Below are 57,671 nucleotides of genomic sequence, written 5' to 3' on the forward strand. Positions count from 1 at the left end.
AGACCAGAACGTTGATAGGTCGGGTGTGGAAGCGCAGTAATGCGTTGAGCTAACCGATACTAATTGCCCGTGCGGCTTGATCCTATAACTCTGTAGGTTTTATGACCTGATATGAGCGTAGCGACAAGTGCCGTTCAAAACGCTAGCGACAAACTAGCAAGATGTAATTCGTCAAACATAACCCATCGTTGTTGCGAAGCCTCACTCACCTGAGCCGCTCGCATCAACTCGATGTGCTTCTTCCAAATTGGGGTAGGTAGTCCTAAACCACTACCCGCCCAACCAGTTACGCCTGACGACCATAGCAAGGTGGTCCCACTCCTTCCCATCCCGAACAGGACAGTGAAACGCCTTAGCGCCGATGATAGTGAACATTCGTTTGTGAAAGTAGGTCATCGTCAGGCTCTTATCCTCAAAACCCCATCGGAGATCTCCGGTGGGGTTTTGTCTTTGCGGCGGTGCCTTAGACACGCCCAAAGACTCGGCATCTCCATGCCATAGAAAACCCCTCCCAATTCCATATAAAAAGCCCGACGAAGCGATTCGTCGGGCTTTTTGTTTGCGCGCCGGGCAAAAACGCTGGCGTCAGATAGGGAATTGCGGTTACGGATAAACAACCGTGTAGTTGGAACTTACCAGATGCAGCCGGTACTCATGGGATTGAGAGAGTCTTTCCCATGAAAGGAGCCGCGGGCGCACATTATGAACATTGATCCGAAACTCCCTTCGGCTGTTGCCGATTCCGGACCTTCCCGCAGTTCACCTGCCGCTGAAGATTGCGCGCGGATCTTTTCTGCGATCAAACACGGATATGCGCACACAGCGCTTGATCTCATCGAGAGATTTGATCCCAATCTATCCGCTAGCAATAAAGATGGCCAAACTCCTCTTCATTTGGCTGTTGCCTTGGACGATCGCGAACTCGCAAGCGAGATAATAGCCAGCTTGCCTGCGGGTCACTCAGCACTTAATGCTCGGGACCGGCAAGAATATACGCCCCTGATGCTCGCTGTAGAAAACGGCAGTGTCCCCCTCAGCAAGGCGCTCATCGAAAAGGGGGGAGACATTCCTTCCAAGCTTATCTTGCCTGCTTCAGGAGCAAGGGCCGAAAAAATACTGTGCACGCTTCACGCGGCAGAGCTTTTGCTCGAGGCCCGTGGGGACATGGGCGTTGCCTATACGCTCGCTTTGCGGGACAAGGATACAGATTTTCAACGCCGATTTGCGGGTGCACTCGAAGCGCTGCGCACTGCATGCGCGGATGGCGATATGGTCGAGGCGCAACGGATGCTCGACGAGGGCATGGACGCGAGTTCTGCATTGACGATGGAAGCCCTGTCCGTTGCGGAGCCCGCTACGCCGTCGCGTGCTCGTGTTTTGACCAACTTGCGGGCTCTAGGCGCAGACCCTACCGTATCCATGCGGCAGGTGCTACTCCGAGGGGAAAAAGCTTCGGATGTCTGCCATCTCTTGCTGCTGCTGGGCGCGGACCCACACCAAGCTATGGTCGATGCGGCACGAAATGGTGATGCGAAGGGGCTGAAGCGTTTGTTGGACTTCGGTTTCAACATCAACGATGCAGTGGTACGGGTCGCTAAGGCCGGTGATGGGAAGGCATTAAGCCTCATGCTTAGCAACGGACGCTTGAACGCCGAAGACAGGCTTTCGATATTCCAGACGTTGGCGAAGGCTGGCCAGCAGGAGGCCGTGAAGCTTTTGATCGATCGCGGTCAGGATCCGGCGCAGGCATTGTCGCGGGCATTCGAGACTGGGGATCGCGCCACGGCCAGAGTGCTGTTCGAGGCGGGAGGCAATGTTTCATCGCGGTTGAATGCCTTGGCGGCGGATTGTCGCGTTAATCCCGACGAAGGGATGAAGCGTCTCGAAGCGTTGATCGCGGCCGGCGTGGACTCGTCGTACGCCTTGTACGACACGGCCAAGGGCGGAAAGGATCCCGTGGCAGTTCATACTCTGATTGCAGCCGGTGCTCGTGTCCCGGAAGCGCTGGGCCACGCCCTGGCGTCGGAATTGCCTGATATAGAAGAAACCTTAGCTTCCGCGAGCAACAATGTCGCTGCGCTCAAGAGGATGATGGATGACGCCGGCGATAGCGGCAGTGCTTTGCTGACGACGCTTCTGTTGGCCAAAGACGATATCGCTGACCCCGCAAAGAGTGATCGTCTGAGGCGACTGGAGGCGATGGCCGGGGCCTATGATATGCAAGGAGATCGAGCCTGCGCTGATCTGCTGCGCGCTCTGTTGCAGGTCGACTGGATCGAAATCAAGGCACTGGTAACGGCTGATCCAGACGCTTCAAGCAGGGTTCTGCTCGACCTGTCTCGCGAGACGGACGTGGTTCTTGGGCGGATATTGGCAGCTGCACAAGCCGATCCCCACTATGTGTTTGCGTTCGCTTTACGGGACGGGTGGATGGGAGACACAAGCTTGAAGCGTTTGTCTTTTATGCTTGATATTGGCTACGAGCCCTATGAGGTAGTGAACGCGCTACTTGAGCTCAACGAAGATGACGCGGCCAAGGCACTCATTGCACAGCGAGGACTCAATGTGATCGAGTTGCTCGACGTATCTGCCCGGCACGACAACAAAGAGGAATTCCAGCGGTTTACCTCCCGGATGACCGATAGCACAGGGCTGATAGCCCCTGCGATACGTCAGGGAAGGAGCCAGTTGCTCGCAGCTTTATTAGCCGCGGGGATACAACCAGAGCCCAACGACACAGAGGAGCATCTACTCGGCGCCTTAAGGAAGGGCCATATAGATGTGCTGCAACCCTTGCGCGCCGCTGGGGTAGAGGTAACGCAGGCGTCGGAACGCGTACTGGTTGAGGCGATGGGTACCGGGAATACGGAGCTGGCACAGTTGCTGAAGGCATCAGGTGTGGCAATACCCCCGGAAAATTTGGACGAAATGTTGGTTTCAGCACTGGAAGACTCCTACGACGTTACAGCAGCCAGAGGATGCTTGGCCCTGGGCGCCAATGTATCCTCCGCTCTAATGCAGGCCTCTGCGGCAGGGCAGTCTCACGCCGTGAAATCCTTGCTTTACCTCGGTGGCGACGTTGCGCCGGTGCGGCAGAGCGCATTCGACCAAACAAGGAGGGTGATGGAAATGATGGGCAAGCTCACGTTCTGAATGCACTACAGTTGGCGTTTTAATGGCCGGAATGTCGAATGGTTGCGGTAGGGAAGGCTGACCTGATTCGGCTTGCGTCAGGACGGATGTCAAGACCGCTGTGGCGCGGACACCTCATCCCGGCCTTCCTGCCCGAAGTCGCGGCTTTGTGCGGTAACATTGGCTAAATCTATTCGATGGAGCGGTTATCGTGAGCGATCCTCAAATTCCTTCTCAGCCAAACAATTCGCTCGACTTGCGTACCTTGACCCATGTCGCTTACGGGCTTTATGCCCTGGGTTTTTTGACCGGCGGTTTTCTGGGTATCGCGACCATCGCTGCCGTGGTGCTGATGTATGTCAAACGCACGGACACTGCGGGCACGATGTACGCCGCGCACTTTGACTGGTTGCTGCGTACGTTCTGGTGGGCGTTGCTCTGGCTAGCGATCAGCGCGATTTTGACGTTGATCTTTATCGGCTGGATCGGTGTGGTGGCGACCGTGGTGTGGGTGCTTTATCGCCTTATTAAAGGCTGGTTGGCCCTCATGTCAGGCACTGTGCCCACCAGCTACGCGTAAAGCACTGCGCCTTGCTGCGACGGGATAGTAGGCTGGATAAGCCCTATTCCCGAGCGGGGCGCCAGAGCCCAGTTTGCGCGCGCATAAAAACGGCTGACCAATCGTCAGCCGTTTTTATTTAGGCTCGCGTATGAATGCACGCCCGGCGTGGCAAGCCCTGGGGCGGGTGGGTCCCAGCACGGACCCATCGCAGAGGCGGGGACGTACGCAGTACGGCCCGTGCCCTGATTACTTCAAGTGCGCGTTAACCAGCTTGGTCAGTTCGAACATCGTGACCTGATCTTTGCCGAAGATCGGACGCAGCTTGGCGTCGGCATTGATGTTGCGTTTGTTGCTGGCATCTTGCAGGTTGTGCTTCTTGATGTATTCCCAGATCTTTTTGGTGACCTCGGTGCGCGGCACGGCGTCCGAACCGATGACCTCGGCCAGCTCGGCGCTGGGGGTCAGGGGCTTCATGAATGCGGCGTTCGGCTTGCGTGCGGTCGCGGGTTTGGAGGTGGTAGCCATAATACGGCGCTCCTTCTCTGGCTGTTGGAAAAATTGTCCTGCGGGCGGAGCATAACGTGTCTCTCAGTCAAAGACAAAGGCATTTATGCTCTGTAGCAACTAAAATGGGGGCTTGACCCCCCGATTCTTCAAGGCGCGCTACGCTCCATGTACGCAAGATCAGCCCTAGATTCTATCCGTCTATTTCATGATGAGTTGACGGCCATACGCCGCGACCTGCATGCTCACCCCGAATTAGGGTTCGAAGAGGTGCGTACATCCGGCATTGTGGCGGGTGCGCTGGAGGCCATGGGCCTGGAAGTCCATCGCGGTATCGGCAAGACGGGCGTCGTCGGCGTCATCCGTGGCAAGAGCTGTGATAGCGGTCGCATGATCGGCCTGCGCGCCGATATGGATGCGCTGTCGATGACCGAGGACAATGATTTCTCGCATAAGTCGAGTAAGCCCGGTCTGATGCACGGTTGCGGCCATGATGGTCATACCGCGATATTGCTGGGCGCGGCCCGCTATCTGGCGCAAACGCGTCAATTCGACGGCACCGCTGTGTTGATTTTTCAGCCAGCGGAGGAAGGCCGCGGCGGCGCCAAGGCCATGATGGAGGACGGACTGTTCGACACGTTCCCCTGTGACGCGATCTATGCCTTGCATAATTGGCCGGGGTTAAAACCCGGTACGATCGGCATCAATCCCGGGCCCATGATGGCGGCGGCGGATCGCTTCGAGATCACGATCATGGGTCGCGGCGGTCATGGCGCGCATCCATATCAGACCATTGACCCTGTGACGATCGCCGGTCAGGTGATTACCGCGCTGCAAACCATCGTGTCGCGTAATGTAAATCCGCTGGATTCTGCCGTGCTGTCGATTGGATCGATGCAGGCGGGGCATCCCGATGCGATGAGTGTGATTCCGCGCGAAGCCAAGCTCGTGGGCACGGTGCGAACGTTTCGGAAGTCGGTACAGGAAATGGTCGAGGCACGCATGCGCGAGCTCGTGACGGCGATCGCCAGCGGCTTTGGCGCCACGGCAGAGATCCACTACCAGAGGATTTATCCCGCCACGCTGAATACGCCCCAACATGCCAATCTCGTTGCCGACATTGCAACGGAAATGGTCGGCAAGGAAAACGTGGTGCGCGATCTGACGCCGTCGATGGGGTCGGAAGACTTTTCGTTTATGTTGCAGGCTCGTCCCGGGGCCTATTTCCGTTTGGGACAGGGCGGCGCGGAATCGGGATGTTTGCTGCATAACCCCCGCTTTGATTTTAATGATGCCGTGATTCCGTTGGGCAGCGCGATGTTCTGCGCGCTGGCCGAGCGCGGCATGCCTCTGGCTGAATAGGCCGGGTTACTTTCACGACTGACACAATGACTCAATTGACGATTACCCGGCCGGATGACTGGCACCTGCACTTGCGCGATGGCGCGGCGTTAAAAGCCGTCGTCGCGGATACGGCGCGCCAGTTCGCGCGCGCCATCATCATGCCGAATTTGCGCCCGCCGGTGACTACGACGGAACAGGCGCTGGCGTATCGCGCCCGCATCGAGGCGGCGCTGCGCGAGCACGAAGGCCTGCCGGCCTTTACCCCCTTGATGACGCTGTATTTGACCGATAACACCACAGCCGATGAGATTGTGCGGGCGCATGAATCAGGGCAGGTGTATGCCGTCAAGCTGTATCCCGCCGGGGCCACGACGAATTCCGACGCTGGGGTGACCGATTTGCTGGGTAAGTGCACGGCGGCGCTGGAAGCCCTGCAGCGCTGCGGCATGCCGTTGTTGGTTCATGGCGAGGTGACGGATCCGCGCATCGATGTGTTCGATCGTGAGGCGGTATTTGTCGAACGGGTGATGCAGCCGTTGCGCCGCGCGTTTCCCGAGCTGAAGGTGGTGTTCGAACACATCACGACAAAGGATGGGGCGGAATATGTGCGCGATGCGGAAGGGCCGATCGCCGCGACCATCACGCCGCAGCATCTGCTGTATAACCGCAATGCGATCTTCCAAGGTGGCGTGCGGCCGCATTGGTATTGCCTGCCGATTCTCAAGCGCGAGACGCATCGTCAGGCGTTGGTCGAAGCCGCCACCAGCGGCAGCCCGCGCTTTTTCCTGGGCACGGATAGCGCACCGCATGCGCGTGGATTGAAAGAGCATGCTTGCGGTTGCGCGGGCTGCTATACGGCGCTGCATGCGATGGAGTTGTACGCCACCGTCTTTGAGCGCGCGGGATGCTTGGATCGTCTGGAAGGTTTTGCCAGTCTGCACGGTCCGGACTTCTACGGCTTGCCGCGCAACACGGACACACTGACGTTGCGCCGCGAGTCGTTCACCATTCCTGACGAGGTGCCGTATGGCGACGCCACGCTGGTGCCGTTAGCCGCGGGCGAGTCGCTGGAATGGCGTGTCGTGCATTACTGATCACCGCGCCGCGATTCCAGCAGCTCCCAGCGGGCGAATTTGTCTTCCAAAGTCTTTTCTAAGGTCGCCAGCTCGGCATTGATCTGTTCGACCTCCTGAGGGGCATCGCGATAAAGCGTGCCGTCGGCCAGGCGCGCGGAGAGTGCTTCCTGGCGGGCCTCGATTTGGGCGATTTCGTCGGGTAAGCCCTCGAGTTCGCGTTGTTCCCAGGAGCTTAGCTTGGCCACCCGGGTGGGTTTTGCGCGTGCGGCAGGGGCGTCCGGGTCCGCCGAGCGTGCGGCTTTTTCTTTCGCCGATGCCGTTTTTTCTTTGGTCGGGGTTTGTGTAGCGGCTTGCGCGGGTCGTTGCGCGACCCAGTCATCGTAACCGCCCACGTAATCGCGCCAATGGCCGTCGCCTTCGAACGCGATGGTCTGCGTGACGACGTTGTTCAGGAACGCGCGATCGTGGCTGACCAGCAGTACTGTACCGGTGTATTCCTGGAGCAGCTCTTCGAGCAGTTCCAGGGTCTCGATATCCAGATCGTTTGTCGGTTCGTCTAGCACCAGCACGTTGGCCGGTCTGGCGAACAGGCGCGCGAGCAGCAGTCTTGCGCGTTCACCGCCGGACAGGCTGCTCACCGGGGATCCCGCGCGCGCTGGCGAGAACAGGAAGTCGCCCAGATAGCTCATCACGTGTTTGCGCGTGCCGCCGATTTCCACCCACTCGCTGCCGGGGTTGATGATGTCGACCAGCGTCGCGTTTTCGTCGAGCTGGGCGCGCATCTGATCGAAATAGGCCACGGAGACGTTCGTGCCCATCCGGACACTGCCGCTATCGGGCGCGAGTTCGCCCAGCATGATCTTTAATAGCGTGGTCTTGCCCGCGCCGTTGGGGCCGATGATGCCGATACGGTCGCCGCGCATGAGGGTGGTGCTGTAGTTGCGCACCACCACCCGTTCCCCAAAGGCCTTGGACACATCTTCGAGTTCAGCGACCAGCTTGCCGGAGCGTTGGCCCTCGGCGAGGGCGAGGCTTACGTTGCCGACGCGTTCGCGGCGCTCGGCACGTTCGACACGCAGCTGTTCCAGGCGGCGCACGCGCCCTTCGTTACGGGTGCGGCGCGCTTCGACGCCTTTGCGAATCCAGACTTCTTCTTGCGCCAATAGCTTGTCGAAGCGCGCGTTCTCCAGGCGCTCGGATTCGAGCCACTGCGCTTTGCGTTCTTGCCATTGCGAGAAGTTGCCGGGAAAGCTGAGCAGCTTGCCGCGGTCGAGTTCGACTATGCGCGTGGCAATGGCGTCCAGGAATCGGCGGTCATGGGTGATGATGACGGCCGCGCCACGCCAGCTACGCAGCAGTTCTTCAAGCCAGGCGATGCCGGTGAAGTCCAAATGGTTGGTGGGCTCGTCCAACAACAGCAGATCGGGTTCGTCGGCCAGCGCGCGCGCGAGAGCGACGCGTTTGCGCGTGCCGCCGGACAGGCCGGCGATGCGTGCGTCGCCGGGCAAGCCCAGGCGTTCGATCAGCGCCTGTACGCGCGAGGGGCGTTGCCAGTCCTCATGGTCATCATCGCGATTGAGGACAACTTCGTAGACCGTCGCGCTTTCGTCGAGATCGGGCTCTTGCTCGACGGTGGCGACCTTCAGGCCCGAGTTGCGGGCGATGTCGCCATCGTCAGGCACGTTGCGACCGTCCAGCAAGCGGAGCAGGGAGCTTTTGCCCGCGCCGTTGCGGCCGATCAGGCCGATACGTTCGCCTTCTTGAATGACGAAGTCGGCATGGTCGAGTAGCGGATGGTGGCCGTACGCGAGCTGTACGTCGGTCAAGGTGATAAGCGTGTTGTTGGCCATGAGGTAAATAAATGCGGGTTGCTAAGCGTTCCCGCTATTGTCGCAGGTACGTGCCGTACAATGTCATCCGCAAGACAGGTCGGGCAATCGCGGTGTACGAAAGTGCGTCGAGGAAGGTCCGGACTCCATAGGGCAGGATAACGGCTAACGGCCGTCCGGCTGTTTACGGGCTTTGTCCGCAAGCAGTCGAGGAATAGGGCCACAGAGACGAGTCTGCGGCGCGGGCGTGCTCTCGGGCGCGCACCGGTACGGCTATCTCCGTACTGCGTCAGACGCTTTGCGTCTGGCGGTGTGGCAGGGTGAAACGCGGTAACCTCTATCCGGAGCAACACCAAATAGGCATGCGCACGGTCTTCGGACCTGAGGGGCGGCTCGTCCCAGTATGCGGGTAGGTGGCTACAGCGGCTCAGCAATGATCCGCGCAGAGGAATGATTGCCCGTCGGGGTGACCCGGCGTACAGAATCCGGCCTATAGACCTGTCTTGCAGCTTAAAGCCCGCCAGGTACGGGCAGAGGGCAGTGTGAAGCAAACGTAAAACATTGAAAGGCGGTCCGATTCGGGCCGATCCTGAAAAAGGACTTTTAGTTGTTAGCGCAACCCCCTGATTTATCAGGGGGTTTTTGTTTTGCAAAATTTTAAATGTGCTCTAAGTCCTTGTTGTGATTGAAAAAATTGCAACCCTCCGCTTGACCCGCCTTAGCCATTACCGTAGAGTGGGAAAAAGTAGGAATTTGTGCAATTAAGTGGAGTAAAAGTGGTGTTTCAGGGGAGCAGCGCGCTGACGCTTGATGCCAAGGGGCGGATCTCGATTCCGACCCGGCATCGTGACGCGCTGATTGCTCAGGCAGAAGGTCGCCTGACCCTGACACGCCATCCCGACGGCTGTTTGTTGGTGTATCCCCGTCCGGAGTGGGAAAAAAAGCGCGAGCAGATCGCCGCGTTTCCCATGTCGGCGCGTGCACTGCAGCGGCTGTTGTTGGGCAACGCGCAGGACGTCGAGCTTGATGGTTCCGGCCGCGTGCTCATTGCGCCTGAACTGCGCAACGCTTCCGGTATGACGCGCGATGTGATGCTGCTCGGTATGGGCACGCACTTCGAGCTGTGGGATGCCGCTTCCCTGGCCCGCCGCGAGGCGGAAGATTTAGCTCAGGGGATGCCGGACGTGTTGAACCAGTTTTCGTTCTGAAATCAAGTATGGAATTCGAACATCGGCCCGTGCTGCTGGCGCCGACGGTGGACGCGTTATTGCAAGCCGACTTCGGCGGCAAGGGTGCGAGCCGGTCGTTGCGGCAGGATGAAGAAGAGGCCGAGGCACAGGCCAACGCGCGCCGCGAGCGCGGCGTGTTTGTGGACGGCACGTTTGGCCGGGGCGGGCATAGCCGCGAGCTGCTGAGCCGTCTTGGGCCGAATGCTAGGTTGGTGGTGTTCGATAAGGACCCGCAAGCGATTGCGGTGGCGACCGAGCTGGCGGCAAACGATGCACGCGTGACGGTGGTGCACGATGGGTTCGCCACGATGCGCGAGTCGCTGGCCGAACGCGGCATCGAGAAAATCGATGGCGTGATGTTGGATTTAGGGGTGTCTTCGCCCCAGTTGGATGATGCGGGGCGGGGCTTTTCGTTTATGCGCGAAGGTCCGCTCGATATGCGGATGGATACGACCCGCGGCCCTACGGTCGCGGAATGGCTGGCCGAGGCTGGCGTGGATGAGATGCGGGAGGTCATAGCGGAATATGGCGAAGAACGGTTTGCTTTTCAGGTTGCAAAGGCGATTGCTGCTCGCCGCGCAACACGGCCGCTGCGCACCACGCTCGAGCTCGCCGAGTGCGTCGCCAGCGCCGTCCGCACGCGCGAAAAAGGTCAACATCCGGCCACACGCACGTTTCAAGCTTTACGGATTTACATCAATCGGGAACTCGAAGAGCTCGCGCGCGCCCTCGCGTCAGCTCTAGAACTGCTTGCCCCGGGGGGGAGGTTGGCGGTGATCAGTTTTCATTCACTTGAAGATCGCATGGTCAAGCAATGCATCGCGGCGGCCGCGAGGCCGGCTGTCGCGCATGCGCGCTTGCCGCTGCGTGAAAGTGAAATGCCGCAGCCGCTGGTGCGATCCCTCGGGCGGGTGCTGGCCACCGATGAGGAAATCGCGGGCAATGCACGCTCGCGTTCGGCCGTGCTGCGCGTGGCCGAGCGGACCACGACGCCGTTGGAAGCCGAAGGCGCAAGCTTTGTGCCAGCGATGCGCGTGCCGGGCGAAACGCCCAAGCACGGTACGAAGCGGAGGGCGCGTTAATGGCGCGTCTAAGCCTGTTCGCCGCGATCTTGCTGATGTTGTCGGCCATTTCTCTGGTCACGAGCCGGTATCACTCGCGTCAGCTATTCATTGAGCTGGAACGCAGCAACACCCTTTCGAACACGCTGGACACGGACTGGCGCCGTTTGCAGCTGGAGCGCGCCGAGTTGGCTCGCAATGCCCGCATCGATCATGCCGCCCGTCAGGATCTGAAGCTGATCCCCATTGCGCCTGAGCGCACGCTGTATTTGAATCAGTCGCCCGTCGCGGCCAACGGAGGCGCGCAATGAAGCGCGTGCCGTTCTTCGACAATCCGGTGCTGCGCGGGCAGCTGCCGACCTGGCGCGCGCGCTTGGTGCTGGTGTTGTTGATGGCGGGCTTTGTTGTGCTGGCCGGCCGTGCTTTATATCTGCAGGGCCTTTCCACCGAGTTTTTGCAACAGCAGGGCGAGCGGCGCTACGAGCGCACCCTGACCCTGGCCGCTACGCGCGGCAAGATTCTGGATCGTAATGGCGTGGTGCTGGCCTCGAGCGTGCCGGCGCGAGCCATCTGGGCCATTCCCGAAGACGCCAAGCCCGCGACGGCCGAGCAGCTGACGCAGTTGGCGAAGCTGCTCGGCTTGTCCGTGGCCGATCTGCGTGGCCGTCTGTCGGATCTGGATCGCAACTTTGTCTATTTGAAGCGGCAGGTTCCCACGGATCTCGCCGACCAAATTAAAAAACTGGAAATCCCGGGGATTTATCAGCAGGCCGAAACGCGCCGCTATTACCCCGATGGTGAAGTCACGGCCCATCTGGTGGGCTTTACGAACGTCGAAGATAAGGGGCAAGAGGGCGTCGAGCTGACATTCGACAAGCTGCTGTCGGGCACGCCTGGTAGCCGCCGAGTCATTAAAGATCGTTTGGGACGTGTGATCGAGGACGTGCAAGCGGTCACGATGCCGATTAATGGCCGCGATCTGAGCCTGTCGATCGATGCCCGTCTGCAATACTTGGTTTATCGCGAGTTGACCGAAGCCTTGCAGCGCCACCAGGCCAGCGCGGCCAGTGCCATCATCATGGACGTGCGCTCGGGCGAAATTCTGGCGATGGCCAGTTTGCCGACTTTCGATCCCAATGACCGCGATAGTTTCCACACGCCCAATCTGCGCAATCGGGCGATCACCGATACGTTTGAACCGGGTTCTATCATGAAGCCGTTCACGGCGGCGTTGGCGCTGGACCTGGGGCGGATCACCGAAAGAACGCAGTTCGAGACGGGCAATGGTTCGTTCCGCTATCAGGGCAGCACGATTCACGACGTGAGTCGCAATGGCACGCTCAATGTGGCCGGGGTGCTGCGCCGCTCGAGCAACATCGGTATGACGCTGATTGCGGAGAAACTGCAGGCGCGCGAGATGTGGGAGCGCTTTACCGAAATGGGCTTTGGCCGCGCGCCGCAGTTGGGCTTTCCCGGTGCCGCGCCCGGGCGTCTGCGTCCGTGGGATCGTTGGCGTCTGATCGAAAAGGCTACGATGGCCTACGGCTATGGCCTGTCGGTATCGTTGTTGCAGGTCGCGCGTGCCTATACCGTGTTCGCGCGGGATGGCGATATGGTGACGCCCACGCTGGTCAAGCGTGACAGCGATCCTACCAGTGTGAAGATCTATAGCCCGCAGGTGGCGGCGATGGTGCGCAGCATGCTGGAAGCCTCGGCGGGGCCGGAAGGCGCCAAGGCGGCTCAGGTGCAAGGCTATCGCGTGGCCGGCAAGAGCGGCACGGCGCGCAAGATCGTGGACGGCCGCTACAGCACGCAACGCTATCGCAGTTCTTTTGTGGGCTTTGCGCCGGTGTCGAATCCGCGCATCGTTGTCGCAATCTCGATCGATGAGCCCAAGGCGGGCGGGTATTACGGTGGCGCGGTGGCGGCCCCGATTTTTTCAACAATCGTTGGTGGCAGCTTGCGCGTGATGGGCGTGCAGCCGGATGCGCCGTTTGAGTCGACGATTGTGGCAGGGGTAAAGGAGAGCGCGCGATGAACGCCGTGCAGAACTTGTCGCAGAAGACCGCCGAGCTGGTGGACTGGCTGCGTGCGCGCGTGGCGGCATCGGCTGACCTGCGGCTGGATTCCCGCGACCTGGTCGCGGGCGATGTGTTTGTGGCCTGCCCGGGTGGCACGGTCGATGGACGCGACTATATTGCGCGTGCGATCGAGCAAGGCGCGGCGGCCGTGCTGTGCGAGGCGCCGGCGCCGACGGATTTTGATGCCGATGCACGCGTGCTCGCGGTGGCGGACCTGCGCGCCGAGCTGGGCGCGTTGGCCGATGAATGGTATGGACGGCCGTCGGCGGCGTTGAGCGTGGTGGCGGTGACCGGTACTAACGGTAAGACCTCCTGCGCGCGATGGGTCGCGCAAGCGCTCAACGCGGCGGGCAGGCCTTGCGGCACGATAGGTACCCTGGGCGCGATCTTGCCCGATGGGCGCTCGCTGGGCGGGCACCTGACCACGCCGGATGTGCTGACCGCGCATCGCGTGCTGGCCGCGATGCGGGATGCGGGGGCGAAGGTCGTCGCGTTGGAAGCCTCGTCCATCGGACTCGATCAGGGGCGCCTGGACGGCGTACGTATCGAGGTCGCGGCGTTTACTAATTTGACGCGTGATCACCTGGATTATCACGGGTCGATGACGAAGTATGAGCAGGCCAAGGCGCGCTTGTTTCAGTGGCCGGGGCTGGCAGCGGCAATCATCAACGCGGACGATGCGGTCGGCGCGCGCTGGTTGCAGTCTTTGCCCGAAGGCCTGGCAATGGGCTATTCGCAGAAAGACACGACGGCCGCTTTCCACGTGCGCGATTTACGGGTGACGACGCACGGACACGTCTTTACCTTGGTCGCGCCGGGTGGCGAGGCGCAGATTGTGTCCTCGCTGCTGGGCGAGCATAACGTATCGAATTTGCTGTTGGTTGCCGGTGTGTTGTCTCGACTGGGATGGTCGTTGGGACAGATCGCCGCTGCGTTGGCCAAGACCCGGCCGGTGGAAGGTCGTCTGCAAGTCGTGACGCCGTTGATCGGCGCGGCCGATAGCAGCGGTCAAGGGCCGTTGGTCGTAGTGGATTATTCGCATACGCCCGATTCGTTGGCGCGGGCGTTGACTGCCCTGCGTGGCGTGGCGCAGGCGCGTGGCGGCGAGCTGATTTGCCTGTTTGGGTGCGGCGGCGAGCGTGATGCGGGCAAGCGTCCGGTCATGGGTGGGATTGCCGCCGAACTGGCCGATCGAGTGACGGTGTCCAGCGATAACCCGCGCGGCGAATCGCCCGACGCGATCATCGCGCAGATTCTTTCGGGTGTGCCGTCGAATGCGAGCCTGACCGTCCAGGCGGATCGCGCGATGGCCATCATGCAGACCGTGTGGGCCGCGCGTACCGAAGACGTGATCCTGCTGGCTGGCAAAGGCCATGAGACCTATCAGGAAGTGGCGGGAGTGAAGTCGCCTTTCGACGATAGGGAGTGGGCGAGGCTCGCGCTGCTGCTGCCTCGTGTCGCCGGCTTGTCCACCGATACGCGCCGGATTGGAGCGAATGAGCTATTCCTGGCGCTGGCCGGGGAGAATTTCGACGGGCATGACTATTTGACGCAAGCTCAGCAAGCTGGGGCTTGTGCCGCCGTCGTGGCGCATCCTGTTGCGGAAGTCTCACTGCCGCAAATCGTGGTGGGTGATACCCGACTGGCATTGATGCGCATTGGCGCGGCTTGGCGTTCGCGGTTTTCGCTGCCGGTAGTGGGCGTGGTGGGCAGCAATGGCAAAACCACGACCAAGGAAATGATTTCCGCTGTGCTGGCGCAATGGCAGGGGGAATCCGGTCGTCTTGCGACCGCGGGGAATTTCAATAACGACATCGGTGTGCCGTTGACGCTGTTGCGTCTGCGACCGGAGCATCGTGCGGCCGTGTTCGAGCTGGGCATGAACCATCCCGGCGAGATCGCTGTGTTGGCGAAAATGGCCGCGCCTTCGGTGGCCGTGATCACCAACGCGCAGCGTGAGCATCAGGAGTTCATGCATTCGGTTGAGGCGGTCGCGCGTGAGAACGGCATGGTGATCGAAGCCCTGCCCGACGATGGCGTGGCCGTGTTTCCGGGAGATGACGCGCATTGCGCCATTTGGGAAGAACAGGCGGGCGCGAGACGCGTGCTGCGGTTTGGCTTGCAGGCGGGTCTGGATATTTACGCCGAAGACATTGCGGCGACTGCGCAAGGGTCGCGTTGCCGCGTGGTCACGCCGGCTGGCGTCGCGGATTTGACGCTGCCCGTGCCCGGTTTGCACAACGTACGTAATGCGCTGGCCGCGATAGGCGCTGCCTTGGCGGCGGGTGCGACGCTGGATGATGCAGTGCGTGCGCTCGAAAGCTTCAGCGCGGTCGCAGGGCGCATGCAGCGGCATGTGCTGGCGGATGGATCGACGCTGATCGATGACACCTATAACGCCAATCCGGATTCGGTGCGTGCGGCGATTGATGTGCTGGCTCAGTTGCCCGCGCCGCGTGCGTTGGTCTTGGGTGATATGGGCGAAGTCGGCGATAACGGTCCGGCGATGCATCGCGAAGTGGGTGAGTATGCCCGCTCGATGGGCATCGATGCGCTGTATACGCTGGGTGAGGCCAGTCGCGAAAGCGCGGCGGCGTTTGGCGAAGGTGCGCAGGCATGTGCCAGCGTGGAAGAGATTTTGGTGGCGCTGCGCACACTGCGCGCAGCGAGTGTGTTGGTGAAAGGTTCGCGCTTTATGCGCATGGAGCGGGTGGTGAAGCAGCTGTCGACGGACAATAACAACAAGATGACGGCAGGTCGCCAGGGGGACACCCATGCTGCTTGAGATCGCCCGCTGGCTATCCGACGATGTGCGCGCGATTGGCGTGCTGGAATACATCACAATGCGCGCGGTGCTGGCCTGCGCGACCGCTTTGTTGATTGGTTTGGTGGCGGGCCCGCGTGTGATCCGCAAGCTGACCGCAATGAAGATCGGCCAGGCCGTGCGCGCCTACGGCCCGGAATCGCATTTGGTCAAAAACGGCACGCCCACGATGGGCGGTGCCTTGATTCTGATCTCGATCGCGATCAGTACCTTGCTGTGGGCCGATTGGACGAACCGGTTCGTCTGGGTGGTGTTAATGGTGACGTTCGGATTCGGCTGGATCGGCTGGGCGGACGACTATCGCAAGGTCGTGCATCGGGATCCGGAAGGCATGCCGGCGCGGCAGAAATTCTTCTGGCAGGCCACCATCGGCATGGTGGCCGCGGTGTATCTGGCTTTCGCGGTATCGGCGCCCGCCAATGCTGAACTGTGGCCGCTGTTCCGGGATTGGGTGGCGAGCGGTTTCACGATGCCATTGCCGACGCGTGCGGATCTGATCGTGCCGTTCTTTAAATCGGTGAGCTATCCGCTGGGTGTGCTGGGTTTCGTGGCGCTGACCTGGGCGGTCATCGTGGGGACGAGTAACGCGGTCAATCTGACCGATGGCCTGGATGGTCTGGCGATCATGCCTACCGTGATGGTGGGTAGCGCGCTGGGCATTTTTGCGTATGTCGTGGGCCGCGTCGATTATTCGAAGTACTTGCTGTTTCCCTACATTCCGGGGGCGGCGGAGCTCATGGTGCTGTGCGCCGCGATTGGCGGAGCGGGGCTGGCGTTCCTATGGTTCAACGCCTATCCCGCCCAGGTATTCATGGGAGATGTGGGCGCCTTGGCCTTGGGTGGTGCGCTCGGCACGATCGCGGTGATTGTGCGTCAGGAAATCGTGCTCTTCATCATGGGCGGTGTGTTCGTGGTGGAGACGCTGTCGGTCATGGTGCAGGTGACTTGGTTCAAGTACACCAAACGTAAATATGGACAAGGCCGGCGGATATTCCGAATGGCCCCGTTGCATCACCATTTTGAAGTCGGCGGCTGGAAGGAAACTCAAGTCGTCGTGCGTTTTTGGATCATCACCATGATGCTGGTGTTGATCGGTTTATCCACATTGAAGTTGCGATGAATAGTTCTGTCACCCCTCGCGCGGATTCCCCGCTCGTCTTGATCCTCGGATTAGGCGAGACGGGCGCGGCTGCGGCCCGCTGGTGCGCCCGGCAGGGCGCGGCCCTGCGCGTGGCGGATACGCGCGCCGAGCCGGGCGGCTTGGCGGCGTTGCGCTCGGCCTTGGCCGACTCTGGCGCGCAGGTCGATTACCGCCTCGGTTGCGGCGAGGTGTTCGAGGCGAATTTGCTCGATGGCGTGAGCCAGCTCGTGCTCAGTCCTGGCCTCGCGCCCAATCAGGCTCCGGCCCAGGCGCTGCTCGCGCAGGCGGCCGAACGCGGTATCGAGGTGGTGGGCGAGATCGAGTTGTTCGCCCGCGCACTGGCGGATCTGGCCACATCGCGTGACTATCATCCTCGCGTGCTCGCGGTGACCGGCACCAACGGGAAAACCACGGTGACCGCGATGACACGGCAACTTGTCGAGGCGGGCGGCTTTACTGCGCGCGCGGCGGGCAATATCAGCCCGGCGGCATTGACGGCGTTGATGCAGGCGCTGGATGAAGACGATTTGCCGCAGGTATGGGTACTGGAGCTGTCGAGCTTCCAACTGGAAACCACGCGTAGCCTCGCACCCGATGCCGCGACCGTACTCAATGTCACCCAGGATCATCTGGACTGGCACGGTGGCATGGAGGCTTACGCCCGGGCAAAAGCCCGATTGTTCGAACTCGCGCGCGTGGCGATCGTCAACCGCGATGATCCGATCGTGGCGAAGATGGTGCCCTCGTTGACGGCGTTGAACGTGCGCACGTTCGGCCGCGAGATGCCGGAGCTGGTCGGCGATGCAGGCCTGGATCTGAATCAGGGCATGGCTTGGCTGGTGGTGTCCGAATCCACCGATTTCGACGACCAGGCCGCGCCGGTCCGGCGCAAAAAGAATGCTCCACCGCCCGAACGCGCGGCCGGGCGCATGAGCCGCCTGATGCCGATGGATGCGTTGCGCATTCGCGGCATGCATAACGCTTTGAACGCCTTGGCGGCGTTGCAGCTTGCACGCGTGCTGGATATAGGCTGGGGACCGATGTTGCGCGCCCTGCGCGAATATTCGGGTGAACCGCATCGCGCCGCCTTTGTGCGCACGATAGGCGGGGTGGACTATATCAATGACAGCAAGGGCACCAATGTTGGCGCCACCGTGGCGGCATTGGAAGGATTGGGTCAGCCCGTGGTATTGATTGCGGGCGGGCTGGGTAAGGGCCAAGACTTTTCGCCCCTGTCGCCCGTCGTGGCGCGTTATGCGCGCGCGGTGGTGTTGATCGGCACGGACGGACCCGAGATCGCGCGCGCGTTGGAGGAAACGGGTGTGCCTTGCGTGATGGCGCAAGACATGCGCGAAGCCGTGCGCCACAGCGCCGAGTTGGCAGAGCCGGGCGATGCCGTGCTGCTGTCGCCGGCTTGCGCCAGTATGGATATGTTCCGCAATTATCCGCACCGCGGCGCGGTGTTCGTCGAAGAGGTCGAAGACCTCGCGCGTGATCGGGGTGAGGTCTGACATGAGTCTCTTCGCCGACCTCACCACTAGCGTCAATGCCGTTCGTCCCGGCCGCACCCGCATGCGCAATTACGATGCGCCGCTCGTGCTGGCGGCGACGACGTTGTTGCTGCTGGGTCTGCTGATGGTGTATTCGGCGTCGATCGCGCTGGCCGATGGCCCGCGTTACGCGTCTTACGGTCGTTTTTACTTTGTGATCCGTCATGGGCTGTTCCTGTCGGCTGGCTTGATTGCCGGCGCGGTTGTGTTGTCCATGCCGATCCGTTTCTGGCAACGCATGGCGGTGCCGGGCTTTATTGTGTCGCTGATTCTGTTGGTGGCTGTGTTGATTCCGGGCATTGGCCGCGAAGTCAACGGCGCGCACCGGTGGATCCCGCTGGGGCCGTTGAATTTTCAGCCCTCGGAGCTGATGAAGCTATGTGGCTTGCTGTACGCGGCGGACTATACGGTGCGCAAGCAGGAATACATGCAGTCGTTCTCGCGCGGCTTTTTGCCGATGGCATTCGCCTTGGGCGGCGTGGGCTTGCTGTTGCTGCTGGAGCCGGATTTGGGCGCCTTTATCGTGATCGTGGCGATTGCGGTTGGCATTCTGTTCGTGGGCGGCATCAACGGTAAGTATTTCAGCAGTCTGGCCGCCGTGATGGTGGGAACGTTCCTCGCGCTCATCTGGTTGTCGCCGTGGCGTCGCGCGCGTTTGTTCGCGTATCTGGATCCCTGGAATGAGGCCAACGCGTATGGCAGCGCCTATCAGTTGTCGCACTCCTTGATCGCACTGGGGCGCGGCGAATGGTTTGGCGTGGGCCTGGGCGCCAGTGTGGAGAAACTGCACTATCTGCCCGAGGCGCATACGGACTTTCTGATGGCCGTGGTGGGCGAAGAGCTGGGATTCGTCGGCGTCGTGCTGGTCTTGTGTCTGTTCGCCGTAGTGGTCTACCGTGGTTTCGATATTGGACGTCAGGCGATTGCGATGGAGCGGACCTTTGCGGGTCTCGTGGCACAAGGCGTGGCGATCTGGATTGGGGTGCAAGCGTTCATCAATATGGGCGTGTGCCTCGGGCTGCTGCCCACCAAGGGTTTGACACTGCCGTTGATGAGCTATGGCGGTTCGGGTGTCGTGATGAATCTGTGCGCGCTCGCGATGCTGCTGCGCGTGGATATCGAGAATCGCATCATGATGAGAGGGGGGCGAGTATGACGGCGCCTACGATACTCATCATGGCGGGTGGCACGGGCGGACACATCATGCCGGGCCTGGCGGTCGCGCAAGTGCTGCTCGATCGGGGCTGGCGCGTGTTGTGGCTGGGTAATCCGGACAAGATGGAAGGGCGCCTCGTGCCCGCGCGCGGCATCGAGCTCGTGCCCATGCAGTTCCAAGGCGTGCGTGGCCGTGGCGCGACGGCGTTGATCAAACTGCCGTTCTTGCTGGCCCGTGCGGGATTGCAGGCATGGCAGCGGCTGTCGCAGGTTCGTCCGGATGTGGTGCTGGGTATGGGCGGCTATGTAGCCTTTCCCGGCGGCATGGTGGCCTCCCTGCGCGGCGTGCCTCTGGTCGTACACGAGCAGAATGCCGTGGCCGGGACCGCGAATCGCTGGCTGGCAAAGCGCGCGCGTCGCGTCTTGAGCGGCTTTCCGAATGTGTTGCCGCGTGGTGAGGTGCTTGGTAATCCGGTGCGCGCCGATCTGTGTGAACTGCCAGCGCCCGATGAGCGTTATGCGACCCGTAACGGGCCTCTGCGCGTGTTGGTCGTGGGCGGTAGCCTCGGCGCTCAGGCGCTGAACACGGTGTTGCCCAAGGCACTGGCTTTGATGTCGCCGCACACGCGACCCGAGGTCACGCATCAAGCGGGCGAGCAGCATTTGCAGGCTTTGCGCGACGGATACACACAGGCCGGTGTGCAAGCCGATTGCCGCGCCTTCATCGACGACATGGCCGCAGCGATGGCGCAGGCCGATCTGTTGATCTGCCGTGCCGGCGCGATGACGGTGGCCGAGGTCGCGGCGGCGGGCGTGGCGGCGCTATTCGTGCCGTTTCCGCATGCCATCGATGATCACCAGACCGCCAATGCGCGTTTCCTAAGTGACGTGCAGGCCGCGTGGCTGTGCCAACAAACTGAATTGACGCCTGAGTGGCTCGCCGAATGGCTGGGTCAGCGCACGCGTTCCGAACTCCAGTCCGTCGCACAACGGGCGCGTCTGCACGCGCGTCCGCAAGCGGCGGCAGATATAGCCGACGTCTGCGTCGAAGCAGCGAGGCGAGCATCATGAAACACAGAATCCAGCATATTCATTTCGTCGGTATCGGCGGGTCGGGCATGAGCGGCATCGCCGAAGTGCTGTTGACGCTCGGCTATACCATTAGCGGCTCCGATCTGAGCGAATCGGCGGTGACGCGCCGTTTGGCGTCGCTGGGCGCGCGTGTTGCGGTCGGGCATACCGCGTCGAACGTGGCGGGCGCCGATGCGATCGTCACATCGACGGCGGTCGCGGGGGACAACCCGGAAGTCATCGCCGCGCGCGCGGCAGGTATCCCGGTGGTGCCGCGCGCCATCATGCTGGCTGAGCTTATGCGCCTAAAGCGCGGTATCGCGGTGGCCGGAACGCACGGCAAGACCACGACGACCAGCCTGGTGGCCAGCGTGCTGGCCGCCGGCGGTCTGGATCCTACTTTCGTGATTGGCGGACGCTTGAATTCGGCTGGCGCCAACGCACGCCTGGGTCAGGGCGAATACATCGTGGTCGAGGCCGACGAGTCGGATGCCTCGTTTCTGAATCTCTTGCCTGTGATGGCTATCGTTACCAATATCGATGCCGATCACATGGACACCTATGGCCATGATGTCGCGCGCTTAAAGAGTGCCTTTATCGAGTTCACGCACCGTCTGCCGTTCTATGGCAGCGCCGTGCTGTGCGCGGATGATGCGAATGTGCGCGAGATCATGCCTTTTGTCTCGCGGCCGATCACGACTTATGGATTGAGCGCCGATGCGCAGGTGCGCGCGGAAAATATCCAAGCCAAGGGCACGCGCATGTGCTTTACGGTGCATCGCGCCGGTCGCGACAGCTCGCTGCCCGCGCTGGATGTGGAACTGAATCTGCCGGGCCTGCACAATGTGCGCAACGCGCTTGCGACGGTTGCCGTAGCAACGGAACTGGGCGTAGCGGATAAGGATATTGTCGAGGCGCTGGGGGCGTTCACCGGTGTGGGCCGGCGTTTTACGATGACGGGGGATTTTCCCGTGCCGGCGGCGCATGGTGGCGGTACTTTCACCGTCATTGATGACTATGGTCATCACCCGGTTGAAATGGCGGCGACCTTGGCGGCCGCGCGCGGCGCATGGCCGGACCGGCGCATCGTACTGGCTTTTCAGCCGCACCGCTATACGCGTACGCGCGATTGCTTCGAGGATTTCGTGCGCGTCTTGGGCAGCGCTGATGCCGTGCTCTTGACCGAGGTCTATGCGGCGGGCGAAGCGCCCTTGGTTGCGGCGGACGGCCGGGCGCTCGCGCGTGCATTGCGCGTGGCGGGTCGCATCGAACCGCTATTCGTGGAGAACGTTGCCGACATGCCGCGGGCGGTAGTGGATTTTGTGCGCGACGGTGACGTCGTGGTGGTAATGGGCGCAGGCTCGATCAGCAAGGTGCCCGGCTTGGTAGGAGAGTTAGCATGATCCATGAGGTCGGCCACGCAACCGACGTGAAGGCCTTGGGTAAGGTCGGCGTGCTGTACGGCGGCCGATCGGCTGAGCGCGAGGTGTCGCTCATGTCCGGACGCGGCGTGCACGAGGCGCTCTTGAGCGCCGGTGTCGACGCACACCTTTTCGATACCGGTGAACGCTCGCTGGCGGAGTTGGCAGCTGCCGGATTCGATCGCGTGTTTATCGCGCTGCATGGCCGCTATGGCGAGGACGGTACGCTGCAAGGCGCGTTGGAGCTGCTAGGTCTGCCGTATACGGGAAGTGGTCCGATGGCCTCCAGTGTGGCCATGGACAAGACCATGACCAAGCGCGTATGGCTGCAGCATGGACTGCCCACGCCGGCGTTCGAATCGTTGAATGCCGCGTCGGATCTGCGCACGGTCCCGGATCGCCTGGGTCTGCCGCTGATGCTGAAGCCGCCTCACGAAGGATCGACCGTGGGTATCACCAAAGTCGTCGGTTATTCGGATATGCAGAACGCCTATGAGCAGGCGGCGCGTTTCGATGACGAGGTGCTGGCTGAGCAGTTCATCGTGGGACGTGAGCTGACCGTGGCGGTGTTGGGCACGGGCGTTAACGCGCGCGCCTTGCCCGTGATCGAGATCGTGGCCCCCGGCGGCAACTACGATTACGAGCACAAGTACTTCTCGGATGACACACAGTACTTTTGCCCGGCCGCGCTGCCGGATACGGTCGCACGCGAAGTGATGGACATCGCCGAGCGTGCCTATCGCGCATTGGACTGCGCGGGCTGGGGACGTATCGACTTCATGTTGGACGCCGAAAACCGGCCTTGGCTGCTGGAAGCAAACACTTCGCCCGGCATGACCAGTCATTCGTTAGTGCCCATGGCCGCCAAGGCGGTCGGCATGAGTTACGCCGAGCTGTGCGTAGCAATTTTGTCCGAGGCTTCGTGCAAAGTGCACAGCCCGGCCCGTCAACCTTAACTGATCTGAATCGGAAGCTCTCGTGTGGAACGACGCTCGCACCACCAACTTAATCGCCAACACGCTTGCCGTGTTGGCGGTGGTGGCCATGCTCGCCGCTGGCGTGGCATGGATCGCTATGCGCCCTTATTTCACGTTGACGAGCATCGAGCTGGAGCCCGCGCCCGAGACGGAGTTGCACTACGTGTCTCCGGAAGCGGTGCGAGCCGTGATCGCCAATCGTTTCAGTGGCAATTTCTTCACTGTGAATCTGGACGATGCGCGCGAGGTCTTCGAGTCGGTGCCTTGGGTGCGCCGCGCATCGATTCGCCGGATCTGGCCGGGAACCTTGCGCGTTCAGATCGAGGAAGAGCAGCCGCTGGCGTTGTGGAACGAGAACCAGATGATCAACACCTGGGGCGAGGCCTTTACCGCCAACACGGGCGAGCTCGACGACGATATGGAGTTGCCGCAGTTCTCCGGGCCCGAGGGAACGGAGGGCTTGGTGGTGCAACGGTATGCCGAGCTTGCGCGCTGGTTCGCGCCGCTGGACTTGACGGTGCGCGAGCTGGATCTGAGTCCGCGTTATGCCTGGAAAGCCACGCTGTCCAACGGCCTGGCGCTGGATCTGGGGCGCGATCCGGGCGCCGACGCACCCGATCCGCACGGCGTGCCGGGCGCGTTGCCCTTTGCTGCCCGCATTCAACGATTTGTACAGGCCTGGCCGGCGGTGATCAACCGTCTGGAGGGTCGCGGCGTGACGCAGGCCGATCTGCGTTATCCCAACGGATTCGCCCTGGCTCTGGCGCCGCTGCCAGAGGGGCAAGCCAAATCAAAATCTTCATCCACATCTTCGAATAAGCGTTAACGCCATGACCCGTGACATCAAGGACCTCATCGTCGCCCTGGATATTGGTACCAGCAAAGTTGTTGCCGTGGTTGCCGAAATCCTGCCGGAAGGGCGCTTTGAAGTGCTCGGCCTGGGCCAGCACGAGTCGCGCGGCATGCGCAAGGGCGTGGTGGTCAATATCGAGACCACCGTCAATTCCATCCAGCGCGCGCTGGAGGAAGCCGAGTTGATGGCCGACTGCAAGATCCGCGATGTTTATACCGGCATCGCGGGCAGCCACATCCGCAGCTTTAACTCCAGTGGCATGGTGGCCGTCAAGGACAAGGAAGTCACCGCGACCGATGTCGCGCGTGTCATCGAGACGGCCAAGGCGGTGAATATTCCGACCGATCAGCAAGTGCTGCACGTGCTGACGCAGGAGTTCATCGTCGATGGTCAGGAAGACATCCGCGAGCCGATCGGCATGAGCGGCCTGCGCCTGGAAGTGCGCGTGCATATCGTGACGGGCGCGGTGAGCGCGGCGCAGAACATTGTTAAATGCGTACGCCGTTGCGGCCTGGAAGTGCAGGACTTGATTCTGCAGCCCTTGGCCTCGAGCTTGTCGTGCCTGACCGCCGACGAGAAGGAACTCGGCGTGGTGCTGGTCGATATCGGTGGTGGCACCACCGATGTGGCGATTTACACGGGCGGCGCGATACGCCACACCGCCGTGGTGCCAATCGCTGGCGATCAGATCACCAACGACATCGCGGCCATGCTGCGCACACCCACGCCGGATGCGGAAGAAATCAAGCTGCGTTATGGCGTGGCCAAGCAAATGCTCGCGCGTCCGGATGAGACGGTCGAAGTGCCCGGCTTGGGCGATCGCGGTCCGCGTCAGGTCAAGCGTCAAGCCTTGGGCGCGGTGATCGAACCGCGCGTCGAGGAACTGTTCTCGCTGGTGCAGCAAGTCGTGCGCGAGTCTGGCTATGAAGACCTGCTGGCGTCCGGCGTGGTGCTGACGGGCGGTTCTTCGCAGATGCCCGGCATGATCGAGTTGGCCGAAGACGTATTTCTCAAGCCCGTGCGCCTGGCCGTGCCCGAGTACGAGGGCAGCCTGGCCGACGTGATGCGTAACCCGCGGTTCTCGACGGTCATGGGCTTGTTGCAGGAAGCGCGCATGCAGCGCGTGCGCGGTCGCAAGGTCGCGGCGCAGACGGGCAGCTTCAAGAGCCTGCTGGCGCGCATGAAGGAATGGTTCATGAATTGAATGAAGGGAACAGACGGGGGCCTGTTCCCGGCGTAGGCCGTCGCAAGACGGTTTAGGCCGAACCGGAGAAGTTGCCAAGTCTGGCGATTCCACGAATCAACAGCATTTGGCAGCCGCTCCTGAAAACATAGGTTGGTGGGGAATTTTTCTGATCTGCATTATCTGGACTTGTGAGGGAGTCAATGATGAACTTTGAAATGCTTGAGAACAACACCAAGGGGACCGTCATCAAGGTCGTCGGTGTTGGCGGCGCGGGCGGTAACGCCGTCGCCCACATGATCCGCAGCGGTGTGAGCGGCGTGGACTTCATCTGCGCGAACACTGATGCCCAAGCACTGGCCGCGACCAACGCGCCGGTGCAGATCCGTTTGGGCCGCACGGGCCTGGGCGCAGGCGCCAAGCCCGAGCAGGGTCGTGCTTCGGCCGAGACCGCTCGCGAAGAAATCCGCGCCGCGTTGAACGGCGCGCACATGGTGTTCATCACTGCCGGTATGGGTGGTGGCACCGGTACGGGAGCCGGCCCCGTCGTCGCCGAGGTGGCCAAGGAATTGGGCATCCTGACCGTGGGCGTGGTGACCAAGCCCTTCTCGTTCGAGGGCAACAAGCGCCTGCGCATGGCCGAAGAAGGGATTTCCGAACTGGCCAAGCACGTGCATTCGCTCATCGTGGTGCTCAACGAAAATCTGTATGAGCTGATGGACGAGGATGCCACCCAGGAAGACTGCTTCAAGTCGGCCGACGACATTCTGCACAACGCTTGCGCCGGCATTGCCGAGATCATCAACGTCGAAGGCAATGTGAACGTCGACTTCGAAGACGTGAAGACGATCATGGGCGAGCAGGGCCAGGCCATGATGGGCACCGCGACTGCCAGCGGCGCCGACCGCGCCCGCGTGGCTGCCGAGCAAGCCATTGCCTGCCCGCTGCTCGAAGGCGTGGATCTGCACGGCGCGCGTGGCGTGCTGGTCAACATCACTGCCAGCCGTTCGCTGAAGATGCGCGAAACGCGCGAAATCATGGAAACCATCCGCAGCTACGCTTCGGAAGACGCGACCGTGATTTTCGGTACGGCCTACGACGAGTCGATGGGCGAGAACCTGCGCGTGACCGTGGTCGCGACCGGCCTGGGCCGTGGCGTGGCTGCGCCGAAGCTGGTGCAAAACGTGGTCGAAGGCCTGCGCACGGGTACCGACGACGTGCCGATGATCGGCACCCTGACCGGTGGCCAGGGCGGCGACTATCGCAACCTGGATGTGCCGTCCGTGATGCGCAATCCGCGTTCGCAGGCGTCGGCCCAGGTCCGCGCGCTGGAAAGCTCGGGTATGGATCATTTCGATATCCCGGCCTTCCTGCGTAAGCAAGCCGATTGATGTTGCGTTAAACGGTCCAGGGAACTGGTCCGACTCCCTCTGCGCCGGCTCGTCTCCCCAGGCGAGCCGGACGCCGGGCGGGCTTTGTATGCGTTCGCGTGCTAAATCATGGCGCCCAACGGCGGGCGAGGTTACAATGTCACCTTACGCCGGCGATTTGTAGGCATTTACCGGCAAAGCTCAAGCAAAGATCACCCATGTTTCGACAGCGCAGTATTCAGAATCTCGTTCGCACGACCGGCGTAGGCGTCCACTCGGGGCGTCGCGTTGAGCTCACCCTGCGTCCTGCCGAGGCAAATACCGGAATCGTGTTTCACCGCGTCGATCTACCCGAAGTGGTTGATCTGCCCGCGCGTGCCGATGCGGTGGGCGACACCCGTATGGCATCTGTGTTGCAACAGGGCAATGTGCGCGTGTCCACGGTCGAGCATTTGATGTCTGCGTTGGCTGGCCTGGGTATCGACAATCTGCATGTCGATCTGACGGCCGAAGAAGTGCCCATCATGGACGGCAGCGCGGCGACCTTCGTGTACCTGCTGCGCTCGGCGGGCATCGTCGAACAAAATGCGCCCAAGCACTTCATCCGCGTAAAAAAACCGGTAGAAATCCGCGAAGGCGAGGGCCGAAACCTGAAATGGGCCCGTCTGGAGCCGCATGAAGGCTTCGCGCTGGCTTTCTCTATCGATTTCCGTCATCCCGCGATCGACTCCACGGCGAATTTCGCCGAGATCGATTTCGCGACACATTCCTACGTGCGCGAGATTGCGCGCGCGCGCACCTTTGGCTTCGTCAATGAGGTCGAGGCCTTGCGCTCCATGGGCTTGGCCCGGGGCGGCAGCCTGGACAACGCGATCGTCATGGACGAGTACCGCGTGCTCAATAGCGATGGCTTGCGCTATGACGATGAGTTCGTCAAACACAAGATCCTCGATGCGATCGGCGATCTGTATCTGGTGGGCAAGCCCTTGGTTGCCCGTTACGTGGCCTGCAAATCCGGCCACGCCTTGAACAACCAGCTCGCCCGCGCCTTGCTCGCGCAGCGCGATGCCTGGGAATTGGTCACTTACGAGTCGCAAGCGGCAGCGCCCCAGGCGTTTCGCCACGAATGGAAGCTCGCCTGATCAGACTTTGCTGATTCGTTGTGCGCCCGGCTCCGCGGTAGCGCCTGCGTGGCGGCGTGCCAGAGCGGGGCGAAATCGGCATATCCTGTTGGCTGATGGCGTTGTCCGATAGCCGTCGGACGTGGCGCCAAGCAAACTTTCAATCGCAACACTGTAACGCGGCGCGTGTGGTATCGACGCCTACGTGTGCCATTCACCCCTTGTGATGCGCGAGCAATTTGGCCACCGCGTCGGCTAAAGGGCCAGGACGCAGGCTTTCTTGTAACGTTTCGAACGCGCCCAGCGCGGTCGGCCCCAGTGGCTGCGCTTCCTTGGGCGGCCGCGGTGCTTTCGAGCCCGGGCGCGGCATCCCGGCTTGAACCCGAACCGTAATTTCGTTAAGGTTCCAGCCTTGGGTGTTGAGCGCCTGTACGATGCGCGGCGCGAGCTGACGCAGCTTGGCCGCATGCGCGGCGCTCGGTACCGCTAGTTGCAGCCTCGGGGGTTCGAGCTTGGCCACGACGCAGACCACGCCTAGCGTGGGCGGCAGTATGGCGCCGATCGCCTGTTGTATCTGCAGGTGCCTGCGTGCTGTTGCCAGCACGCCCGCGCCGCGCGCGTCGTGCCCCAGCCATCCCAGCGGCGTTTCACTACGTCGCCCGCCTGGCGAACGAGAGCGGTTTGATGTGTATCGGTTCATTCCGTCTCAATAACAGGATTTGCCTACTTTGAAGATTGTCATTATGCACGCCCGCGAGGGCCAGCCCGGCCAACAGGTCCTGGGCGGTCTGCGCTTGGGGCTGGTTGTGGTCGCCATGCTGGCCACTGCGGCGCTCGTCGGCGCCACCTTGCAGCGTTACCTGACGCCCGTGGCCTTGCCCGCCTATAAGGTCGATTGGGCCGCCTATTCTCCCGGGGGGCAGCCCGAGCGCGACGCGGCCTACCTTCGAGAGAATATTAGTCTGCTCGCGGCCAAGGTGGGCGAGCTGCAGGCCAAGCTGGTCAGTGTGGACAGCGTCGGACGGCGCGTGGCCAAAGTAGCGGGGGTGGCCTACACCGATCCTGAACTGGCCGCCAGCCTCAATGCCCCGGCCCAAGCCGAGGAGGTCATGGACAACTTGTTCACGGACCGCCAGCCGCCACCCGCGCTGGAGTCCGCCGAAGAATTGGGACGCCAACTCGACGCATTGCAGGCACGTCTGGCCCGGCAGACCGACAATTTGCGCATGCTGGATGTCGCGCTGACGCGGCGGTCAGCCGATCAAGCCAGACTGCCTTCGACCATGCCGGTCAGTAACTATCCTTATTTGAGTTCCTCTTATGGCTGGCGCCGCAATCCCGTGACGCATCGCTATGCCATGCACGAGGGCCTGGATTTCGCCGCGCCCGCGGGCACGCCGATATTGGCTGCCTCGGGCGGTGTGGTGCTCGATGCCCGTTACCAACCAGGCTATGGCAATACGGTGGAAATCGATCATGGCGATGGCCTGATCACCCGCTACGCACACGCGTCCAAGCTTTTGGTCAAACCCGGCGAAGTCGTGGGCCGCGGCCAAGAGGTTGCGCTAGTGGGCTCGACGGGACAGTCCACCGGACCGCATCTGCATTTCGAGGTGCGGCTGGCTGGCCAGCCGCTAGATCCGCGCCTGTTCTTGCAGGGGCCGGAGTCCACGCCACCCGTTGTGGCGCAAGCGTCGACCTCACATGCGGCGCATTCGAAGACGGCGCAGTCGCCTCGCGCGACAGTGACGCAGTAATTCGCCTGATTTGCATCGTACTAGTCAGGCTACGCGCGCATTTGATCCAAGCTGAGCCGATACTCTCCGAGGTGCGTTAAACTCGATCGCTTCTAGTGGAATTGCTCCGCTCAACCTAAGTAATAATCCGCGCCGCGCGGAGCCGGCCCTTGATGGGCCCAGGCAATGACGGCGCCCGCCACCGACACGCATGGTTTCTCTGCTAAAAAAACTCATAGGTAGCCGCAATGACCGGCTGCTTAAGCAGTATCGCAAGCTGGTAACCCAGATCAATGCCCTGGAACCCAAAATGGCTGCGCTCTCGGATGTAGAGCTGACCGCCAAGACCGATGAGTTCCGTAACCGGTACGCTCAGGGCACCTCCTTGGATGATTTGTTGCCCGAGGCGTTTGCTGTCGTGCGCGAGGCGGGCAAGCGGGTGTTCGGCATGCGCCACTTCGACGTGCAGTTGTTGGGCGGTATCGCCCTGCACAACGGCAAAATCGCTGAAATGCGCACGGGCGAAGGCAAGACGCTCATGGCCACGCTGCCGGTCTATCTGAATGCGCTGGCTGGCAAGGGCGTGCACGTCGTGACGGTCAACGATTACCTTGCGCGTCGCGATGCGGGCTGGATGGGGCGCCTCTACGGCTTCCTGGGCCTGACGACTGGCGTCGTGGTGCCGCAACAGCCCAACGAAGAGAAAATCGCCGCCTATCAGGCTGATATCACCTACGGTACGAACAACGAATTCGGGTTCGACTACCTGCGCGACAACATGGAATATCGCGTCGAAGATCGCCGTCAGCGCGGTCTGTCGTATGCGATCGTCGACGAGGTGGACTCCATCCTGATCGACGAAGCGCGTACGCCGCTGATTATTTCCGGGCAGGCCGAGGATCACACCGAGCTGTACCGCGCCATGAATGCCGTGCCGCCGTTTCTCACGCGCATGGCATCCGAGCCGAAGCCGCACGAACCCGAACCCGAGGGCGACTACTGGGTCGACGAGAAATCTCAGCAGGTGTTCCTGTCGGAAAAGGGTCACGAGACGGCCGAACGCCTGCTCGCGCAACAAGGCCTGCTGCCCGAAGGCGAGTCGTTGTACGACCCGCGTCATATTTCGTTGATGCACCATTTGATGGTGGCGTTGCGCGCGCACACGCTGTTCTTCCGCGATCAGCAATACGTGGTGCAAAACGGCGAGGTCGTCATCGTTGACGAATTCACCGGTCGTCTGATGGTGGGTCGTCGTTGGTCCGATGGCCTGCACCAGGCGGTTGAGGCCAAGGAAGGCGTGAAGATCCAGCACGAGAACCAGACGCTGGCATCGATCACGTTCCAGAACTACTTCCGCATGTACGAGAAGCTCTCGGGCATGACCGGTACGGCGGATACCGAAGCCTACGAGTTCCAGGAAATCTATGGCCTGGAAACTGTCATCATCCCGCCCAACAAGAAGTTGATCCGGGACGACCAGAACGATCAGGTCTTCAAGACCGCGACCGAGAAGTACAACGCGATCATCAACGATATTCGCGATTGTCACGAGCGCGGCCAGCCGGTTTTGGTCGGTACCACCAGCATTGAAAACTCCGAGCTGATTTCCGGACTGCTCAAGCAGACCGGATTGCCTCACGAAGTGCTCAACGCCAAACAGCACGCTCGCGAAGCCGAGATCGTGGCCGAGGCCGGCAAGCCCGGTCGCATCACGATCGCCACCAACATGGCCGGTCGCGGTACCGACATCGTGCTGGGCGGCAGCGTCGAGAAACAAGTCGATTTGGTTCGTGCCGACGAGTCGCTGTCCGATAGCGAAAAAGAAGCCCGCATCGCGCAGATCCGTGCCGATTGGTTGCCGTTGAACGAGCAGGTCAAAAAGGCCGGCGGCTTGCGCATCATCGGTACCGAGCGCCACGAGTCGCGCCGGATCGATAACCAGCTGCGTGGCCGTGCCGGCCGCCAAGGCGACCCGGGTTCTTCGCGTTTCTATCTGTCGCTCGAAGACCCGCTCATGCGTATCTTTGCCGGCGATCGTGTGCGCGCCATCATGGAGCGCCTGAAGCTCCCCGAGGGCGAGCCGATCGAGGCGGGCATGGTGACGCGTTCCATCGAGACCGCGCAACGCAAGGTCGAAGGCCGCAACTTCGATATCCGTAAACAGCTGCTCGAATACGACGACGTTGCCAACGATCAGCGCAAGGTGCTCTACGCGCAACGTAACGAGGTGCTGGAATCGACCTCGGTACGCACTGCGGTCGAGAACCTCGCCGACGCCGCCGTCACCGATATGGTTCGTCGTTTCATCCCCGCTGATTCGGTGGAAGAGCAGTGGGATGTTCCGGGCCTGGAGAAAACGCTCGCGGCCGACTGGCATCTGGTGCTGCCGCTGTCCGATATGCTGGAAAAAGAGGCCAGCCTCACCGATGAGGATATCCTCACGCGCGTGGCTACCGCCGTGCGCGAGGTCTACGCTGGCAAGATCGCGCTGGTGGGCGACGAGCCCTGGGCGCAGTTCGAGCGTTCGATCATGCTGCAAGCGATCGATACGCATTGGCGTGAACATTTGTCGTCGCTGGATCACCTGCGTCAGGGTATTCATCTGCGCGGCTATGCGCAAAAGAACCCTAAGCAGGAATACAAGCGCGAAGCCTTCGAGTTGTTCTCCAATATGCTCGATCGCATCCGTGACGATGTGGTGCGCGTCTTGATGACCGTGCGGGTGCAGTCGCCCGAGCAGGTCGAGCAGGCCGAGGCGCAAGCCAATCAGTCTCAGGTCGAGAATGTGCAGTACCACCATTCCGACTACGACGAAGCATTGGCTCAGGCCGACGCCAACCAGCAAGGTCAGGCACAGGAGCCCGCGCGCAACGCCATGCCCAAGGTCGGGCGCAACGATCCGTGCCCGTGCGGCAGTGGCAAAAAGTACAAGCAGTGCCACGGTAAGCTCGTATAAAGCTCAGGGGATGGTAAATTGCCATCCCCTTTGTTTTTTCAGGCAGGCGTCGTCATGTTCCATCCTTCCGATGTCACCGATTTTGATCATGCCGTGGTGATGGTGCGCGACCGGCTCGACGAGCTGGCCCCCCATTTCGAGGCGCAGGGCTTCCTGCTTAGCGATAAGTCGGTCCACAACCTCGGTTCCTGCAATCGCCTGATCGCGCTGGATAGCACCTATATCGAGCTATTGGGTTGGCCGCCGGGAGCGCCTCCCGCTCGCAAGGAAATTGCCGATTCTCCTTTCGGCCTGGAGGCCTTGGTGTTCCGCACCTATGATGCCGAGGCCACCCGCCAGCGCCTGCTCGACGAAGGATTCGCCGCGAATCCCGTTCAAGCGCTGACGCGGCCAGCCATGGTCGAAGGCAAAGAGATCCAGGCCAGCTTTCAGACCGTGCGCTTCGCCGAGCAGCCCTTGCCCGGCATCCGCATGTACTTCTGCCAGCACCTGACGCCGGAATGCGTGTGGACGCCGCGCTTGATGGCACACCCTAACGGCGCCGAGCGCGTCGAGCGCATCGAGGTATATGCCGCCGAGGAACAAGCGGTGGCGTGGCGCTTGGGCGTGGTCGCCGACGCGCGAGTCGAGGAAGCCGCCGAGGGCTGGGACGTCGTGCTGGGCAATCTGCGCATCAGCGTCATTCACGACGCGACCGCGCTGATCCCGCGTCTGGGGCGCCTGATCCTGCAGCATAAAGACAGTCTGCGGGAACTGAATACCGGACTCTGACCGCCGGGGCGCACGGAGACAACAATGAAAGTAGCGGTGCTAGGCGCGGGCGTGGCCGGGATGGCGGCTGCCTATTACCTTTGGCGCGATGGGCATGAGGTGGTCGTGGTGGATCGCCGGTCCGGGGCCGCGCTCGAAACGAGTTTTGGCAATGCCGGCGGCTTATGCCCCAGCTTCGCCGGCCCGTGGGCCGCGCCCGGCATGATAGGCAAGGTCCTGAAAATGGCCTTGCAACGCGAGGCGCCCATTCGGTTTTCCTTGTCGCCCAATCCACGCAAGCTGGCCTGGCTGGCGCGCTGGGTGGGCAACTGCAACGCGGAACGTTTTCGCGCCAATAAACTGCGCATGCAGCGAGTCGCGCACTATAGCCATGCTTGCCTGAAATCGCTGGCGGCATCCGGCTTGCCGGTGGATTTTGATTATCACGAAGACGGCACGCTGCAGGTGTTTCGCCAGGCGTCTGAACTCAAGCTCGTCAAAGGGATTACCCAGGCGCTGGACGAATACGAAGTGCCCTGGCGATTCCTGGAGGGCGACGAGGTGCGCGCGCAGGAACCGGCGCTTGCGGCTTCCCACGCTCCGATCGCAGGTGCTTTGTATCTGCCACGGGATGGCTCGGGCGACAGTCATAAATTCGCGACCTGCTTGGCGGCTTATCTGGCGCAGCAGGGCGTTGTCTTTCACTACGGCGCACGGATTACCGCGCTGCCGTCGGCGGGAGACCGCATTGAGGGGGTACGAATTGAAGGGCAGTCCACACCGCTGACGGCAGATGCCTATGTGCTGGCGCTGGGCCCCCAAGCCCCGTTCTTGCTGCGCCCACTGGGTATCTCATTGCCAATTTACCCCATGAAAGGCTATTCGATCACGGCCCCCATTCACGATCCCTCACGCGCGCCGCGCGCGGCCTTGATGGATGAGTACAACAAGGTCATGATCTCGCGGCTCGGCGACCGTGTGCGCGCGGCAGGCATGGCGGAGCTTAAAGGTTACGATGCCAATGTCGACCCTGGACGCGTGGCCTTTTTGAAAAACGTCGTCCGTGAATGGTTTCCGCAAGGCGTGGGGATCGAGGAAGCCCAAGCCTGGGCAGGTTTACGGCCCATGACCCCGGATGGCCCGGCGATACTCGGCAAGACGCGCTACCGCAACCTTTATCTGGACTGCGGGCACGGTTCGAACGGCTGGACGCAGGCCTGCGGGACGGGCAAGATCGTGGCCGACATCGTCACCGGCCGCGAGCCGGAGGTCGATCTGGAAGGCCTGACAGTGGACCGGTACGCCTGAACGCTTCGTCGCGTGCGCACGCCTGTGTGCACGCGTCAGGGCGCTTGCGCGTTACACCAGGAACAAAGTCGCCAGTCCCAGGAAGATAAAAAAGCCCAGCGAGTCCGTGGCAAACGTCAACAAGACCGACGAGCCGATGGCTGGGTCTTTGCCGAACCGCGTACGCACCATGGGCACCAGCACGCCCACCGAGGCGCCGACCAGCATGTTGCAGATCATCGCCGCCATCATCACCAGCGCGATGGAGATCGAATCCGATATCGCCCAGGCGAACAGGGCCGCCACGATGCTGCCGCACAGACCCACGAGCAAGGTGACCAGCAGCTCGCGCTTGACCAGCTGCCAGAGATTACGCGCGGTGATCCGGCCCACGGCCAGGGCGCGGATAATCATGGTCATGGTTTGATTGCCGGAGTTGCCGCCAATCCCCGCCACGATAGACATCAGGAACGCCAGAATCACGATGTGGCTGACGGTGTCCTCGAAGCGCGACGCCACCAGGGACGCCGTCGCCGCCGTACAGAGATTGAACAACAGCCACGGCGCGCGGTTGCGCAAGGCCTTGGTCACCGGGGCGAAGATGTCTTCTTCTTGCAGACCGGCACGCGAGAGCGCTTGCTCCTGCGAATCTTCCTGGATCACGTCCACCACGTCCGCGATGGTCACGCGTCCGATCAGACGGCCCTGGTCATCCATCACGGGCGCGGACACCAGGTCATACCGTTCAAACGCACCCGCCGCATCCGCGTCGGAATCCAGCGGATTGAGCGTCAGGAAATCCGTGCTCATCACTTCGCGCACTTCGGTATCCGGCTCGCTCACCAGCATGCGCGATACCGGCAGGACGCCTTGCAGCTTGTCCTGGCGATCCACCACGAAGATTTGATCGGTATGGTCAGGTAGCTCGTGCAGCCGGCGCAGATAACGCAGGACGACCTCAAGCGTGACATCCTCGCGCACGCGCACCATCTCGAAGTCCATGATGGCGCCCACGCTGTCTTCGGGGTAGCCCATGGCTTCGAGCAACTGCGCGCGCTCTTCGTCGGTCAGGCCTTTTTGCACCTCCGCCACCACATCCGGCGGCAGATCGGGCGCCAGGTCCGCCAGCTCGTCGGCGTCCATGCTGCCCGTGGCGGCGACCAGATCCTGGCGGTCCATCGCTTCGATAAGCGATTCCCGAACCCAGTCTTCGACTTCCAGCAGCACGTCGGCATCGTGGGTCGCGCTGACCAGACGCCAGACCATCTGGCGCTCGTCCTTAGGCAGCGATTCCAGGATGAACGCGATGTCAGCGGGGTGCAGCGCGTCGACCAGCGATTTCAGCTCGGCTTCATGCTGACGGTGCAGGCGATCCTCGACGCGGGGGGCGGCCTCGTCGTCGGACGTTTCCTGGCGTTGCGCGAGCTCCTCGACGAGCCTCTGGCGACGCAGGAGCTCCTGCACCTCGGACAGCGCGTGCTGCGCGTCTTCGGGGTCTAGGCGGCGAGGTGTCGCGGTGGGGGCGGCGGGCTGCGACATAAATCAGACTTTACAGAGTGGGCAGGGGGCGGCTGCGCCGGGCTTCGTCCGTGGCGACGTAGGTCAGCACCGCCTCGGTGACTTTGACGACCTCCGCATCCATCCGGTTACGCTCGGCGTAAACCTCAACAGACACAGTAACCGAAGTCGTACCCGTCTTAACGATAGTCGTATAGAAACTCAGCAGATCGCCCACAAAGACGGGTTGCTTGAACTGAAACGCGTTGACCGCCACGGTGGCGACCCGGCCGGCGGCGCGCCGCGCGGCGGTGATGGATCCGGCGATATCCACTTGGGCCATGATCCAGCCGCCGAACACGTCGCCATGAATATTGGCGTCAGCCGGCATGGGCATGACTCGCAGCACGGGATCCCGGCCGGCGGGTAGGGAGGTGGAGAAATCTTTGCCGCTAGACATGGGCCGGCTCCAGTCGCAATGAAAACCGGCCGATTATGCAGCAAAACGCCAAGGTCTGCGGGCGCGAGCGGGGTTTTTGCGCGATCGCTGGGCCCATGGCGATCCTGGGACGCGTCCTCGCCGCGTTGAGGGCGCCGCAAGGAGCAGCCGGCGGGACGGGGCCAGGACCGTATTTCGCAAGATTGTCGCCCCGGCGCCGGCACGCGTGTGGGTTTTAAGCCGCCAGCTTCACAATCCAGTAGCCGCCGAAAACCAGCCAAGCGTACAGGATCAAGCCCAGCAGCAGGACTTTAGGCCCGGCTTTACGAATCTGGCCAAAGCGTGTCTCGATGCCAAGCGCGGTCATCGCCATGGTGAGGGCGAACACGTCCAGCCGGCGGATCGCGTGGACGACGTCCGGGGGCAGGATGTGCAGGGAATTAATGATGGCCAGCACCAGAAATCCGACCGCGAACCAGGGGATGGGCAGACGGGTTTTGGTCTGTTCACCGCCCGAGCGCGCGGCGGCGCTGCGCAGCCACATGCCCAGGATCAACAGCACTGGCACCAGCAGGGCCACTCGGGTCATTTTGACGATGGTCGCCACCTCCGTTGTGGCGGGGTCAATGTTGCTGGCCGCCGCGACCACCTGGGCCACTTCGTGCACGGTGCCGCCGATATACAGACCGAGCTCCTGCGTGCTGAGGTGTAGCCAGCCCGCCTGATAGGCGATCGGGTACAGGAACATGGACAAGGTCCCGAACAGCACCACGGTCGCCACGGCGACCGCGCTTTTGTGTGGAGCCGCCCGCAGGGTCGGTTCAAACGCTAGGACGGCGGCCGCTCCGCAGATTGCGCTGCCGGCCGCCGTCAGCATGGCGGTGTCGCGGTCGAGGCCAAGCAGGCGTTGCCCGACAGTGGTGCCAATCAGCAACGTGCCCACCACGACCGCCACCGAGACCGCCAGGCCGGGCAAGCCCACGTCAGCAATTTGTTGGATGCTGATATTCAGACCATAAAACGCCACCGCAATACGCAGCAGGCGGCGCGCCGTGAAATTCACCCCTACCGCCCAATCCGCCGGCATGGTGCCGCGCAGGAAGTTGCCGTAGAGCATGCCGCACACAATGCCGACGATCAACGGCGAGATTCCCAATTGCCGAATGAAGGGCAAGTCGCTCAGTTGCATGACCGCGACGGTCATCAGGGCGACAAATAGCACTCCATTTAGCTTGTCACGCCAAGGGGTAGGCACGGGGAGAGCAGTGGTGGTCGACATCGCATTCGCATTACTAAATAACTAAACGGCATATTAAGTCGCCCCTCTTTATTTGAGAAATTTTTAATTTGGATATTCAATATCAGAAATTCCGATATTTGCCATGACGCCTGATCAGTTACTTACCTTTGCCTATGTCGCCGATGTTGGCAGTATCAGCCGCGCGGCGGAGCTGCTGCACCTGTCGCAACCGGCGGTGTCCGGGCAGCTTCGGCTGCTGCAAGACTGGTTTGGCGAGCCGCTATATCGCCGGCGCGGCCAGGGCGTGGCCTTGACCCCCGCTGGTGAACGCTTGGCGGAGCAAGCGCGCCAGTTGCGGCAGGTGTATCAACAGACCCAATCGCTGCGCGAGTCGTGGCAAGGCTTGGAAACCGGCACATTGCGTCTAGGCGCCAGTACGACGCCCGCGAGCTATCTGCTACCGAGCCTTGTCGCAGCATTCCATCAACAGTTTCCCGCTGTGAGTTTGCATCTGTCAGACGGCAATACCAGCGAGATTGTGGAGAGGCTTCCCCGGCTGGACTTGGCTTTTATCGAGGGCGAAGTCCCTGTCGGTTTACCCGCTGACACGGCGGTACATCCCTGGCGTCAGGATGAGGTCGTGGCGATCGTTCGTGCGGATCACCCTTTGGCAAAACAAGGTGCTGCGCATCTGCAAGAGCTGGTGCAGTTCGCGCTGGTGATGCGAGAACCGGGATCCGGCGTGCGCCGGCTCGTGGAACAGGCGTTTGCACAAGAAGGTCTGGCACCCGCCGTGGGCCTCGAACTCGCCGGGGTCGAAGGCGTCAAACAGGCCGTGCGCGCGGGTCTGGGGATCGGATTTGTGTCGCTGATGTCGATGCGCCATGAAGATGGCACGTTGGCCGTGGTCCGGCTGCATCCGCAACCTCTGACTCGGACGCTGAGTATCCTGGTGCCTCACTCGCAGGCGTCCTCGCGCGCGGCCGAACGTTTTCTAGAGGCGTGTTTTGCGCTGCGGTGACGCAGCGCCACCGGCCGTCTGCTTATACATCCCGCGCCAGCCACCGGCGTGCGAGCTCGACCCAATACGTGCCGCCCAAGGGCAACAGATCATCATTAAAGTCGTAACTGCCGTTATGCAGCATGCAGGGCCCTGCGCCGTGACCCGCCTCGCGGTGTTGCCCATCCCCGTTGCCCAGCCAGACATAGCAGCCCGGCACTTCCTGCAGCATAAAGGCGAAATCCTCGGCACCCATGGTCGGTTGAACCGGATTGAGGATGTTTTCCGCACCGACGATGTCGCGCATCACCTCGACGCAGAAGGCGGTTTCGTTCACATGGTTGATCGTGGGCGGATAGTTGCGCTGAAAATCGAACTGGCTCGTGCAATCCAGCGCGGCGCATGTGTGGTGCGTGATATCGCGCATACGTGCCTCGATCAGGTCCAGCGTCTCGTGCGTGAACGTGCGCACCGTGCCGCGCATCGTGGCGATATTAGGTACCACGTTGTCCGCGCTGCCCGTATGAATCTGCGTGATGCTCAGCACCGCGGCGTCTAATGGATTGCGATTGCGCGTGATGATAGTCTGCAGCGACTGAGCCAGCTGCACGGCCGTCATCACCGGATCCACGCCTAAATGGGGCATCCCGGCATGCGTGCCTTTACCCTGAATCGTGATGATGAACTCATTGCTCGACGCCATGATCGGCCCGGCCGTCACGCCGAACTGACCCACGCGCAGGCCCGGCCAGTTATGCAGACCGAATACCGCCTCCATCGGAAACCGCGTAAACAGCCCATCGTCGATCATCCGCTTGGCACCGCCACCGCCTTCTTCGGCGGGCTGAAAAATCACGTACACCGTGCCGGCAAAGTCACGATGCTGCGCCAGATAGCGCGCCGCGGCCAACAGCATCGCGGTATGACCATCGTGTCCGCAGGCATGCATTTTTCCGGGAGTCTGGCTGGCATGCTCAAAGGTATTGACCTCCTGCATCGGCAACGCGTCCATGTCGGCGCGCAGACCGACCGTCCGAGAGCCCGACAGCTTGCCGCGAATGATGCCGACCACGCCCGTGCCACCGAGACCGCGATCCACGTCGATTCCCCATTCTTGCAGTTTGGCGGCCACCAGGTCGGCGGTACGGAACTCCTCGAACGAGAGTTCAGGATGGGCGTGAATGTCGCGGCGGATGCGTGCGATATCCTGGCGCCAGGCTACGATGGGTTCGAGCAGGTTCATCGGCGACTCCTAGCGTAGATCTCCGGATAACCCGGGTATTATCGGCATATAAAAACCAGTTGCATCACTATACACGGAGGCTCCCCTATGTCGCGCCCCTGGCTCGCCCAGTATTCCCCAGGCGTTCCCGCGGAAATCTCGATTGAGTCGTACGCGTCGCTCACTGCGCTGCTCGATCAGGCGTGCCACAAGCATGCCAGCCGTGTGGCGTGCACGGCCATGGGATCGTCCATGACGTACGCCGAACTCGATCGCCACGCGCGCGGGTTTGCCGGGTGGTTGCAAAAGCAAGGCCTGCAGAAAGGGGCGCGCGTGGCGTTGATGATGCCCAATGTGCCCGCGTATCTGGTGAGCCTCTTGGGGACACTGCGCGCCGGGATGGTGGTGGTCAATTTCAACCCGCTCTACAAGGCCGATGAACTGCAACGGCAGTTGCTCGACAGCGGCGCGGAAGTCATTGTGATCTTCGAGAACTTCGCGCATACCCTGCAAGCGGTGAGCGATCGCGCAGCATTGCGTCATATCGTGGTGATCGGCCCGGGCGATTTGCTTGGCGGCTTAAAGGCTCCGCTGGTGAACTTCGTCGCGCGTCATGTCAAGCGTATCGTGCCGAGTTGGCACCTCGACGGCGCGCAGCGTATGCCGCGCGTGCTGGCCGAAGGCGCGGCCGCGACCTTCACGCCGCCCTCGCTCGGCCGTGATGACGTCGCGGTGTTGCAATACACGGGCGGCACCACCGGCATACCGAAGGGCGCCATGCTGTCGCACGGCAATCTGATCGCCAACGTATTACAGATGGAAGCCGTGGTGCGGCCCGCGCTGAAAGACCTGGAAGGCACGCCACTGACCATCATCAGCGCGTTGCCGCTCTATCACGTGTTCGCGATGACGGTTTGCGGCCTCTATGGCATGTATGCCGGCATGCGCAATCTGCTCATTATCAATCCCCGCGATCAGCGTGCCTTGATCGAGGCGTGGCGAGAGAGCGGCGTGCATATTTTCCCTGGCGTGAATACCCTGTTTAACGCCTTGGCCGAAAACCCTGAGTTCGCCAAACTCGATTTCTCCAAGTTGCGCTTGACCCTCGGGGGAGGCATGGCCGTGCAACCGCACGTGGCGCAGCGCTGGTTGAAAATCACGGGCCGGCCACTGATCGAAGGCTACGGTTTATCCGAAACCTCTCCGGTGGCCACGGTGAACCCGACCGACAACGATGCGTACTCCGGTTCGATAGGCTTGCCGGTTCCTTCGACTGAGGTGGCGATTCTGGATGACGATGGCAATGAGGTGCCGCTGGGAGAGCGCGGGGAACTGTGCATCCGGGGACCTCAGGTGATGCTGGGATACTGGAACCGGCCCGACGAAACTCGCAAATCGATGACCGCCGATGGATTTTTCCGGACCGGCGATATCGGCATCATGGATGAAAAGGGCTACACCCGTATCGTGGATCGCAAGAAGGACATGATCACCGTGTCGGGTTTCAAGGTCTATCCCAATGAGGTGGAAAGCGTGATCGCCTCGCACCCCGGGGTGTTGGAGTGCGCAGTGGTCGGCGTGCCCGACCCGCACTCGGGCGAGGCGGTGAAAGCGTTCGTGGTGCGGCGCGATTCCTCGCTGACCGAAACGCAGCTGATCGAATGGTGCAAGGAAAAGCTCACCGGTTATAAACGCCCGCACTCTGTGGAATTCCGCGACGAATTGCCCAAGAGCAACGTGGGCAAGATCCTGCGTCGTGAGTTAAAGACCGATTAGGCCTGGAGTTCATGTCGTGGCTGCTTTGCCGAGCGAGCCTGCCCATTGGCATGTCTGAACGTATGCGGGGCCGATTCGCCCCGCGCCAAGCCTGGCGGCGCTGACGCTACTCCACACGTAGATGGGGCGAGATCATTTCCTGAAGTGCGAGCGCAATTTCGGGATTGCCAGCAACCACGCGTCCCCCGATCGGCCACGGGTCGCGCTGATGCATATCGTGGCACACGCCACCCGCTTCGCGCATGATCAAGGTGCCCGCCGCCACATCCCAAGGCGCCAGGCCCATTTCCCAATATCCGTCATACCGTCCGCAAGCCGTCCATGCCAGATCAAGCGCGGCCGCGCCCATGCGTCGCACGCCGCGCGTGGTGCGGATAGCGTCATGCAGCATGGGCATGTATTGATCGGCAAAGCTGAAGTCCCGAAACGGGAAGCCCGTCGCCAGCACGGCGTCATTGAGCGAGGCCGTACGCGAACAGGTAATGCGGCGGCCGTTCAGCCACGAGCCTATGCCATAGACCGCAGTGAAAAGCTCTTCGCGGCAAGGGTCATAGACGACACCGATGACCGGTGTGTCTTCTTTTAAAGGTTCGCCCAGGCCCGCGCGCGTGCCGGCGTGCGCCACCAGCGCAATCGACACCGCATAGTGCGGAATGCCGTGCAAAAAATTGGTGGTGCCATCCAGGGGATCGATATACCAGGTCGCAAGGCCCTGAGCGGCGCCGCCGGACTCTTCGGCGACAATACCGAATTCTGGGGTGCGCGCGCGCAATACCTCGATGATCGCGGCTTCCGCTTCGCGGTCGGCTTGCGAGACGAGATCGTTGCGGGCCTTGTGGTCGATGACGAGATCGCCACGGTTATGCGCATAGGCCTGCAATATGCCCGCGCCGGTATGCGCCGCCGTTGCGGCTGTGTCGATTGCAGCGCCCAGATCGAGCGTGGAAGAATGCGGCATGATGATCGCTTCGAGGTTGGGTATGAGTTCAGTGTAAGCCAAGCGATCTGCACGCACCCGCGAGAAGCCCGATTCCCACGCAACTCGTCGTTTTCAGCCCACGTCATGAAGCCGTCACTTTCGGTATGCTGTGCGGCGTCACAAGTTGAGACCAGGTTCAGCATGTCGCCTGTACTTGGCTCGTTAGTATCTTCGAACTTCGTTTCGTTCCCGTCTGATGTCTTACGTACCGCTTATTCCACCCGATGTCGGTTTTGATGCCGAAGGGCATTTTCGCAATACCTTGTACGGGGACGTCTATCACTCCACGGCAGGTGCGCTCGGGCAGACGGAATACGTGTTTCTGCGTGGCAATGGCTTGCCGCAACGATGGCGAGGGCGTGCCAGCTTCACGGTGTGTGAAACCGGGTTTGGTCTAGGCATGAATTTTCTGGCGCTGTGGCGTGCCTGGCGCGACGACCCGGCGCGGTCTCGGCGACTGCATATGCTGTCGGTCGAAGCACATCCATTTGCTCGCGACGACGTGACTCAGATATTGCGTCGCATTGCCCCGGACGCGTTGCGCGGTTTGGCCGAGCAACTGGTGGCGCAATGGCCCGCCTGTCTGCCCGGCCTGCATCGTCTGGAGTTCGAGGGTGGGGCGGTGACGCTGACCTTGGCGTTTGGCGATGCGGCCACCGTGGTGCCACGCCTGCGCGCGCGGGTTGATGCGTATTTCCTTGACGGGTTCGCCCCTCGTCGGAATCCGGATCTATGGCGGCCCGAGCTGATGCGCGATCTGGCACGCCTGGCCGCGCCCGACGCGACATTGGCCACTTGGGCAAGCGCGGGAGCCGTGCGCCGTGCGCTGGTTGACGCGGGTTTCGACGTCAGCCGTCAGCCGGGTTATGCGGGCAAACTGCACATGACAGTTGGGGTGCGTTCCAAACCGGATACGGGGGCGAGTGGCGAGTTTTCGCCGACCGTCGCCTCGGGCAAGGCCGCTGGCTTCGATGACCGCATATGGGATGCGGCGCGCGATGCCGACACGGATAAATCCGGGGAAGTCGTCATCATCGGAGCCGGGCTGGCGGGAGCCGGCCTCGCGCAGGCGCTCGCATTGCGTGGCCGTCCCGTCGTGGTGATCGATCCTGCCAGCACGCCGCAGGCGATGTCGCATGCCGGTCACGTTGCGGCCGCGCTCACGCCTGTAATCGCTCGGGACGATAATTCCCGGGCGCGTTTGTCCCGAGCCGGCAGCGCGCGAGCGTGGGCCCGTTGGGCGGGGCTGTCCGGCGAGGCGGCGCCATTGCGTTGCGGCACGCTGCAGTTGGAACGTGATGAAGGGCGCAGCGCGGCCTTGGGGGAAACGCTGTCCCAACTTCGGTTTCCGGGGGATTGGGCGCACCCCGTGGACCGCGAACAGGCTTCGTCGCTGGCGGGAATTTCTGTGGCGCGTGGGGGAGTGTTTTTCCGCGAGGGAATGCTGGTGCAGCCGGCCAGGCTGATCCCGGCGTTATTGCAATCCGAAGGCGTGCGGCGCGTGGTTGGCGTCGCCGGCGTGTTGCGGCGCGCGGAAAACGCTTGGGAAGTCTGTGACGCAGATGGCGTCGTGCTCGCCCGAGGGGCAACTGTGATCCTGGCTAACGCCTTCGGCGCCCAGGCTCTGCTGCGAAACAGCGGTCTGTTGGATCCGCTGCCCCGGCTTGCTCAAATGCACAGGCTGGCCGGCCAGGTTAGCTTGTTGACCGCCTCGGACCTGGCGGGAGGGCCGCGCTGCATTATCGGCGGAGAAGGCTATCTGTTGCCTGCCGTCGACGGTGCCTGCGTAGCGGGCAGTACGTACGAGCACGGCGCCAGCGTGTCGCAGATGACGGAAGAGGGGCAGCAGACCGTGTTGGGCAAGGTTCGTGGGCTGCTTGGCTATGACTGGCCGACCTCTCGCCCAACCGGGCAGTTGCCCGGTTGGGCGGGGTGGCGCGCGGTCTTACCGGGTCGTTTGCCGGCGATCGGCCCGCTGGCCCATGCCCCGGGGGTCTGGCTGGCAGCCGGGTATGCGTCGCGTGGTTTGAGTTGGTCGGCTTTGGCGGGGGATATTATCGCGGCGGCCCTTTGCGACGAGCCTTTGCCGCTTGAAGCCGACTTATTGACTGCGATTGCACCACGTTAATGATTGGTGTGATTGTGGTTTTTATGTAAATGACTGATTTGATTGCAAAATAACCAGTGAAAATGGCTTTGGCATCCTGATGCCAAGGATGGTTGCGCGATTTTTGGACAAACTTGCCGGGAGTTTTTGACGCAAAAAACGCGCCCGATTTTATTTCGTGGAACAAATCCGTCAAAATAACGTCTTTTAACGGTTTTTTTGGCTTAAGCCGGGGGATGCTCTGTGCCGCCCAAGTACGACTTTGCCCATACTACCCAGCTCGACGCCGTCGAGTTGCTCTCGTCACGTTCCAGCCGCGTCGATTTCGATGCGGGTGATGGGCTGCACCTGGTAGTCGAGGCGCACGCGCCTGGTGTTTTTCGCCTGCGCTGCGGCCAGGCGAATGTCCTGAATGAGGAAAAGCCCAGTGCGCGCGTGCGCGCGGTGGCGGATATGTTATTAGCTCGCCAGGAGGCCGTCGGCGAGTGCGTTGTCACGCCTCACGAGGATGGCAAGGGCTGGCGCATCACCCAGGGTGAAATCTCGCTGGATGTTCTGACTGACCCGGTTCGCATCGCGCTCTATCGCGGCGAAACGCAGGTGCTGGCCTCGGACGTGTCCGAGCATGAGCCTGCGTTCGGTTACAACGCACTCGATGACGACGACAACGCTGTCTGGAACGCCGCATTTACGCTGGCCGACGATGAGCGTCTGTATGGCCTGGGAGAAACCTCGGGTGATCTGAATCGTCGCGAGGAAGCCATCGTCTCCGATGACCCGGCCCATCGCGCGCTGCCGCTGGCCTGGAGTCCTCGGGGTTGGGGCGTTTATGTGAACACCATGCACCGCGCCCATCATGACCTGGGCGTGGCGCCGACGGCGTCCGCGTACACCTTGAGTGTCGAGGACAATGTCCTGGACCTGTTCATCTTCGCCGGTGAACCCGTCGAGATACTCAATCAATACAGCGCGCTGACCGGCCGCGCGGGGCAACCCGTGCTGTGGGCCATGGGTGCATGGCTGCAACAGCCCGAGGGCCAGTCGGCCATCGATACCTTGGGCTTGGTCGAGCGCATGCGCGAGCTGCAACTGCCGCTGGACGTGGTGAAATTCGCCACGCCGGCCGCCTGGGGCTTTCAGGCCGACAAGGCCGTGTTCGAGTGGGATAGCCAACGCTTTCCCGAGGCCAAGCCTTTGCTTGCGCGGTTCCGTGAGCAGCATGTGCATGTGGCCGCGACCGGTTTTCCGGGCGTGATTCAGTCCACTCCGTTGTTCGAGGAACTCGAAGACCGCGGCTGGCTGCTCACCAACGACGATGGTGGCGCTCAGGTGTTCGAGGGCAACGAAGCCACCGGCGGACGTCCCTATGGCTTGCTCGATCTGACCTACCGCGATGTGTATAACCTCTGGATCGAACGTCATCGTCAGCTGATCGACGACGGTCTGGATGCACCGGTCTGCAATGCGCAAATCGATATTCCGGATGGCGTCAGTGCGCGCAACGGCGATACGGGCGCGATTCTGCGCACGCAGTATCCGCTGCTGGCCCGTCGCGGCTTGTTCGAGGCGGTGGCCGGACACAAGGTGCCGCCAGAAGGCGTGGTGCCCAGCACCGATCTATTCCCGGCGGCACAGCGTCTGCCATGGCAGCTAGGCCCCGAGGTCACGAACGACTGGGACGGCCTGGAGCACACCTTGCGCACCGCCTTGTCGATTGGCGCGAGCGGTGTGCCGGTGCAGGTGCACAACATCGGCTCGGCGCGCGCGCCGCTAGACAACATGAGCGCAGAGCTTTATCTGCGCTGGCTGACCGTCGGGGTGTTCTCGGCGAACTTCTGTTTCCAAGGCGTTCCGGGCTTGATGCCTTGGGACTTTGGCGACGAGGCGCTGGAGCAGGCGCGCACCTGGCTGCAATGGCGTTATCGCCTGGTGCCCTATGTGCTGGGCGCGATCGAGGATTCCGTGCGGACCGGCTTGCCGGTGCAGCGTTCGATGGCGCTGAGCTTCCCCAACGATCCCGAAGCCCACAATTGGGATCTGCAATACCTGCTGGGGCCGGCGTTGCTGGTTGCACCGGTGATGCAGCCTGGCAATAGCGTGAACGTGTATCTGCCCAAGGGCGAAGCCTGGTGGGATCTGAACACCGGCTATCGCTACGAAGGCGGCACGACGCTGGCGGTGGAGTGGGGGCTGGACAAGTATCCGGTCTTTGGTCGCGAAGGGCATATGCTGTGCCTCGGACCGGCGGTTCAGCATGCGGGCGAATTCAATTCCGCGCGCATTCTGGACGAGGTATGGATGTTTGGCATGCCGGTGCATAACCCGGTCGTGATGCGTAACAAGATCCGCGTCATGCAGATGCAGGGCTCCAGCTATATCAAGGGGCTGGAAGGCTTGCGCATCCTGCCCGCCGAGGGCCTTGAGGTGAAACGACGCGGCGCCGAAGTGCGCATTTCTCGCGCGCGCTGATCTGCCGCCGAACGCCCGCTGGCGCAACATTGCCGGCGGGCGCAAAAGCCTGCTGCCTCTGCGTTGTACTCTCGCCTACTCGCTCGCATCCTGGGTGACAAGGGAAGGTCGCGCGCGGCGTGCGAGGCAGGGCTCAAGGCGGCCTCCCGGGACCCCCGCGTCATGATTCCGCATGCCTTCGCAGGACCGTGCGATCTGCGAGGCACTGTTGCGCGCCCATCCTTTATTCCATTTAGTTATTAAACAGAGACGAAACTGTCGTTCTCTTTAGAAGCGCGATCTCTCACAATCGCAACGCCATGATTGACATCCAACATTTAGCGAAGACTTACGCGACGCCGCGCGGCCGATTCGAGGCCCTGCGCGACATCAGCCTGCATATCGAGCAGGGCGAAGTTTTCGGCATCATCGGTCCCAGCGGGGCCGGTAAAAGCACGCTGGTCCAGTGCATCAACTTGCTCGAGCGCCCGGACAGCGGCACCATCTCCATTGGCGGGACCGAACTCACCGGCCTGGGCGAAACCGAGCTGCGCCAGCAGCGCCGGCGGATTGGCATGGTGTTCCAAGGGTTTAATCTGCTCGCCCGCCGTACGGTGTATGGCAACGTTGCTTTGCCGCTAGAAATCGCCGGTGTGCCGAGCAGCCAGATTCCCGCCAAGGTGGAGCGCTTGCTCAAGTTGGTAGGCCTGGAGCATCTACGCGATCGCTATCCCAGCCAGATCAGCGGTGGACAAAAACAGCGCGTCGGCATTGCGCGTGCGCTGGCCAACGATCCCGATGTGTTGCTGAGCGACGAGGCCACTTCGGCGCTCGATCCCGAGACCACTCACAATATTCTGGCGTTATTGCGCGACATCAATAAAAAGACCGGTGTTACGGTCGTGATGATTACGCACCAGATGGAAGTCGTGCGCGAGATCTGTGATCGCGTGGCTGTGCTTTCGCATGGTCAGGTTGTGGAGTCGGGCCGCACGCAGGACATTTTTGCTTCGCCCAAACATGACGTCACGCGCGCGATGGTGTCGGCGGCAACGGCCTCCGATCTGACGGATACGACGCTGGCGGCTGCCCATGCGCGTCTGGCCGAGCTCGAAGCAGCGCGTCCCGGCACGGTTGCGCGTCTGTGGCGTATCCGGTTGGCGGGCGCGAATTCCGGCACCCTGTTATCCAATCTGACGCGGGAGCACGCGCTGGATATCAGCCTGGTGCAAGCCCGGGTGGAAGACATTCAAGGCGTTGCGGTGGGCACTTTGTTCGTGCTGGCGCAAGGCGCACCGCTCGCGGTAGAGCAGGCGCTCAAAGCATTGGCCGCCCTAGACATTTCCGTGGAAGACATCGCGCCATGAATTCACAATTGATAAATTTGCTTGTTACCTCGCTCGGGGAAACGCTGCTGCTGGTGGGGATTCCCAGCTTGATTGCCGTATTGATCGGTATCCCGCTAGGCGTGGTGCTGGTCGTGACGGCACGCGGCGCCATGTTGGAAAACCTGGCGATTAATCGCGTGCTCGGCGCCATTGTGAACATCACGCGTTCGGTGCCGTTCATCATCTTGATGGTTGCCATCATTCCGTTTACGCGGCTGATTGCGCAGACCTCCATCGGCACCACGGCGGCGATCGTGCCATTGTCGGTCGCTGCCATTCCGTTCATGGCGCGCATCGCCGAAAACGCGATGCGTGAAGTCGATGCGGGCCTTCTGACGGCGGCACGTGCCATGGGGGCGAGCCCGTTACAGATCATCGTCAAAGTGTTGTTGCCGGAATCATTGCCGGGTCTCGTGGCGGCCACCATTGTCACGATCATCAGCCTGATCGGGTATTCCGCGATGGCTGGCGCGATTGGCGGCGGCGGCTTGGGCGACGTGGGGATTCGTTATGGCTATCAGCGCTTCCAGCCGGAAGTGATGCTGGCCGTTGTGGTCGTGTTGGTAGTTTTGGTGCAGGTGGTGCAGGGGCTGGGCGACTGGCTCGTGCGTCGCATGTCGCATCGCTAATTTTTCCTACTCGGAAGACATATCATGAGTATCAAGCTTCTCAAGTCGTTAGCCGCCCTGACCCTGGGCGCTGCCGTGATCGCGCAACCCGCGCTGGCTCAGGACAAGCCGCTGAAGGTAGGCGTTACCGCCGGGCCGCACGCCCAGGTTTTCGATGTGGTGAAACAAGAGGCGGCCAAGCAAGGCCTGCAAGTGCAGATCATCGAGTTCAGCGACTACGTGCAGCCGAATGCCGCGCTGGCTGCTGGCGATCTGGATCTGAACAGCTATCAGCACCAACCGTATCTGGACACGGCCAACGCCGACCGCGGCTATAAGCTCGTGAGCATCGGCAAGACCGTGGTGTTCCCCATCGGTATTTACAGCAAGAAGGTCAAGAGCCTGGATGAGCTCAAACAGGGCGCACAGATCGGCATTCCAAACGACCCAACCAACGGCGGCCGCGCGTTGCTGCTGTTGCAGCAAAATGGCCTGATCAAGCTGGATCCCAAAGCCGGCTTGAAAGCCACGCCTCTAGATATCACCGAGAACCCGCGCAAGCTGCGTTTCGTCGAACTGGACGCCGCGCAATTGCCACGTTCGCTGGACGATGTCGACGCGTCGGCGGTGAACACCAATTTCGCCATGGAAGCCGGTCTGGACCCGAACAAGGACGCGATCGTGCGTGAATCCGCCGAGTCGCCCTACGCCAATGTACTGGTCGTGCGCGAGCAGGATAAAGATCGTCCCGATCTGGTGAAACTGGTGGGCATCTACCAGAGCGCCCCGGTCAAGGCCTTTATCGAAGAGAAGTTCAAGGGCGCGGTCACTGCCGCCTGGTAAGCACGGACGGATTGTTTTTGACGATCATCGAATTCCGATTTGACAGGCGAAAATAACTTCGTCATAATCTCGGGCTTCGGTCGGGCCTTTAGCTCAGTCGGTAGAGCAGCGGACTTTTAATCCGTTGGTCGCGAGTTCGAGTCTCGCAGGGCCCACCACCAAATTGTTAAGCCATGCATTGCCTGCGGGCAGCAGGTGCCAGCATCTGGCATGGTTCTATCCGCTACGCATGGATGTCGAAAAGCTGACCCTTGGGTCAGCTTTTTCTTTTGTCCTTTGAATCGGGCGTGTCGGGCTAAGCGTGGTGTAGGTCCAGGGGCTTTATTCTGACGAGAGGATGGCGCGCGCGCGCAGGGGCCTGCATTCGTCACGCGCCGGCCGCCCGGGCGGCTACAATCGACTTTATTTTCTAAATAAAACAGGCACAGCGGGGCTACTGCCAATTCGCGTTTCTTCATGTCTGGCGTGGTCCGCATGGCGAGCGTTTGCGAGTAGGTAGATCCTCGCACCCGATTCGGGTTCGATTGTGCCGGGACATCAAGGAATTCCATGGCTCTGCAATGTGGCATCGTCGGCCTGCCTAATGTTGGCAAATCGACTCTTTTTAATGCGCTGACCAAGGCGGGTATCGCCGCCGAGAACTACCCGTTCTGCACGATCGAGCCCAATGTTGGCGTGGTCGAGGTGCCGGACCCGCGTCTGGCCCAGTTGGCCGAGATCGTCAAGCCCGAGCGCGTGGTGCCCGCTGTAGTGGAATTCGTGGACATCGCCGGTCTGGTGGCGGGCGCGAGTCAGGGTGAAGGTCTGGGCAATCAGTTTCTCTCGCACATTCGCGAGACGGATGCCATCGTCAACGTGGTGCGCTGTTTTGAAGACCCCAACGTGATTCACGTGGCGGGTAAGGTCGATCCCATCTCCGATATCGAGGTGATCTCGACCGAGCTGGCGCTTGCCGATTTGCAGACCATCGAGAAAGCCGTCCATCGCAACAACAAGCTGGCTCGCTCTGGCGACAAGGAAGCCGCAAAGCTCGTGGCCTTGTTGGAGCGCTGCCAGAAGCAACTCGACGCAGGTCAGCCCATCCGGGCGCTGGGCTTGGATGCCGATGAGATGTTCTCGTTGAAATCGTTTGGTTTCATCACGGCCAAGCCTGCGATGTTCGTGGCCAACGTCAGCGACGACGGCTTTGAGAACAATCCGCTGTTGGATCGGCTGGTCGAGTATGCCAACTCGCAGAACGCGCCGGTGGTGGCGATTTGTGCCGCCATCGAAGCCGAAATCGCCGAGCTGGACGACGCCGACAAGGCCGCGTTCCTGGCCGATATGGGCATGGAAGAGCCAGGCCTGGATCGCTTGATCCGTGCGGGCTATCGCTTGTTGGGTCTGCAGACCTATTTCACCGCTGGCGTGAAGGAAGTGCGCGCCTGGACGGTCAAGGTGGGCGCGACTGCCCCGCAAGCTGCTGGCGTGATCCACACCGATTTCGAACGCGGTTTTATTCGCGCGCAAACGATCTCGTTTGACGATTTCATCGCCTATAAGGGTGAAACCGGCGCGAAAGAAGCCGGCAAGATGCGCGCGGAAGGCAAGGAGTACATCGTGCAGGATGGCGATGTGATGAACTTCTTGTTCAACGTCTGATCGAAATCCCGGTTGCCGCTAGACGGCAACGGACGCGAGAACCCCAGTCAACGACTGCGTTGACTGGGGTTTTTGTTTTTGGATGTCTCGCGCTGGTCGTCTAAGCTCGTGCTCGAGCATAGCGTGTGTGCAGATGCCGGCCAGCGATAGCAATGGACATTGCCGCCGAGCAACATGCTTGTCGATGCGAGCCAGCACATGACACTGGTCGACCGTTAATCACTGCGGTTGCGTGCATCCTTAATGCGCCCGTCATCGAGCAGAATGTCGATGTACTTGAGATCATCGAAATCCACCAACAACACGCCCGTTGTCTGCGCCAGGCGTCGTGCGGACGCCGTGTATGACGACTTGCTCACCACCACGCCGCGGTTAGCGCCGTAATGCAGCGCGCCGGCGGCGATTTCTTGCACGGCGCTATTTCCCACCGGCGACGAATAATGTTTGCACTGCACGACGATGGTGAAGCCATCACGCTCGGCCTCGATATCCACGCCTTGATCGCCGGATGCGACCGTGATGCGGGCCTTCCAGCCGACCTGACGCAGAATTTCAGCGCAATCTTTTTCGAACGCGATGCCTACGGAGTGCGTCGATAGCTTAAGCGGACGCTTCGGAGGAGCTTCTACTATCACTTCTCCCTCTGCGGCCCACTCCGCGAGCATGCCTTCGACGAGGGCGCATCGGCTCGGGATGTCTGGATAGTCGATGAGATCCTCCGGCGCAACCTTGGCAGGCAGCACGCGTTTTACGAAGTAGCGCAGATCAGTGCGCCACTTCGTATCGTCTGGCATGTCGTACTCGTCGTAAAACGTGCCTTGTTTTTGTTTTCGCAGCAGCACGCGCTTGTGTTGCTCTACCGCCTGTCGAATGTTCGTGAGTCGGGCTTGCCGCTGCTGGTTTGCCTTTTTCCTTGCTCGGTAATGCAGCCATCGATTAAGGCCGATGATAAGGATCACTCCGGCCACACATGCAAAGATGGCGAGTTGGTCACCGATGCGTTGTCTCAGTAGGGCAAAGATGATGAGGACGGCGATCCCCGCGATCCATAGGAACGCAGAGGGTTTACTTCTCGGTTTCGACATAGACGTTGTAATAGTGGCCCGATGCGACGAGGCGCGCATCGGGCAACCTTAATAATTTGGAAAAGCTTCGGTGGACGTTCGCCAGCCGTTATGCTGATTTTCGTACAAGAACTATCTGGTGAAGCATTGTCCCATCTAAGAGGCGCGTGTAAACTCGCGGCCATCATCTTTTTAGCGGAGTCCCAAGTGGGTACTTGTTCAAGTGACAGTAGTCGGCCGGTTTCAATGACCGGCACCCCCTTGGCAAGATAACGCGCAGACTCTCTGCCGCTGTCTCGCCAGGCGCGAGAGGCGGCATACGCGTTGCAGTTTTCCCTGCACGCTAGCTCCCCCTCCATGACAACTTGTTGGCTGATTGCCGTGTAGCAATCGGCCGTGGACATCGCTTGCCGATTTCGGCAAGCGGGCGGCTTGCGCGCATCTCATGATGCCACGGGCCATGCCGTGCGCGCGCCTGGGCTTCGCCTCACTGCAGAGGAGAATGCCATGCGCTTCCAATATTTTCGACAGCCCGGCCGTCATGGCGCGGCCTATCCGCCGCTGCGGCTGGCCATCCTTGGCGCGGCCTTGCTCACGGCCTGCGCCGCACAGGCGGGACGTCCCATGGTGACCGAGGACGCGACGCTCGTTGACCCCAAGACCTGCCAATTCGACAGCTGGGTGCAGAAAAACCGCCACAGCACAGAGATGTGGGCCATGCCTGCCTGCAACTTCACGGGCAATTTTGAACTCGCCGCCGGTGGTGCGTTGACACGAGAGGCCGAGCATACCAACGCGTCAGATTTGGCGCTGCAAGGCAAGACGCTTTTTAAGCCGATGGAGCCCAATGGCTGGGGTGTCGGCTTGGACGCGGGCATGGTGCGCTATCCGAAGGCGAATGCGCGGGATTGGTATGCGTTGATTCCCGTCAGTTTTTCGCTACGCGATGATGACCTGCTGGTTCATACCAACCTCGGTTGGTTGCGCGATGGACAAGAGCGGCAAGACCGAATGACCTGGGGCTTGGGCGCCGAATTGCAGCTGACTCAGCGAGTGGGTCTGACGGCCGAGACCTATGGTCAGGATCGAGGCAAGCCCTTTTATCAGTTTGGTGTGCGCCATTGGTTGTCCCCCGAACGTGTCCAGCTCAACGCTTCTTATGGCAACCGCAACGGCGGGGGAGACCGGTGGTTCTCTCTGGGCCTGAGCTTTTTCACGGCACCGTTTTCGATTTGATGTCATCAGCGCTGCCTTTTCTATAGATATTTATGCCAGAACCGGAATATTGATCGCCTGTCCGAGAGCACTTTCAACAGTGTGGCTCCGACAGGCTATCTCGGAGAACAATAATGAAATTCACATTGCTGAAAGAGTTCTTTGCGAGCTTTCTGCGCAGCCATCGCACGGCGCGTCACTATCGCCGCCTGGCGCTGCTGGACACATTGACGCAGAGTGGCGTCAACCGCGACCTGCCTGCCGCGTTGGGCAAGCATCTGTCCGCTGCCGCGAACAGCAAGCCAGAGGCGTTGCTAGCCAAGTTCGACAGTCACGCCGAAGGCCTGACCGAAGCGCAGGCCGAGGCCGTGCTTGAGCGCGTCGGTCTGAATGAGGTCGAACACGAAAAACCGCTGGCGTGGTGGCAACACCTGTGGCTGTCCTATCGCAACCCGTTTAACCTGCTGTTGACCGTGCTGGCGACCATCTCGTTTCTCACCGACGATATGGAAGCAACCGTCGTGATCGGCTCCATGGTCGTGCTCTCGACAGTGCTGCGCTTTTGGCAAGAGTCCAAAGCAAACAAGGCTGCCGACGCGCTCAAGGCCATGGTCACCAATACCGCCACGGTATTGCGCCGTGATGAGTCGGACGCGAGGCCCGGAAAGCGCGTTGGCACATCAGCCGATATGCAAACGGCGGCGCGCGTGGAGGTGCCTCTAAAGCTGTTGGTGCCCGGTGATGTGATCGTGCTGTCGGCCGGCGACATGATCCCGGCGGACTGCCGTTTGTTGAACGCGAAGGACTTGTTCGTGGCCCAGGCGGCGATGACCGGTGAATCCATGCCTGTCGAGAAATTCGCCACCCAGCGCGATAAAAAGGCCAACAACCCACTGGAGCTGGACAATATTGTGTTCATGGGCACCAACGTGGTGTCGGGCTCTGCCACCGCCCTGGTGCTGGGTACGGGTAATGCCACGTACTTTGGCGCGCTGGCCAGCCGGGTCACCGCGACGGATCGCGCGCCGACATCGTTTCAGTCGGGTGTGAACAAGGTGAGCTGGTTGCTGATTCGCTTCATGCTGGTCATGGCGCCGCTGGTGCTGTTCATCAACGGCTTTACCAAGGGCGACTGGATGGAGGCGCTGCTGTTCGCGCTGTCCATCGCGGTGGGTCTGACGCCCGAGATGCTGCCCATGATTGTGACGTCCACGTTGGCCAAGGGTGCAGTGGTGCTGTCGCGCAAGCGCGTCATCGTCAAACGGCTGGATGCGATTCAGAACTTTGGCGCGATGGATGTGTTGTGCACGGATAAGACTGGCACGCTGACGCAGGACAAGATCTGCCTGTCGCGTCACGTCGATGTATGGGGCGAAACGTCCGATGAAGTGTTGAACATGGCCTATCTGAACAGCTACTACCAGACGGGCCTGAAGAACCTGTTGGATGTCGCGGTGCTGGAACACGTGGAGGTGCATCAGGAACTCAATCCGGTGCTGAACTATCGCAAGGTCGATGAGGTGCCGTTCGACTTTAATCGCCGCCGCATGTCGGTGGTGGTCAGCGAGCGCGAGGATCATCATGAATTGATTTGCAAAGGCGCTGTGGAAGAGGTATTGAGCGTGTGCACCCATGTTCGCCATGGTGACAAGGTCGAGGCCCTGACGCCCGCGCTGCTCGACGGTATTCGTCAGGTGACGGCAAGCTTTAATGAAGAAGGCTTGCGCGTGGTGGCCGTGGCGATGAAGGAAGTGCCACCCACGCAAGAGACCTATGGCGTGGCCGACGAGCGCGAGCTGACTTTGATCGGCTACATCGCATTCCTGGATCCACCAAAGGAATCGACCGCGCCCGCGCTTCGCGCATTGGCCGAACATGGCGTTGCCGTCAAAGTGCTGACGGGCGACAACGAACTGGTGACCGCCAAGATCTGCCGCGAAGTGGGTCTGGTGACGCGTGGCGTCCTGCTGGGCAGCGATATCGAAGACATGAGCGACAAAGTCCTGGCCGAAGCCGTCGAATCGCACAACGTGTTTGCGCGACTCACGCCCGCGCACAAGGAGCGCATCGTGCGCCTGCTCAAGGCCAATGGCCATGTGGTGGGATTCATGGGCGACGGCATCAACGATGCGCCGGCCTTGCGTACAGCGGATATCGGCATATCGGTGGATTCCGCCGTCGATATCGCCAAGGAAGCCGCCGACATCATTCTGTTGGAAAAGAGCCTGATGGTGTTGGAGGAGGGCGTATTGGAAGGCCGCCGTACCTTTGCCAACATGCTCAAGTACATCAAGATGACGGCCAGCTCGAACTTCGGCAATGTATTTTCGGTGCTGGTGGCATCGGCCTTTATTCCCTTTCTGCCCATGCTGCCGATTCAGCTCTTGATGCAGAACCTGCTGTACGACATCTCGCAGATCGCGATCCCATTCGACAATGTGGATGAGGATCTGTTGAAAAAGCCGCAGCGCTGGCAGCCCGCCGATGTAGGACGTTTCATGGTGTTCTTTGGACCGATCAGCTCGATCTTTGACATCGCGACGTATGCGTTGATGTGGTTTGTGTTCGCCGCCAATACGCCGGAAAACCAAACGCTGTTCCAGTCGGGATGGTTCATCGTGGGCCTGCTGACACAGACCTTGATCGTGCACATGATCCGCACGCCGAAGATTCCGTTCATCCAAAGCCGGGCAGCGATGCCGCTGCTGGTCATGACGGCGGTGATCATGGCGATAGGCGTACTTCTGCCGATGGGTCCGTGGGCGGATTACTTCAAGCTTGAAGCGTTGCCGCCGCTATACTTCGTGTTCCTGCCAATCATCTTGTTGGCCTATATGGGACTGACTCAAGCCATGAAAGGGATCTACGTCCGCCGTTACGGCTGGCAGTAAGGGGAGCGCATGGAGACGATTCACAGCTTTAACGCGGTCTCCTTGCTCGATATCTTGATCAGCCTGTCTGCAGCATTCGTGCTGGGCGGGCTGATCGGTTTCGAGCGGCAGTACCGTCAACGCACGGCCGGATTACGCACCAATGTGCTGGTCGCTGTCGGTGCTGCGTTATTCGTCGGGATGGCGATCCGACTGTATGGGCATGCCGGTGCGGTACGCGTCATCGCCTACGTGGTCTCGGGCATTGGGTTTCTGGGTGCCGGTGTCATCATGCGCGAAGAGGGCAATGTCCGAGGCCTGAATACGGCGGCCACGCTTTGGGGTTCGGCAGCTGTGGGTGCGGCGGCCGGCGCCGGCTTGGTGGGGGAGGCAGTGCTGGGGACGTTGTTCGTGTTGTCGGCCAACACCTTGCTCAGACCCATCGTCAACCGCATTAACCGTCAGCCCCTGGACGTTGAATCTGTCGAGGCAACGAGCATGGTTTATGTCATTGCCGAGCGCGCGCATCAGAAAATGGTCATGGTGCTGTTGGAAGAAGCGTTGGAGCAAATCAACCACCCCATTGGCGATCTGGATATGCACGCCTTTGGCGAAGAGGACGTGGAAATCGAGGTCACCTTGGCCGCGACTTCCGTGGATGGCGATGAACTCGATGCGTTGGTGAAGCGGCTGGCCGCGCTGCCAGCGGTACGGCAGGCGTTCTGGAGTCAGAGTACGACGGAATAATTCGCGGGCAAGGCCAGCGGATCGGTCGCCGTGGCCTGCGACGCTATTTGTCCGCCATTCCTCGGTACGGCTATGAATCGTTGGGATGGCGATGGCCTTGGCCGTCAATCGTCCAATACTTCGTGCTTGCCCACGCATCCGCGCCGCCAGTAGCTGGAAGCGCGGATGCGCGTTTTGGCAATGCCGCGTTCATTCACCAGATGATGACGGATGGCGCGAATGGCGGCTGATTCCCCCGCCGCCCAGATGAACCCCTCGCCCTCGGCGGGCAGAGCCAGCTCGCGCACGGCTTGTTCCAATGCCGTGACGTTTGGCCCGTGTTCATCGCTTTTGGGCAGGGCGTCCACCCATTGCACGGTAACGTTGTCCCGGGC

General features: G+C 61.3%; 43 protein-coding genes, 1 tRNA gene, 2 rRNA genes, 1 other RNA gene and 1 pseudogene (1 of these 48 running past the window's edge). 38 read left to right on the forward strand and 10 right to left on the reverse strand.

The window, feature by feature from the left end; genetic code table 11:
* The 4 genes from GOQ28_RS17825 to GOQ28_RS17840 form a co-directional block, all read left to right on the forward strand.
* Positions 1 to 84, forward strand: a 23S ribosomal RNA gene (locus tag GOQ28_RS17825); the annotation flags it as partial.
* Between the two features lie 207 nt (positions 85 to 291).
* A 5S ribosomal RNA gene (gene rrf / locus GOQ28_RS17830) occupies positions 292 to 404 on the forward strand.
* A 298-nt stretch (positions 405 to 702) separates the two neighbouring features.
* Positions 703 to 3,153 carry an ankyrin repeat domain-containing protein gene (locus tag GOQ28_RS17835; protein WP_160357389.1) on the forward strand — a complete coding sequence of 817 codons (2,451 nt, stop codon included), beginning with the start codon at positions 703 to 705 and terminating at the stop codon, positions 3,151 to 3,153.
* A gap of 190 nt (positions 3,154 to 3,343) precedes the next feature.
* Positions 3,344 to 3,712 (forward strand): hypothetical protein, encoded by a 369-nt coding sequence (locus GOQ28_RS17840; protein ID WP_160350247.1) that lies wholly within the window; start codon positions 3,344 to 3,346, stop codon positions 3,710 to 3,712.
* 228 nt (positions 3,713 to 3,940) lie between these two features.
* On the opposite strand, the gene GOQ28_RS17845 is transcribed toward GOQ28_RS17840, so the two are convergent.
* Positions 3,941 to 4,219: an SWIB/MDM2 domain-containing protein gene (locus tag GOQ28_RS17845; protein WP_160350246.1), complete on the reverse strand. Its 279-nt coding sequence runs from the start codon at positions 4,217 to 4,219 to the stop codon at positions 3,941 to 3,943.
* Between the two features lie 147 nt (positions 4,220 to 4,366).
* Between GOQ28_RS17845 and GOQ28_RS17850 the strand changes: the two genes are divergently transcribed.
* The gene (locus tag GOQ28_RS17850) at positions 4,367 to 5,560 is read left to right on the forward strand and encodes a M20 aminoacylase family protein (RefSeq protein WP_160350245.1); all 1,194 of its coding nucleotides are present in this window, start codon (positions 4,367 to 4,369) and stop codon (positions 5,558 to 5,560) included.
* A gap of 26 nt (positions 5,561 to 5,586) precedes the next feature.
* Entirely contained in the window at positions 5,587 to 6,636 is a 1,050-nt protein-coding gene (pyrC, locus tag GOQ28_RS17855; protein WP_160357390.1) for a dihydroorotase, read from the forward strand.
* On the opposite strand, the gene GOQ28_RS17860 is transcribed toward pyrC, so the two are convergent.
* Entirely contained in the window at positions 6,630 to 8,468 is a 1,839-nt protein-coding gene (locus GOQ28_RS17860) for an ATP-binding cassette domain-containing protein (RefSeq protein ID WP_160357391.1), read from the reverse strand. The two genes, pyrC and GOQ28_RS17860, sit on opposite strands and share 7 nt — an antisense overlap.
* 71 nt (positions 8,469 to 8,539) lie before the next feature.
* Between GOQ28_RS17860 and rnpB the strand changes: the two genes are divergently transcribed.
* The 16 genes from rnpB to lpxC all read left to right on the forward strand — a co-directional run bounded on the left by rnpB (position 8,540) and on the right by lpxC (position 27,505).
* Positions 8,540 to 8,956: RNase P RNA component class A (gene rnpB, locus GOQ28_RS17865), an RNA gene on the forward strand.
* A 270-nt stretch (positions 8,957 to 9,226) separates the two neighbouring features.
* On the forward strand, positions 9,227 to 9,655 hold the full coding sequence (gene mraZ, locus GOQ28_RS17870; RefSeq protein WP_160350242.1) for a division/cell wall cluster transcriptional repressor MraZ: 429 nt from the start codon (positions 9,227 to 9,229) through the stop codon (positions 9,653 to 9,655).
* A gap of 8 nt (positions 9,656 to 9,663) precedes the next feature.
* Positions 9,664 to 10,758 (forward strand): 16S rRNA (cytosine(1402)-N(4))-methyltransferase RsmH, encoded by a 1,095-nt coding sequence (gene rsmH, locus GOQ28_RS17875; protein ID WP_160350241.1) that lies wholly within the window; start codon positions 9,664 to 9,666, stop codon positions 10,756 to 10,758.
* On the forward strand, positions 10,758 to 11,048 hold the full coding sequence (ftsL, locus tag GOQ28_RS17880) for a cell division protein FtsL (protein WP_160357392.1): 291 nt from the start codon (positions 10,758 to 10,760) through the stop codon (positions 11,046 to 11,048). The genes rsmH and ftsL overlap by 1 nt, the downstream gene beginning before the upstream one ends.
* Positions 11,045 to 12,775: a peptidoglycan D,D-transpeptidase FtsI family protein gene (locus tag GOQ28_RS17885; RefSeq protein WP_160357393.1), complete on the forward strand. Its 1,731-nt coding sequence runs from the start codon at positions 11,045 to 11,047 to the stop codon at positions 12,773 to 12,775. Before ftsL ends, GOQ28_RS17885 begins: the two co-directional genes overlap by 4 nt.
* Positions 12,772 to 15,603, forward strand: coding sequence for a bifunctional UDP-N-acetylmuramoyl-L-alanyl-D-glutamate--2,6-diaminopimelate ligase MurE/UDP-N-acetylmuramoyl-tripeptide--D-alanyl-D-alanine ligase MurF (murF, locus tag GOQ28_RS17890; RefSeq protein WP_160357394.1), 2,832 nt, complete (start codon positions 12,772 to 12,774; stop codon positions 15,601 to 15,603). Before GOQ28_RS17885 ends, murF begins: the two co-directional genes overlap by 4 nt.
* Complete coding sequence (mraY, locus tag GOQ28_RS17895; RefSeq protein WP_160350237.1) at positions 15,593 to 16,762, forward strand: phospho-N-acetylmuramoyl-pentapeptide-transferase; 1,170 nt, start codon at positions 15,593 to 15,595, stop codon at positions 16,760 to 16,762. The genes murF and mraY overlap by 11 nt, the downstream gene beginning before the upstream one ends.
* A complete protein-coding gene (gene murD / locus GOQ28_RS17900) occupies positions 16,759 to 18,294 on the forward strand; it encodes a UDP-N-acetylmuramoyl-L-alanine--D-glutamate ligase (RefSeq protein WP_160357395.1) in 1,536 nt (511 codons plus the stop codon). The genes mraY and murD overlap by 4 nt, the downstream gene beginning before the upstream one ends.
* Position 18,295: 1 nt before the next feature.
* A complete protein-coding gene (gene ftsW, locus GOQ28_RS17905) occupies positions 18,296 to 19,489 on the forward strand; it encodes a putative lipid II flippase FtsW (RefSeq protein ID WP_160350235.1) in 1,194 nt (397 codons plus the stop codon).
* Positions 19,486 to 20,559, forward strand: coding sequence for an undecaprenyldiphospho-muramoylpentapeptide beta-N-acetylglucosaminyltransferase (gene murG, locus GOQ28_RS17910; RefSeq protein WP_160357396.1), 1,074 nt, complete (start codon positions 19,486 to 19,488; stop codon positions 20,557 to 20,559). Before ftsW ends, murG begins: the two co-directional genes overlap by 4 nt.
* Entirely contained in the window at positions 20,556 to 21,962 is a 1,407-nt protein-coding gene (murC, locus tag GOQ28_RS17915) for a UDP-N-acetylmuramate--L-alanine ligase (protein WP_160350233.1), read from the forward strand. Before murG ends, murC begins: the two co-directional genes overlap by 4 nt.
* Positions 21,959 to 22,936, forward strand: coding sequence for a D-alanine--D-alanine ligase (locus tag GOQ28_RS17920; protein ID WP_160357397.1), 978 nt, complete (start codon positions 21,959 to 21,961; stop codon positions 22,934 to 22,936). The genes murC and GOQ28_RS17920 overlap by 4 nt, the downstream gene beginning before the upstream one ends.
* A 22-nt stretch (positions 22,937 to 22,958) precedes the next feature.
* On the forward strand, positions 22,959 to 23,783 hold the full coding sequence (locus GOQ28_RS17925; protein WP_160350231.1) for a cell division protein FtsQ/DivIB: 825 nt from the start codon (positions 22,959 to 22,961) through the stop codon (positions 23,781 to 23,783).
* Between the two features lie 4 nt (positions 23,784 to 23,787).
* A complete protein-coding gene (gene ftsA / locus GOQ28_RS17930) occupies positions 23,788 to 25,014 on the forward strand; it encodes a cell division protein FtsA (protein ID WP_160350230.1) in 1,227 nt (408 codons plus the stop codon).
* A 182-nt stretch (positions 25,015 to 25,196) separates the two neighbouring features.
* Positions 25,197 to 26,384, forward strand: coding sequence for a cell division protein FtsZ (gene ftsZ / locus GOQ28_RS17935; protein ID WP_160357398.1), 1,188 nt, complete (start codon positions 25,197 to 25,199; stop codon positions 26,382 to 26,384).
* 197 nt (positions 26,385 to 26,581) lie between these two features.
* The gene (gene lpxC, locus GOQ28_RS17940) at positions 26,582 to 27,505 is read left to right on the forward strand and encodes a UDP-3-O-acyl-N-acetylglucosamine deacetylase (protein ID WP_160350228.1); all 924 of its coding nucleotides are present in this window, start codon (positions 26,582 to 26,584) and stop codon (positions 27,503 to 27,505) included.
* Between the two features lie 193 nt (positions 27,506 to 27,698).
* Here the strand turns inward: lpxC and GOQ28_RS17945 are convergent, their stop codons facing one another.
* A complete protein-coding gene (locus GOQ28_RS17945) occupies positions 27,699 to 28,184 on the reverse strand; it encodes a DciA family protein (RefSeq protein WP_160357399.1) in 486 nt (161 codons plus the stop codon).
* A gap of 43 nt (positions 28,185 to 28,227) precedes the next feature.
* Here GOQ28_RS17945 and GOQ28_RS17950 point away from each other — a divergent pair, with 43 nt between their 5' ends.
* From GOQ28_RS17950 to GOQ28_RS17965, 4 genes are all read left to right on the forward strand, one after another.
* Positions 28,228 to 29,241: a M23 family metallopeptidase gene (locus GOQ28_RS17950; RefSeq protein WP_160357465.1), complete on the forward strand. Its 1,014-nt coding sequence runs from the start codon at positions 28,228 to 28,230 to the stop codon at positions 29,239 to 29,241.
* Between the two features lie 190 nt (positions 29,242 to 29,431).
* Positions 29,432 to 32,176 carry a preprotein translocase subunit SecA gene (secA, locus tag GOQ28_RS17955; protein WP_160357400.1) on the forward strand — a complete coding sequence of 915 codons (2,745 nt, stop codon included), beginning with the start codon at positions 29,432 to 29,434 and terminating at the stop codon, positions 32,174 to 32,176.
* A 54-nt stretch (positions 32,177 to 32,230) separates the two neighbouring features.
* Entirely contained in the window at positions 32,231 to 32,947 is a 717-nt protein-coding gene (locus GOQ28_RS17960; RefSeq protein ID WP_160357401.1) for a VOC family protein, read from the forward strand.
* A 24-nt stretch (positions 32,948 to 32,971) separates the two neighbouring features.
* A complete protein-coding gene (locus tag GOQ28_RS17965) occupies positions 32,972 to 34,234 on the forward strand; it encodes a D-amino acid dehydrogenase (protein ID WP_160350224.1) in 1,263 nt (420 codons plus the stop codon).
* A 51-nt stretch (positions 34,235 to 34,285) separates the two neighbouring features.
* Here GOQ28_RS17965 and mgtE read toward each other — a convergent pair whose 3' ends face one another.
* The 3 genes from mgtE to GOQ28_RS17980 form a co-directional block, all read right to left on the reverse strand.
* Positions 34,286 to 35,752, reverse strand: coding sequence for a magnesium transporter (gene mgtE, locus GOQ28_RS17970; RefSeq protein ID WP_160357402.1), 1,467 nt, complete (start codon positions 35,750 to 35,752; stop codon positions 34,286 to 34,288).
* A 10-nt stretch (positions 35,753 to 35,762) separates the two neighbouring features.
* The gene (locus GOQ28_RS17975; RefSeq protein ID WP_160350222.1) at positions 35,763 to 36,170 is read right to left on the reverse strand and encodes an acyl-CoA thioesterase; all 408 of its coding nucleotides are present in this window, start codon (positions 36,168 to 36,170) and stop codon (positions 35,763 to 35,765) included.
* 214 nt (positions 36,171 to 36,384) lie between these two features.
* On the reverse strand, positions 36,385 to 37,428 hold the full coding sequence (locus GOQ28_RS17980; RefSeq protein ID WP_160350221.1) for a YeiH family protein: 1,044 nt from the start codon (positions 37,426 to 37,428) through the stop codon (positions 36,385 to 36,387).
* A gap of 103 nt (positions 37,429 to 37,531) precedes the next feature.
* Here GOQ28_RS17980 and GOQ28_RS17985 point away from each other — a divergent pair, with 103 nt between their 5' ends.
* Positions 37,532 to 38,410: a LysR family transcriptional regulator gene (locus GOQ28_RS17985; RefSeq protein ID WP_160350220.1), complete on the forward strand. Its 879-nt coding sequence runs from the start codon at positions 37,532 to 37,534 to the stop codon at positions 38,408 to 38,410.
* A gap of 22 nt (positions 38,411 to 38,432) precedes the next feature.
* Here GOQ28_RS17985 and GOQ28_RS17990 read toward each other — a convergent pair whose 3' ends face one another.
* On the reverse strand, positions 38,433 to 39,632 hold the full coding sequence (locus GOQ28_RS17990; protein ID WP_160357403.1) for a M20 aminoacylase family protein: 1,200 nt from the start codon (positions 39,630 to 39,632) through the stop codon (positions 38,433 to 38,435).
* Positions 39,633 to 39,719: 87 nt separating this feature from the next.
* Here GOQ28_RS17990 and GOQ28_RS17995 point away from each other — a divergent pair, with 87 nt between their 5' ends.
* On the forward strand, positions 39,720 to 41,387 hold the full coding sequence (locus GOQ28_RS17995; RefSeq protein ID WP_160357404.1) for an AMP-binding protein: 1,668 nt from the start codon (positions 39,720 to 39,722) through the stop codon (positions 41,385 to 41,387).
* A gap of 106 nt (positions 41,388 to 41,493) precedes the next feature.
* Here GOQ28_RS17995 and GOQ28_RS18000 read toward each other — a convergent pair whose 3' ends face one another.
* Positions 41,494 to 42,345 carry an inositol monophosphatase family protein gene (locus GOQ28_RS18000; RefSeq protein ID WP_160357466.1) on the reverse strand — a complete coding sequence of 284 codons (852 nt, stop codon included), beginning with the start codon at positions 42,343 to 42,345 and terminating at the stop codon, positions 41,494 to 41,496.
* Positions 42,346 to 42,562: 217 nt separating this feature from the next.
* Here GOQ28_RS18000 and mnmC point away from each other — a divergent pair, with 217 nt between their 5' ends.
* From mnmC to ychF, 7 genes and pseudogenes are all read left to right on the forward strand, one after another.
* Positions 42,563 to 44,494 (forward strand): FAD-dependent 5-carboxymethylaminomethyl-2-thiouridine(34) oxidoreductase MnmC, encoded by a 1,932-nt coding sequence (gene mnmC, locus GOQ28_RS18005; protein WP_160357405.1) that lies wholly within the window; start codon positions 42,563 to 42,565, stop codon positions 44,492 to 44,494.
* 222 nt (positions 44,495 to 44,716) lie between these two features.
* Positions 44,717 to 46,942: a TIM-barrel domain-containing protein gene (locus GOQ28_RS18010; RefSeq protein WP_160357406.1), complete on the forward strand. Its 2,226-nt coding sequence runs from the start codon at positions 44,717 to 44,719 to the stop codon at positions 46,940 to 46,942.
* 299 nt (positions 46,943 to 47,241) lie between these two features.
* Positions 47,242 to 48,325 (forward strand): annotated as a pseudogene (locus GOQ28_RS18015) (methionine ABC transporter ATP-binding protein); the annotation flags it as partial.
* On the forward strand, positions 48,285 to 48,938 hold the full coding sequence (locus GOQ28_RS18020; RefSeq protein WP_160350214.1) for a methionine ABC transporter permease: 654 nt from the start codon (positions 48,285 to 48,287) through the stop codon (positions 48,936 to 48,938). The pseudogene GOQ28_RS18015 and the gene GOQ28_RS18020, both read left to right, overlap by 41 nt.
* Positions 48,939 to 48,962: 24 nt before the next feature.
* Entirely contained in the window at positions 48,963 to 49,760 is a 798-nt protein-coding gene (locus tag GOQ28_RS18025) for a MetQ/NlpA family ABC transporter substrate-binding protein (protein ID WP_160350213.1), read from the forward strand.
* A gap of 82 nt (positions 49,761 to 49,842) precedes the next feature.
* Positions 49,843 to 49,918: transfer RNA gene (locus GOQ28_RS18030), tRNA-Lys, on the forward strand.
* Between the two features lie 391 nt (positions 49,919 to 50,309).
* A complete protein-coding gene (ychF, locus tag GOQ28_RS18035) occupies positions 50,310 to 51,401 on the forward strand; it encodes a redox-regulated ATPase YchF (RefSeq protein WP_160357407.1) in 1,092 nt (363 codons plus the stop codon).
* A 215-nt stretch (positions 51,402 to 51,616) separates the two neighbouring features.
* Here ychF and GOQ28_RS18040 read toward each other — a convergent pair whose 3' ends face one another.
* Positions 51,617 to 52,525 (reverse strand): restriction endonuclease, encoded by a 909-nt coding sequence (locus GOQ28_RS18040; RefSeq protein WP_160357408.1) that lies wholly within the window; start codon positions 52,523 to 52,525, stop codon positions 51,617 to 51,619.
* A gap of 447 nt (positions 52,526 to 52,972) precedes the next feature.
* Here GOQ28_RS18040 and GOQ28_RS18045 point away from each other — a divergent pair, with 447 nt between their 5' ends.
* From GOQ28_RS18045 to GOQ28_RS18055, 3 genes are all read left to right on the forward strand, one after another.
* Positions 52,973 to 53,701, forward strand: a complete 729-nt coding sequence (locus GOQ28_RS18045) for a hypothetical protein (protein WP_236844413.1) — start codon at positions 52,973 to 52,975, stop codon at positions 53,699 to 53,701.
* Positions 53,702 to 53,814: 113 nt separating this feature from the next.
* A complete protein-coding gene (mgtA, locus tag GOQ28_RS18050; RefSeq protein WP_160357409.1) occupies positions 53,815 to 56,571 on the forward strand; it encodes a magnesium-translocating P-type ATPase in 2,757 nt (918 codons plus the stop codon).
* A 9-nt stretch (positions 56,572 to 56,580) separates the two neighbouring features.
* A complete protein-coding gene (locus GOQ28_RS18055; RefSeq protein ID WP_160357410.1) occupies positions 56,581 to 57,297 on the forward strand; it encodes an MgtC/SapB family protein in 717 nt (238 codons plus the stop codon).
* A gap of 104 nt (positions 57,298 to 57,401) precedes the next feature.
* On the opposite strand, the gene GOQ28_RS18060 is transcribed toward GOQ28_RS18055, so the two are convergent.
* A protein-coding gene (locus GOQ28_RS18060; RefSeq protein ID WP_160357411.1) for a siderophore-interacting protein crosses the window boundary here: on the reverse strand, positions 57,402 to 57,671 show its end. 561 nt of this gene lie beyond the right edge of the window; the window shows 270 of its 831 coding nt (coding positions 562-831); its start codon lies off the right edge, out of view; it ends in the stop codon at positions 57,402 to 57,404.

Origin of the sequence: Bordetella sp. 02P26C-1, assembly GCF_009763255.1 — a bacterium.
Taxonomy (GTDB): domain Bacteria; phylum Pseudomonadota; class Gammaproteobacteria; order Burkholderiales; family Burkholderiaceae_B; genus Bordetella_A.

Excerpts from the sequence above, each read along its gene's own strand:
- GOQ28_RS17835 (WP_160357389.1), top strand. The coding sequence starts at position 703 with ATGAACATTGATCCGAAACTCCCTTCGGCTGTTGCCGATTCCGGACCT.
- GOQ28_RS17845 (WP_160350246.1), bottom strand. The coding sequence starts at position 4,219 with ATGGCTACCACCTCCAAACCCGCGACCGCACGCAAGCCGAACGCCGCA.
- GOQ28_RS17850 (WP_160350245.1), top strand. The coding sequence starts at position 4,367 with ATGTACGCAAGATCAGCCCTAGATTCTATCCGTCTATTTCATGATGAG.
- pyrC (WP_160357390.1), top strand. The coding sequence starts at position 5,587 with ATGACTCAATTGACGATTACCCGGCCGGATGACTGGCACCTGCACTTG.
- GOQ28_RS17860 (WP_160357391.1), bottom strand. The coding sequence starts at position 8,468 with ATGGCCAACAACACGCTTATCACCTTGACCGACGTACAGCTCGCGTAC.
- rsmH (WP_160350241.1), top strand. The coding sequence starts at position 9,664 with ATGGAATTCGAACATCGGCCCGTGCTGCTGGCGCCGACGGTGGACGCG.
- ftsL (WP_160357392.1), top strand. The coding sequence starts at position 10,758 with ATGGCGCGTCTAAGCCTGTTCGCCGCGATCTTGCTGATGTTGTCGGCC.
- GOQ28_RS17885 (WP_160357393.1), top strand. The coding sequence starts at position 11,045 with ATGAAGCGCGTGCCGTTCTTCGACAATCCGGTGCTGCGCGGGCAGCTG.
- murF (WP_160357394.1), top strand. The coding sequence starts at position 12,772 with ATGAACGCCGTGCAGAACTTGTCGCAGAAGACCGCCGAGCTGGTGGAC.
- mraY (WP_160350237.1), top strand. The coding sequence starts at position 15,593 with ATGCTGCTTGAGATCGCCCGCTGGCTATCCGACGATGTGCGCGCGATT.
- murD (WP_160357395.1), top strand. The coding sequence starts at position 16,759 with ATGAATAGTTCTGTCACCCCTCGCGCGGATTCCCCGCTCGTCTTGATC.
- ftsW (WP_160350235.1), top strand. The coding sequence starts at position 18,296 with ATGAGTCTCTTCGCCGACCTCACCACTAGCGTCAATGCCGTTCGTCCC.
- murG (WP_160357396.1), top strand. The coding sequence starts at position 19,486 with ATGACGGCGCCTACGATACTCATCATGGCGGGTGGCACGGGCGGACAC.
- murC (WP_160350233.1), top strand. The coding sequence starts at position 20,556 with ATGAAACACAGAATCCAGCATATTCATTTCGTCGGTATCGGCGGGTCG.
- GOQ28_RS17920 (WP_160357397.1), top strand. The coding sequence starts at position 21,959 with ATGATCCATGAGGTCGGCCACGCAACCGACGTGAAGGCCTTGGGTAAG.
- ftsA (WP_160350230.1), top strand. The coding sequence starts at position 23,788 with ATGACCCGTGACATCAAGGACCTCATCGTCGCCCTGGATATTGGTACC.
- ftsZ (WP_160357398.1), top strand. The coding sequence starts at position 25,197 with ATGATGAACTTTGAAATGCTTGAGAACAACACCAAGGGGACCGTCATC.
- lpxC (WP_160350228.1), top strand. The coding sequence starts at position 26,582 with ATGTTTCGACAGCGCAGTATTCAGAATCTCGTTCGCACGACCGGCGTA.
- GOQ28_RS17945 (WP_160357399.1), bottom strand. The coding sequence starts at position 28,184 with ATGAACCGATACACATCAAACCGCTCTCGTTCGCCAGGCGGGCGACGT.
- GOQ28_RS17950 (WP_160357465.1), top strand. The coding sequence starts at position 28,228 with ATGCACGCCCGCGAGGGCCAGCCCGGCCAACAGGTCCTGGGCGGTCTG.
- secA (WP_160357400.1), top strand. The coding sequence starts at position 29,432 with ATGGTTTCTCTGCTAAAAAAACTCATAGGTAGCCGCAATGACCGGCTG.
- GOQ28_RS17960 (WP_160357401.1), top strand. The coding sequence starts at position 32,231 with ATGTTCCATCCTTCCGATGTCACCGATTTTGATCATGCCGTGGTGATG.
- GOQ28_RS17965 (WP_160350224.1), top strand. The coding sequence starts at position 32,972 with ATGAAAGTAGCGGTGCTAGGCGCGGGCGTGGCCGGGATGGCGGCTGCC.
- mgtE (WP_160357402.1), bottom strand. The coding sequence starts at position 35,752 with ATGTCGCAGCCCGCCGCCCCCACCGCGACACCTCGCCGCCTAGACCCC.
- GOQ28_RS17975 (WP_160350222.1), bottom strand. The coding sequence starts at position 36,170 with ATGTCTAGCGGCAAAGATTTCTCCACCTCCCTACCCGCCGGCCGGGAT.
- GOQ28_RS17980 (WP_160350221.1), bottom strand. The coding sequence starts at position 37,428 with ATGTCGACCACCACTGCTCTCCCCGTGCCTACCCCTTGGCGTGACAAG.
- GOQ28_RS17985 (WP_160350220.1), top strand. The coding sequence starts at position 37,532 with ATGACGCCTGATCAGTTACTTACCTTTGCCTATGTCGCCGATGTTGGC.
- GOQ28_RS17990 (WP_160357403.1), bottom strand. The coding sequence starts at position 39,632 with ATGAACCTGCTCGAACCCATCGTAGCCTGGCGCCAGGATATCGCACGC.
- GOQ28_RS17995 (WP_160357404.1), top strand. The coding sequence starts at position 39,720 with ATGTCGCGCCCCTGGCTCGCCCAGTATTCCCCAGGCGTTCCCGCGGAA.
- GOQ28_RS18000 (WP_160357466.1), bottom strand. The coding sequence starts at position 42,345 with ATGCCGCATTCTTCCACGCTCGATCTGGGCGCTGCAATCGACACAGCC.
- mnmC (WP_160357405.1), top strand. The coding sequence starts at position 42,563 with ATGTCTTACGTACCGCTTATTCCACCCGATGTCGGTTTTGATGCCGAA.
- GOQ28_RS18020 (WP_160350214.1), top strand. The coding sequence starts at position 48,285 with ATGAATTCACAATTGATAAATTTGCTTGTTACCTCGCTCGGGGAAACG.
- GOQ28_RS18025 (WP_160350213.1), top strand. The coding sequence starts at position 48,963 with ATGAGTATCAAGCTTCTCAAGTCGTTAGCCGCCCTGACCCTGGGCGCT.
- ychF (WP_160357407.1), top strand. The coding sequence starts at position 50,310 with ATGGCTCTGCAATGTGGCATCGTCGGCCTGCCTAATGTTGGCAAATCG.
- GOQ28_RS18040 (WP_160357408.1), bottom strand. The coding sequence starts at position 52,525 with ATGCGCGCCTCGTCGCATCGGGCCACTATTACAACGTCTATGTCGAAA.
- GOQ28_RS18045 (WP_236844413.1), top strand. The coding sequence starts at position 52,973 with ATGCGCTTCCAATATTTTCGACAGCCCGGCCGTCATGGCGCGGCCTAT.
- mgtA (WP_160357409.1), top strand. The coding sequence starts at position 53,815 with ATGAAATTCACATTGCTGAAAGAGTTCTTTGCGAGCTTTCTGCGCAGC.
- GOQ28_RS18055 (WP_160357410.1), top strand. The coding sequence starts at position 56,581 with ATGGAGACGATTCACAGCTTTAACGCGGTCTCCTTGCTCGATATCTTG.